The sequence below is a fragment of the Flexivirga caeni genome (assembly GCF_003724155.1).
Classification (GTDB): Bacteria; Actinomycetota; Actinomycetes; order Actinomycetales; family Dermatophilaceae; genus Flexivirga; species Flexivirga caeni.
In genome coordinates this window covers 165763-208234 of the sequence record NZ_RJJQ01000010.1, presented here as the reverse complement: position 1 = coordinate 208234, position 42472 = coordinate 165763, and the positions used below count along the sequence as shown (strand labels likewise).

Below are 42472 nucleotides of genomic sequence, written 5' to 3'. Positions count from 1 at the left end.
ACGCGGCGCTACAAGCCGTGGCGGGGACAGCGGATGGCCGGTCGCGGGGGCAGGTGATGGCCGACACGCTGACCGGGCGGGTGACGGGGCGGGTGGTGACCGGCCCGGTGGACGTGCACGTGGACCTGCTCATCGGGGTGGACACGTTGATCGGAGAGGAACCCGGGCAGGTGGCGGGGTTTGGTCCGGTGCCGGCGGACCTGGCGAGGGAGTGGGCGACCTCGGATCGGGTGCAGGTGCGCCGGCTGTTCACCTACCCCGAGACGGGTGACTTGGTCGGGATGGAGTCGAGGTCACGGTGTTACCGGGGTGGTTTGGCGAGGTTGGTCCGGGTTCGGGATCGGACGTGTCGGACGCCGTGGTGTGAGTCGGACGCCGTGGTGTGACGCGCCGGTGAAACAGACCGATCACATCACCTCCTACGCCCGGGGTGGGCCGACCAGTGAGCGGGACGGGCAAGGGTTATGCGAACGCTGCAACTATGTGAAAGAACACCCCGACTACCTGGTGGGTGGTGACGCCGGTCAAACGCATGTGGTCACCGGTGGCCTGGCCGCGTCCAGTCGGCCACCCGCCCCGCCGGGACACCCGCCACCCACCCGGTCCCCCATCCGCCGCACCCTGATGAACATCGAATGGCAACACGCACTCCGCTGCGACTGAGCCACGGACGAGGGTTCGGAATGCCGCCGTGCTGAGCCTGACGATCCAGAAGGCTGGCTGGGCAACCCTGCGCTTCGAGCAGCGGCAGCTGGCTGTCGCCGTGCGAGTGTCCTACCTCAGCGATGTCGTCGGAGCGTTGTGCGAGATCGCGATCCATGTCCGAGAAACGCCCGCGGAACCCCGCACCTGGTCATTCGCGCTCGAACCGGAAATCCTCGATGTGACGGTCTCCGTCGAGCGCGGAGAAGTCCGGATCGTCGCCGCCGCGCCGGGACTGGTTAACTTCACAGGCTGGTGTGAGCGCGACGCCCTGATCCACGACCTCCGCAAGACGTTGCAGGACATCGACCCCGAGTTCTACGCGGAGCAATGGGGCGAGCAGTGTCCGTTGGACCTAGACCTGATTCGATCCATCTGACGCTACCCGGTCGGCGCGGCCGCGCAGCCGTCATACCGGCGGCAAGTCGGCATCGCCCTGACCGGCCGGCCGGATGCGGGCATAGAGCGCTGCGGCCGGCGCGTAGAGAAGCGCGGACACGGTCATCGCGATGGGGATGGAGGTCCGGCTGGCGAGTACGCCGAGGGTCGGACCGCCGACGACCTGTCCCAAGGCATCGGCTTGGCTCGTCACCGAGATGGTGGTCGCACGCGCCTCGGAGCCGATGTTGCGGTTCAGCCACGCGGACTGCACCGGGTAGGAGAGGTTCCTCGCGGCATCGCGAATCCACATAGCTGCCAACGCCGGCCACAGCGCGCCGAAGCCGGCGAAGCAGATGATCCCGGTGACCTGGACGAGCACCAGCGACGCCAGGAGCTTGGTCGGATGGGTGGCGTTGATGCGGTCCCCGGCGATCCGGTTCGCGACGAGGCTCACCGCCAACGACAACAACGCGCCGATCAGCGCGTAGATCGTGAACCAGGTCGTCGCGCCGGAGAGCCCACCCACCGCAGGCAGCCGAAACGTGTCGATGACGTGTGCAGTCCAGAGCCGGTCGAAGACCTCGGAGGAGACACCGGCCAGGACCGCGATGGCCGTGAACGAACGCACGACACCGCGTCGGCGTGCGGCACGAACGGCGGTCAGAAAAGTGGCCCTCAGCTGATCCCAGTGCCGCTGCTCCTCCGCCGGGGTCGGCTTGAATCGCGTCTCCGGCATCAGCGGCGCCATCACGACGGCCAGCACCAGGTAACCGCCACCCGCGACCAGCATCGGGGTGCGCAGACCGAACTGCCCGAGGACGCCGGCGATCAATATGCCGACGAAGGTGAGGGCGAGGTGTTGCTGCTGGTACCGGGTGAACAACGTCTGGACGTGCTCGGCGCCGACCTCGTCGGTGATCCAGGCATCGACCGATCCGGAGATGAACGTGAACCCGATCCCCCAGACCACCTGAGCGAGCAGGATCGGCCAGAACGCGGGAAACAACCCCTGCACCAGGATGCCGACACCGACGACGACAGCGCCGATCAGCGCGGATAGACGCCGCGAATGCAGGTCGGCGACGATGCTGGTGGGGATCTCGAAGATGAAGCAGGTCGCCTCGAGCACGGCACCGACGAGGAGCAACTGGGCGGGATTCAGGTGGGCGGTCTGTGCCTGGTAGAGCAGGGTCAGTGTGAAGGCGATCGTTTGGAGCAGCGACCACGACCCTTCCCACCACAGATAGGCGGAGCGGGCTGAGATCGGGCGGGAGCCGACATACGAAGGCAACATCGGAAAGTCCTTGAGCAGCAAGGCGCGTCAGCGCGTGATCACGGGGGCGACCGGATCCCAGCGCAGGCATCAAGAAGCTGCGGTGGATCCGGTGGATCGACCGTGGAATTCGCGGGGCGGTGCACTCAAAGGCCCGCGGACGGTTAGCCGGCGGGGCTCACCTCATGGAGTGCACGGCTGCTCAAGCTGAACGACGCATGCGTCGAGGCTAGCAGCGCCCGGAGCGTGTCGTGGTGAACTGCCACGTGCCGGCCGTTCCATCGGTCCCCAGGCGCTCACACTCGGCGACGACCGATGCCGGAACGTTCGCGAGGACGTGCCCGAAGCCGGTGCCGGGTGTGGTCGCGTTGCCCAGGTTGCCTTCGCCACTGCGACAACGGTATCCGCCACGTGAGCGGCCAACTCGAGTGCGGACCTGCCGTCACCGCTTCGCGCATAGGGGTCGAACGGGTCCAGGTGCACCAGCGCAGGTGTCGCCGCCGGCACGAGGTGCTTCCACACCTCGCTCGGTCTGCCGAAGTGCTGGTTCACCATGCGGCCAGTATGGCGCGGCGGACCGATCTCATCCGCGCTCGACACTGTCCGGCGCGCTCGCGGCAGTCTTCGGCGTGCCTGGCAGCGCGAACGAAATCACCAGGCCGGCTGCAGTGAATCCGATGGCCCACCAAAAGGTTTCGCGGAAGGCTCCGGAAAGTGCGCCCGCCGAGGTGGCCGTCGCCGCGGCCCCGGTGAGTATGGCGGCCAGCACCGCGGTGCCGACCGATCCGCCGACCTGCTGCGCGATGCGGGTGATGATGGACGCGTCGGGCACCTCCTGGCGGGACAGGCCACGGAAGCCGAGTGCCATCAGAGGGACCATGACGATACCGAGACCCGCACCCCGCACGAGAAGTGCTGCCATCAGCCACCATTCGCTGGTGTGCTGGTCGGCGAACGCGAACGGCACGGTGCCCACGAGCACGATGAAGAAGCCGGCGATTGCCAGCCAGCGCGCGCCCATGGTGTCGGAGAGCCGGCCGGAGATCGATCGCGTGACGAGGGTCCCGATGCCTTGCGGGATCAGCAGGAGGCCGGCTTGCAGCACGGAGGTGCCGCGCAGCTGCTGGAAGTAGAGGGGGAGCAGCAGCATGGCGCCATACAGGGTGATGCCCGAGAGGAAGAGGAGCGCCGACGACGAGGCGAGCGGCCAGTGCTTCAGCAGCGTCACGTCCACGAGCGCCGGTCCGCGACCACGCAGCGCACGCACCGCGAATCCAGCGAGCAGCGCCAGCCCGGCAATCAGCGGCACGAGCACGTCCGCGCGGGTGAACGCTCCCGGCTTGCTGGAGTTGGACAGGCCGAACAGCACTCCCACCAGGCCGGGCGCCATCAGGGCGAGACCCGCGAGGTCCAGCCGCACGGACTGCACCGGACCGTCCTTCGGGAGGAAGATCGCGGAGAGAACAAGCCCGGCGACGCAGAACGGCACGTTGACCCAGAACATCCACGACCAGTGCAAGTGCTCCAGGATCAGGCCGCCGATGACCGGGCCGAGCACCGGGCCGACGGCAGTGGGCAGGCTCACCACAGACATGACCTTGCCGATGTTCCGGCCGCCCGCCGCCTGCATGACCAGTGTCGACATCAGCGGGAGCATGATCCCGCCGCCGACGCCTTGTACGACGCGGAAAGTGATCAAGCTGCCGGCATTCCACGACAGGCTCGACAGGACCGAACCGATCAGGAAGAAGGTGAGCGCGATCATCCACAGGCGTTTGCTGCCGAACACCCGCTGCGCCCATCCCGCGATCGGGATCGTCACGCCGAGCGCCAGCAGGTAGCCGGTGCTGACCCACTGGATGGTCGCTACCGATGTGTGCAGTTCAGTGGCCAGGGTGTGCAGTCCGACGGCAACGATCGTCGTGTCGAACAGCACGGCGAGCCCGCCCACGAGGACGGTCCCGACCGTGCGCCATACGGCCGGATCGATCTGCTGCTGCGGGGTCTCGGTGTCGAGCATGCCAGCTCCTTAAGAGGCAGTGTGTATCTTCACCGTAGATCGCAAGAGTTAGAAACGCAATGCCTCTTATTGGGTGACCAGGGGCAGCACAATCTCGTCGACGATGGAGGTGATCACCTCGCCCGGCACCGGCCGGAAGGTCATCAGCACCTCGTGGCGGTAGAGATCGAAGGCGAGCCCGCGGACCCGGGGCGTCGCCTTCGCGGGGTCCACCTCGCCGCGCTCGATGGCATGGTCGAAGACCACGTCGACACTGGATTCCCGTCCGCTCAGGAACACCTCGCGCAGGTCGGCAAAACTCTGCCCGGTTTCGATGAAGTAGGCGCCCAATCGGGCACTGAGCAGGATGCCGAGCTGCGCACGCGCGCGATTGGCTTGTCGCAGCAGGGTGATCAGATCGCTGCGCAGTGACCCGGTGTCGGGTGTGCGCACCGGCTGTTGCCGGCCGCGGTGCAGGATTGCAGCGGCCACCAGCTCCGGCTTTGAGGGCCAGCGGCGGTAGACCACCGCGCGACTGGTTTCTGCCCGTTCGGCGACCGCCTCGATGGTGAACGCGTCGTAGCCCTTGGCCATCACCTCCTCGAATGCGGCGTCGAGCAGGGCGTTTTCGAGCACCGCACCGCGCCTGCGCCGACCGGATGCCGGCGTGGGGGTCGCTGCGTCTTCCGCGGGCATCACGTCCTCCGTCGGCCGAAGTGCCGGTTCACCATGGCGTCATAGCCGCCGCGGGTCGATGCGCGTTTCGACCGCGGTGTCGCCGTCGCGCACCAGATGGTAGGCGCCGGCGCCGTCCAGCTCGGCCACTGCCTCCAGCAACTCCGTTCCGCGATAAAGCAATCCGACGCCATCATCGGAGCAGTAGGACTCGGGGAGTGTGCCGTCCGCAACCAGGCGCTGCATGAGCGGGCGGCGCCGCGCTTCGCCGTCGTAGTGGACGCCGTTGCCGTAGGGCAGCAGGGCCAGCCCGTTCGTCACCGGCTGCAGGTCCGCACCGAACGAGTCCGTGGTGCCGCCGGCGTGCCAGCAGATCGAGCCCGCACTGACCCCGGTGAGGATGACTCCGGCCTCCCACGCCGCGCGCATCGCGCGATCGAGACCGTGCACCCGCCACACGGCCAGCAGATTGGCGACCGACCCGCCCATCACCCAGATGACGTCCTGCGCCAGCAGATGCTCGGCCGGGTCCGCCACGTTGGGCATGCTGAACAACTGCAGATGGGAATGGTCATAGCCCGCGACCCGCGCGGCCTCCCCGAGCTCGTGCATCACGTGCGGGTTGTCCCCGCACGCCGTCGAGATCGTGCACACCCGTGGTGCGCGGCCGGTAACACCCGCGAGATCGACTGCAAATTGGGTCAATTCGCTGAACTCGAAGTAGGTGCGCTCGCCCGGGCGAAGCCCACCGGAGGTCGCGAGAATGGTGCGCTCGGTCGTCATACACCGACCGTAGCCCGTCGCGCCAGCGCTGGCACAATGGCTTTCATGGGTCCAGTGCTTGTCGTCGGCGGCGCGAACGTCGACGTCATTGCCCGCTCCACGGCCGCGTTCCGGCCCGGCACCAGCAACCCCGGCGCGACGCACAGCAGCGCAGGTGGCGTCGGCCGCAACATCGCCGCCAACCTCGGGCTGCTCGGTGTGCCGACGGCGCTCATCGCGGCCTTCGGCGACGACACCTTCGGGCAACGTATGGTGGACGAAACCCGCTCTGCCGGAGTCGATCTCCGTCATTCTGTGCAGTTGCCGATGCCCAGCGGGAGCTATCTGGCCATGCTCGACGCCGACGGCGAACTTGTGGGAGCCGTCTCCGACATGTCCGCCACGGAAGCGCTCGCTCCCGAGCACGTGCCGGACGAAGTGGTCGCCGCGGCGTCATACGTCGTCGCCGACACCAACCTCTCGACGGCCACGCTCGAGCACGTATGCCGCGCGGCCGCAGCTGCCGACGTGCCGGTGGTGCTAGACCCGGTGTCGGACCGGAAGGCACAGCGCCTGCTGCCGATGCTCGGCAGTGTCCCGATCCACACGCTCACTCCGACGCGGTCCGAGCTGGTCGCATTGTCCGGCCGGGAAGACGTCGAGGCCGGCGTGTGCACTTTGCACGAGGCGGGTGTTGCACGAGTCTGGGTGCGCGAAGGCGCCCGTGGGTCAACGCTTTTCGGCAGCGGCGCACCGATCAGCGTGCCGGCGATCCCGGCGCAGGTCCGCGACGTGACCGGCGCGGGAGACGCGATGTGCGCGGCATACGTGCACGGCCTGTGCGCCGGGCTGAGCGACGCGGACGCGGCAGCCCGAGGCGCCGCGGCCGCCTATCTGACCATCACCAGTGACTTCACCGTGCGGCCGGATCTGAGCGCCGCCCTGGTGGAGCAAGTCCTCCAGAAGGAGCGAATATGAGTCCCCACCCCCGCCTGCAGCTGACCGACGAAGTGCGGGAAGCGCTCGCCGACGGCCGCCCGGTCGTGGCGCTGGAGAGCACGATCATCAGCCATGGCATGCCCTATCCGGACAACGTCCGGATGGCCGGCGAGGTCGAGGATCTCATCCGGGCCGAAGGTGTCACACCCGCGACCATCGCTGTCCTCGACGGCGCGCCCCGTGTCGGACTGACTGCCGACGACCTCGAAATGCTCGGCAAGGCAGTCGAATCCGTCACCAAAGCAAGTGTGCGAGACCTCGGTTACGTTGTTGCCAAGGGCGTGCATGGCGCCACTACGGTCGCCGCCACGATGCGCCTGGCACACCTCGCGGGCATCGCGGTCTTTGCGACCGGCGGTCTCGGCGGCGTCCACCGTGGCGCCACCTCGAGCATGGACGTGTCGGCCGACCTCACCGAGCTGTCCCGCACCCCGGTCGCAGTCATCTCCGCCGGGGTGAAGTCGATCCTCGACATCGGCCTCACGCTGGAGGCGATGGAGACCCTGTCAATCCCGGTCATCGGCTACCAGACCGACGAATTCCCTTCGTTCTATTCACGATCCAGCGGGTATGCCGCGCCGATGCGTGCGGACTCGCCCGAGGAGCTGGCCGCCATCATGGCAGCTCAATGGGACCTCGGCGTGACCTCGGGCTTCGACATCGCCAGTCCCATTCCCGCCGCCGACGAGATCCCGGCCGACCAGATCGCGGGCATCATCACCCAGGCGCTCGCGGACATGGACGAGTTGGGTCTCACCGGCAAGGACACCACGCCATACCTGCTCGGCCGCGTCGTCGAACTCACCGGGGGCGCATCCCTCACGGCAAACATCGCGCTCGTCAAGAACAATGCGCTGCTCGGCGCCCGGCTGGCGAAGGCCTATGCGGCGCTGCGGCCCTGACACCACTGTTGCCGCAGTTCACAGGTAACGCCACAATCGGACCATGCGATTCGCGGGAAGGGTGCCGGTCGACGCACCGGATCCGAGAAGGGCACAGGAAGCGGAGTTGCGTCGGCTGCCGCTGACCGTCTTCGGGCTGGTCGAACAGTCGTCGCTGGAGGACACCGGCGCGCTGAACATCGCCCAGGGCAGCGATTCCGCCGGGCTCACCGACGTCGCGGTGAGCCTCACCTACACGCTGTGGCGCAACCCCGGCGACCGTTCGGACCCGGCCAACCTGGCCGATCTGGACGACGAGACCCGGGCCGCGCTCGACAGGGAGCCGCCATACCCTCGACCCCAGTGGTTGGTCGATCGGGTCCAGCAACTGCGCTACCCGCAACTGTGGGAGGCGGTCCGCACGACCTGGACGCGCGACCCGGGCCAGGACGACGACCCGGCCCAGGTGCTGACCGAGCATCTCGAAGACGTGCTGACCAACCGGTATGCCGAGGAGCGCGGCGCCGAGCTGATCGGGCAGCACACGACCGTCGAGGTCGACGACGCCACTGTCGATGCAGTCGAGATCAACACCCACCCGCTGCTCTATGCCGTCGGAGCACGAGTCGCTGCGGACACGGTCGTCACCGCCGTGCTGCCGCGCAGCGAACTGCCCTGCGTGGATGTCGCTTTCGCCACTCGGCGGGCGCCGGGGGCCGACGGCTGAAACCCGACGGCTGAGACCCGGCGGGCGACGGCGCAGGCGCTGAGGGCACAATGGCGGGGTGATCGCCGACCTCTCAGCAAAGCTCGACCAGACCGACGGGCACCCCATCGGCATCGGGCTCGGCTTCCTCGGCATCTGCGTCTTCATGATCCTGGCCTTCCTGCTGATCGTCTGGATCGGCAAGCAGTTCGACAAGCGCCGCAACGGCCCACGACAGACGCCGGAGCTGCCGCTGCTGATCAAGAAGGACGAGGAGCGTGAGCGGCGCAGGCAGGCCGGTCGCTGAGGCGACGGCGGCGCTGGACGCCGCCGTGGGGACGATCGTCCCCGGCGCCGTGGGTGTCTTCGCCGTCGGCGACGAGGTCCGCACCGTCCATGCCACCGGCTCCGCCGTGTTGTATGACGCCACGGGCGCGCTCCTGCCACCGGACGATCGCGTGGACATGCGCGCCGACACGGTGTTCGACCTCGCCTCGCTGACCAAACTCTTCACCGCCGCGGTCGCCATGCAGCAGGTGCAAGCGGGCCGGCTCGACCTGGACGCCACGGTCGCGAGCTACCTGCCCGAGTTCGCGGCAGGCGGCAAGGAACTGATCACCGTCCGCCAGTTGCTCACGCACACCAGCGGTTTGGAGTGGTGGCTGCCGCTGTGGCGTGACTGGCCGGACCGCGCGAGCCGGATCCGGGCGGCACTGACCAACCCCCCGGCGACCGCTGCCGGTGAGTTCGTCTACAGCGACCTCAACCTGATCACCGTCGGGGTGCTCCTCGAAACCCTCGGCGGCAAGACGCTCGACGTGCTCGTGCGCGACGGCATCACCGGCCCGCTCGGCATGGCGGACACCGGTTTCGTCACCCAGCTCGGGCACGTCGACCCGGAGCGCTTCGCGGCGACCGAGATCTCCGACGACACCGGCAGGGGGATGATCCGCGGCGCCGTGCATGACGAGAACGCCTGGTCGTTGGGCGGCGTCGCCGGACATGCAGGCGTCTTCTCGACCGGCCCCGACCTGGTGCGCTTCGCGCGGGTCTTCACCGCCGGGGACGAGCGAATCCTGAGCACTGACAGCGTGGTTGCGATGACCACTAACCTCAATCCGGACCTCCCGGACGACGCGCACGGCATCGGTTTCGAGATCGACCAGCCGCGCTACATGGGTGAGCTCAGCGGCCCGCGCACGATCGGGCACACCGGCTTCACCGGCACGTCGCTGGTGTCCGACCTCGGGCGAGGGGCCACCGCCATACTCCTGACGAACGCGGTGCATCCGCACCGCCCGGACCAGTCGATCAACCCACTGCGTGCGCGGTGGGCGACCGGCCTGGCGAGGTCATTGCGCTGAGCGTGCGCGCCGGATGATCGCGGCAGCGACCTCGTCGGCGTTCACTTCCGGGAGCCAGTGCCCGGCACCGTTAAGTTCGACGAATTCGTAGTCACCGGAGACGAATTCGGCTGACTTCTCGGCAGCAGTGCGGCCGAGCGCGAAGTCGCGCGTGCCCCAGACGTACGTCGTCGGCACGGCGACACGGTGTCCGGGGCTTCGGCGGCGCAGCGCGCGCGCTTGGTCGAGGAACATCGACCGATACCAGTTGAGCGGGCCGGTCAGCGACTGCGCGGTGCTGAAGCGGTCGGCATACTTCGCGGCGTCCTGGTCGGACATGCCGGTGCGGGTGTAGAGGTCCGGCAGGTTGCGCAACACGCCGCGCTCGGCCACCCACGGCAACTGGAAGAACGCCATGTAGCCGCTCTTGCGCCACTGGTCGCTGTGTCCGATCGCCCAGACGAGAGCGGCCGGATGCGGTGTCGACAGCACGGTGCAGGAGGCGACGCGGTCGGCGTGAGCCGAGGCGAGCTGCCACGCGACGGCGCCACCCCAGTCGTGTCCGACGATGTGTGCTGTCTCGGCGCCCGCCGCGTCGATCAGCGCCACGACGTCGGCAGCCAGCTCCCGCAAGCCGTATGACGAGCGACCGCGCGGTGTCGCGCCGGGGGAGTAGCCGCGCTGATCGGGTGCCAGCACCCGGAAGCCGGCCGCCACGAGTTGCGGCGTGACCTTGTCCCATGCCTGACGATCTTGCGGGAACCCGTGCAGCAGCACGATCACCGGCGCGTTCGCCGGTCCGGAGTCGGTGACGTCGAAAGTCAGCTCGCCGCGCGTGTAGCTCTCCATTGCTCGACGGTAGCGCCCGGAAGACGGTTGGACGCATGCCGAGACCATTTCGCGGTGCGCTCATGTTGCATCTATGGTGGATGCAACATGAGCGCAAGTGACAAGGCGTACGAACACGTCAAGACCGGAATCCTCGCCGGTGACATCCCACCGGGCACCTTCGTCACCGAGGGCCGGCTCGCCGAGGAGATCGGTGTCTCCCGCACCCCGGTCCGGGAGGCACTGCTGCGGCTGCAGGCCGAGGGAATGGTCGAGCTGTTCCCGAAGAAGGGCGCGCTGGTCACCGCTCCGACACCTCGTGAGACCCAGGAGATCTTCGAGGCGCGTGCGCTCATCGAGGAGTGGGCGGCGGCCCAGATGTGGCCGCGCCGCGCGGACGCCATACCGGCGCTCAGGGCACACCTGGACGAGATGGCCGACCTGATGCGCACCGGCGACGTCAGCGCGTTCAGCGCAGCCGACCGGGCCTTTCACGAGGTGATCGTCGACGCCGGCAGCAACTCGGTGATCTCCCGGCAGTATTCCCACCTGCGCGACCGGCAGATCGTCATCGTGGCGGGAAATTTGCGCGGCGACAAGCCCCGGATGACCGCGTCGCTGCGCCAGCACCGGGAGCTGCTGCACCTGCTCGAGTCGGGCACCAAATCGCAATTCGTGCGCGCGTGCCGCGAGCACGTCGACTACGCAGTCGGGCTGGCGGGCACTCGATGAACGCGCCCACCCAGACGGCCGGTCTGCCAAAGATCGTCGAATCTCCCACTGCCAGTTGGCCGCTCGGCGGTCGCCGGGCGTGGGCCGTCTTCGTGTCGGCGCTCCTGGTCTACATCCTGGCGATCTTCCACCGCACCTCGCTCGGCGTCGCCGGCGTGATGGCGGCGCAGCGCTTCCACATCAGCTCGGCGCAACTGGCGACCTTCGTGATGGTGCAGCTCTTCGTCTATGCCGCCATGCAGGTGCCGGTCGGCGCGTTGCTGGATCGCTTTGGCTCGAAGGTGCTGCTCGTCGCCGGAGTCACGACGATGACGCTCGCACAGTTCGGCTTCGCCTTCGCCGACACGTTCGCATGGGGAGTGCTGGCAAGGGTCTTCGTCGGCATGGGCGACGCCATGGTCTTCGTCTCGCTGCTGCGGATCGTCGCGCTGTGGTTCCCGCCGGCGCGTGCTCCGATGATGAGCCAGCTGTGCGGTGTCTTCGGGCAGCTGGGCGCGATCGCGGCGGCCGGGCCGCTGTCGGCGGCGTTGCACGGGCTCGGCTGGACGAAGTCCTACCTGCTCGCGTCGTCGGTCGGGGTCGTGCTCGGGGTCGTGCTGGTGCTCGTGGCGCGCGACTCGCCATACCCCAGCAAGCAGCGCACCCAGATCAAGCTGCGCGCGGTGGCCCGCGCGGTCTCCAGCGCGTGGCGCGAACCCGGCACGCGGCTCGGGCTGTGGTGCCACTTCACCTCGCAGTTCAGCGCCACCGTCTTCAGTCTGATGTGGGGATTCCCCTTCCTCACCAAGGCCGAGGGCCTGTCGTCCAGCACGGCGAGCCTGCTGCTGGAGATCATGGTGGTCGCGACGGTGACCGCCAGCCCGTTCTTCGGCGCGTTCACCGCGCGCTACCCCTACAACAGATCCACCCTCGTCCTCGGGACAGTGCTCGCGATCATGGCGATGTGGACCGTCGTGCTGCTCTGGCCGGGGCGAGCACCGCTGCCGATCCTGATCCTGCTGGTCGTCGTCACCGCCATCGGCGGCCCCGGCTCGATGATCGGCTTCGACCTTGCCCGCACGTTCAACCCGACCCAGCGGATCGGGTCCGCCTCCGGCATCGTCAACGTCGGCGGCTTCAGCGCGACACTGATCTCGGTCTTCGTCATCGGCGTGATCCTCGACCACGTCGCGCCCGGTGGTGCGGCGCACTACGACCTGCACGCCTTCCGGATCGCGCTCAGCGTGCAATACCTGGTGTGGGCGTTCGGGATCGTGCAGATCCTGCGATACCGGCGCCGCACCCGCCGGCTCGTCGCACGTGACGAGGATTACCGGCACCTGCGTGTCGGCGTCGGTATGGCGGGTAGCTGATCAACGCGCCGCAGCCGCTGCCCCGATCATCGAGAGTGCTGACTCAGTGCTGGTTGGGCGAGACCCAGCGCGCGGTGTCGACGCCCTGGTCCTTGGCACGCTGCAGCGCCTCGCCGACGATGCGCTCGGCCTCCTCGCGGGTGCCCCAGCTGGCGCCTTCCTCGACCGCCTTGCCCGGCTCGAGCACCTTGTAGCTCTCGAAGAAGTGCTGGATCTCATCGAGCAGGAACTTGTTGACGTCGCCGACGTCCTGGATGTGTTCCCACCGCGGGTCACCGGCGATGACCGCCAGGATCTTGTCGTCGCCGCCAGCCTCGTCGACCATCTTGAACACGCCGACGGGGCGCGCTTCGACGACGGCGCCAGGCACCACGGACTCGGTGAGCAGCAGCATCGAGTCCAGCGGGTCGCCATCCTCACCGAGGGTGTGCTCGATATAGCCGTAGTCGGTCGGGTACTGCATCGAGGTGAACAACCGGCGGTCCAGTCGAAGGCGACCGGTCTCGTGATCGATCTCGTACTTGTTGCGGCTGCCCTGCGGCACCTCGATGGTGACGTCGAACTCCATTGCCTCTCCAATCGCTTGCTGTCGTTGTGCTTGACTTACGCCTAGTTTGGCGCACCGACGGGTGCGCCGTCGTGCGAGGGGTCGCCATGGGTATGCGCAAGCGGATCGCCGTCGGTGCGTCCGCCGTCGTCGTGCTCGCCGTCGGCTACGGCGCCCTTGATGTGTATGACGTGGTGCCCGGCCCGCTGACCCGCTCCGCTGCGGCGACCAAACCGGTGCCCGAGCCAGGCAGGACCAGCGTCGGTCCATCGGTCGCGCCGCCGGTTCCCGCTAGCGCCACGCCGCTGCAGGCTGCCGATGGTCCGGCGCAGATGCCGGCGAAGGTGCAGGCACAGGTGGCGGCGGCCATGAAGAATCCCGACCTCGCCAAGAAGCTCGGCGCCATCGTGCTCGACGGCCAGACCGGACAGGTGCTTCTCCAGCACAATCCGAACACCCCGATGACACCGGCATCCACCACCAAGCTGCTCACCGCGTGGGTGATCGCCAACACGATGAACCTCGCGAAACCGCTGACCACCAAGGTGGTTTCGGGCAGCGCGGACAACCGGATCGTGCTCGTCGCGGGCGGTGACACCGCGCTCAACCCTGGCAAGGGGGACCCGTCGCAGGTCAACGGGCACGCCGGGCTGGCCGACCTCGCTGCCCAGGTGGCGACGTCGCTGAAGAAGTCGGGACGGACCTCGGTCTCGGTGGGCGTCGACACGTCGTACGCGCCAGGACCGCTCACCGCCAAGCACTGGGATCCCTCCGTGGTCGCCGCCGGATACACCGCCCGCATCGCGCAACTCGGGCTGTCGACCCAGCGCGCGAGTGACCCGGCGCGTCCTACTCCGGCCGACCCGGTGGCATCGACGCTGCAGGCGTTCGTCAAGGATCTGGCCGCGCAGGGCATCCACGCCACGTCGGGCGGCACGGTCACCGCGCCGTCCGGCGCGACCGAGCTGGGGCAGGTCGAGTCCGCGCCCCTGCTGGACGTGCTCGGCAATGCCCTGCAACTCAGCGACAACGCGATGATCGAGTCGCTTGCTCGCCAGGCCGCTTTCGCACACGGTGTCGGCGGGTCGACCGCAGATGTCACCGGCTTCATCGAAAGCACCTTGAAGAAGGCCGGATTCAACCTTGCGGGAGTGAAACTCGCTGATGCGTGCGGTCTTTCGGACGGCACGACGATCCCGCCGCGTCTGCTGGCCCAACTCCTGCTGTCCGGCACGGACGGCAAGAACAAGCCGTTCGCCCAAGTGCTCACCCGGCTGAGCGTCGGCGGGTATGACGGTACGCTCGACAACCGGTTCCAGTTGCCCGGCAACGCATCCGCGGCGGGAGATGTCCGCGCCAAGACCGGGTCGCTGATCGGTGTCGCCTCGCTGGCCGGCACGGTGATCACCAAGGACAACCGCGTGCTCGTCTTCGCGGTCATCAACAATGCGGCATTGTCGTGGGGTCCTTACGGCACGCGCGCCGCGATCGACGATTTTGTGGCGGCACTGCAGAAGTGCGGCTGCTCGGAGTAGGAGCTGGTTCCCTTGTCGGACAGCAGTTTTCCCGTGTCCCGCGACGCCTGGTTACAGTCCGAGGCGACGCTGCGGGTGCGCCTGCGGCAGGAGCTCGTCCGGCGACAGCTGGAGCATCATCTGAGCGATCCGCCGAGCACCGTGCTCGACCTCGGTGCAGGCCAGGGCGACAAGACGCTCGAACTTGCCGACCGGGGACACCAGGTGGTCGCGGCCGAACCGGACGGGCGGATGCGGGCGGTGCTGACCGAGCGCGTAGCTTCCGCGCCGCAGTCCGTCAGCGAGCGAATCACGGTGTCCTCAGCAGGTTTCGGGAGCCTCGGTGACGTCGCCGGCCGCACTTTCGACGCCGTGCTCGCGCTCGGCGTGCTGATGTATCTGCCCTCGGGCACCGCCGCGCTCGCCGAGGCAGCGGCTCTCGTCGCGCCCGGCGGCACACTCGCGGTGGCGGTGCGCCTCGACGTGTCGGCTGTATGGCGCCCGGCCCGCCGCCAGGACTGGACGGCTGCGCTCGCCGCGTTCGAGCAGTGGGACGAGGCGCGCGCGACCGGCTCGGATCTGCGCTATACCAACGAGATCGGCGCCCCGGCCCGCGCGGACTCCTTCGACCGGCTCGTGACCGCCGCAGCGGACGCGGGCCTCACGCTGGAGGAGTGGTACGGCATCCGCATCGCCTACGACCTGGAGGAGCGGAGCATCGACGCACCGCCGCCGAGCGACCCGGCCGAGTTCGCCGCACTGGTCGCCGTCGAGGAGCGGCTCGGCGCGATGGATCCCTACCGTTCGCTGGGTCAGCTCGCGCATCTGGTGTTCCGGCGGCGAGTGGTCGAGAGTTCGGCCAATTAGCAGCACTGCCAAGTGAACTCGATGTCCAACCCTCCCTCGCCGCGCTCACGCTGCATCCAGTAGAGAGTGCCGACGTCGCCCCACAGGAAATCTTCGTCGCTGTCGATCTGCAGCACGGGGCGCCACGCGCGCGCAAGGTCGTTGGTGCGTGGGTCGCCAGGTTCGATGCCCTCCGCCCAGACCGCCTCGAACTCGACCGGACCTTGCACCGGCATTGCCCAGCCGCCCAGCTGATGCCACGGTGCCTGGTTGCGCTCGCGGAGCGCCTCCCGGAAGGCGTCTGCGTTCACCGGATGGGTCTGGTAGAAGGCCGTCAAGTCTTCTCCCTCAGCAAACGTGTCGAACAGCACGGGTTGTTCGAGGTCCGGCGTGCTGAGGATTTGGCGACCAAAAAACCTACGTTCCGGGTAGCCCCAGTCTGGTAGCGGTGCCGTCCTGACTGCGCAGTCGTCCGCAGGTAGGTGCAGGAGCCGCGCCCCGGCTCGCGTGCTGCCCGGCTCGAAGTACCCCACGGTCTTCACGTGCTCACCAGTATTCGCGTCGCGAAACAACTCGACACTTCCGTCGAAGTAGAAGGCCAGCAATCGGCCCGTCGTGGGCAGCCGCACGCCCGGGTCCAGACCGGAGCGGGCAACCGCATCCAGGTCGATCTCACCGAGATAGGTCAGTGGGCCTTGCCCCGGCCATGTCGGCCACTCGACGTCGTCAGGCAGTCGGGGGAGGCCGCCGAAGGTCGCGATGGCCGGAGTCTCGCCGACGGTCTCTCCATTCAGTTCCTCCAGCCGGATGGCGGGCCGGCACAGCGCCAGCCAGCGATCCGCGACATCCGGGGACAGGTGCTGCCGGGCGATCTGCTCCACGACTTCCGCGTCAGTCATATCTGCGAGACTGCCACATGGCGCGCTGACATACCCTCGACACATGTCTGAGGCGTATGTCGACTGGGCGCTGGCCAAGCGCGCGGGTCGTCGATGGGTGTCCGACGGGCCGCAGACGTCGGCGGTGGAAGCTGCGGACGTGGTCGCCGAGCTGCGTGACGCCGCCCAGCGCGCCCTGCAGCCGGTGGCCGACACTGCCCGGCTGGACGCATCGGCCGGCGCGAAATCGCCGGTCTACGTGGTGGATCGCGCTACCTGGGTGGACATCAACGTCGACTCGATGGCGGGCCTGCTGGACCCCGTCGTCGACGCACTCACCGCCAAGCGCCGGTCCGGGCCGCGCGCCCGGGCGGTCGGCGCTCGGGTCACCGGCGCGGAGACCGGCGCGCTCATGGGTTTCGTCGCCAGCAAGGTGCTGGGGCAGTTCGACATGGCGCCGGCCGGCACCCCGAGCCTGCTGCTGGTTGCCCCCAACATCGTCGCGGCCGAGCGCCAGCTCGGGGTCGACCCGGCTGACTTCCGGCTCTGGGTGTGTCTGCACGAGGAGACGCACCGGGTGCAGTTCACCGCGGTGCCGTGGCTGCGGCAGCACCTGATCGAGCGGGTGCGCACGCTCGCGGTCGAACTGATGCCCGATCCGGAGCAGCTGCAACGGCGGTTGCAGTCGGTGGCCAAGGCACTCCCGGGAGCGCTGCGCGAAGGTGGCGGCGGACTCACCGACCTCGTGATCGATCAGGCACATCGCACCGAGCTCGCCGACCTCACCGCGATCATGTCGCTGCTCGAAGGGCACGCCGACGTCGTGATGGACGACGTCGGGCCGCAGATCGTGCCGACCGTGGAAGAGATCCGGCGCAAGTTCGACACCCGCCGCAAGGGTGCCGGCAGCCTGGACCGCATCGTGCGCCGGCTGATCGGGCTGGAGGCCAAGATGCGCCAATACCGCGACGGCGCCGCGTTCTGCCGCGCCGTGCAGGAGCGCGTCGGCGTCGACGGGTTCAACGCGGTCTGGGCCGACCCGGACAACCTGCCGACTGCGGATGAGATCTACGCGCCGGCGTCCTGGGTCGCCCGCGTGCACGGATAGGCACCATGACGGGGCCACATCCCGCCGTCGCAGCATGCCGCAGGCATGTGCGCACCTGCCTGTCCGACCTCCCGGAAAGCACTGTGCTCGTTGCTTGTTCAGGCGGCGCAGACTCGCTGGCGCTCGCGGCCGCGGTCGCCTTCGAGGCACCGAAGCTCGGCCTCGCAACGGTCGCGGTGGTGGTCGACCACCGGTTGCAAGAGGGTTCGGCAGCGATCGCGCAGCGGGCCGCGGCGCAGTGCCGGGCGCTCGGCATCGGCCGCGCAGAGGTCCGTGCGGTGGACGTGTCGGGCGCCGGTGGTCCCGAAGCAGCTGCCCGCGACGCCCGCTATGCGGCGTTGCGGGAGAGCGCCTCGGCATACGGTGCCGCGGTCGTGCTCCTTGGGCACACCCGGGACGATCAGGCCGAGACCGTGCTACTCGCCTTGACGCGGGGATCCGGGCCGCGCGCAGTGACCGGTATGGCGGCGGTCACCGACGCGTCGGGCGTCCGCTGGGTGCGGCCGCTGCTGGACGTGACGCGCGCGGAAACGCACGCGGCGTGCGCTGCGCTCGGCGTCGAGCCCTGGCACGACCCGCACAACGACGACCCGCGCTACCTGCGCGTCCGGATGCGCCGGGCGCTCGCCGACCTGGAGACGGACGTAGGACCGGGTGTCGTCGCCGGCCTGGCCCGCACGGCAGAGCTGGTCCGCGATGACCTGGACTTCCTGGACGAGTGGGCGCTGCGCCTCGCCGACGCACTCGGCGAATCCCCCTGGCCGGTCTCCGAACTCGCCGCCCTCGCCACCCCCATCCGGACGCGGGTATGGCGCGAGCTGCTCCGCCATGCCGGCGTGCCGGCGGCTGCCCTGAGCAAGGTGCACATCGACGCCGTGGATGCCCTGATCACCGGGTGGCATGGGCAGCGACCGGTCCACGTTCCCGGCGGGTTGCAGGTCCGCAGGGGTGGCGGACTGGTCGTGGCCGAACCGCGTCGGGTTGAATAGCCCCATGGATTCCAGCCATATGGGCAATGACCTGGACCACGTCCTGTTTACCGAGGAACAGATCCACGCGCGGCTCGACGAGCTCGGCGCCGAGATCTGGCGCGACTACCACGACAAGGACGTGCTGCTGGTGGGCGTGCTCAAGGGCGCGATCCTGGTGATGGCCGACTTGATGCGGGCGCTGCCCGGCTCGGTGCCGATGGACTGGATGGCGGTGTCGTCATACGGCTCGGGGACGAAGTCGAGCGGCGTCGTGCGCATCCTGAAAGACCTCGATACCGACATCAGCGGCCGCCACGTGCTGATCGTCGAGGACATCATCGACTCCGGGCTGACGCTCAACTGGATCCGCAGCAACCTGCTCTCCCGCGAGCCGGCGTCGCTGGAGATCTGCACGTTGCTGCGCAAACCCGACGCCGCGAAGGTGGAGATCGACTGCAAGTACGTCGGCTTCGAGATCCCGAACGAATTCGTCGTCGGCTACGGCCTGGACTACGACGAGCAATACCGCAACCTGCGCGACATCGGCACGCTCGCCGAACACGTCTATTCCTGACGCGAGCAGGTCGCACGTGACCAAGCCGACAGTCCGGATGGAACACCGCCGCCGCTCCGGTCGTTGATCCAGCCGGGACACCCCAGGAAATCGCTGATCTCCCGCGGTGTACGGTCAATTGGTCTGTCGTCGGGCTAGGCCCAACTGTGAGCAGGAGGATCGGGGCACGCCCCGCAGCTACATGAACTTCAAGCGCGTTCTTCGCAGCCCTGGACTTTGGGTTCTCCTCGTCGTCCTGATCGGCGTGCTCTGGCTCACCGTCGGAAACGTCGGCGGATACCAGAGTGTCGGCACCTCCCAGGCGGAGAAGCTCATCTCCAGCAAGGTGGTGGAGTCGGCGACGCTGACTCCCGACTCGGTCAAGCTGACCCTTAAGACCCCGCAGACGGTCGGTGATAAGAAAGATCTGACCAAGGTCGAGGCCAACTATGTCGACCCGCGCGGTGACCAGCTGGTCGACCTGCTGAGCAAGTACCCGCCGTCACATGGCTTCACCGACGACCCCCAGAAGCAGAGCGTCTGGCTGTCGATCCTGATCAGCATGGCGCCGTTCATCCTCTTCTTGCTGCTCTTCTGGTTCCTGATGAGCCAGGTGCAAGGCGGCGGCTCGCGGGTCATGCAGTTCGGCAAGTCCCGCGCGAAGCTGGCCAGCAAGGACATGCCCAAGGTCACCTTCGCGGACGTCGCCGGTGCCGACGAAGCGGTCGAGGAACTCCACGAGATCAAGGAGTTCCTGCAGTCGCCGAAGAAATTCCTCGACGTGGGCGCCAAGATCCCCAAGGGTGTGCTGCTCTACGGCCCGCCCGGCACCGGCAAGACACTGCTGGCGCGCGCCGTCGCCGGTGAGGCCGGCGTGCCGTTCTACTCCATCTCCGGCTCGGACTTCGTCGAGATGTTCGTCGGTGTCGGCGCCAGCCGGGTCCGCGACCTCTTCGAGCAGGCCAAGGCCAACGCGCCGGCGATCATCTTCGTGGACGAGATCGACGCCGTCGGTCGCCACCGCGGCGCCGGCCTCGGCGGCGGTCACGACGAGCGCGAGCAGACCCTCAACCAGTTGCTGGTCGAGATGGACGGCTTCGACGTCAAGACCAACGTCATCCTGATCGCCGCGACCAACCGTCCCGACATCCTCGACCCGGCGCTGCTGCGCCCCGGCCGGTTCGACCGGCAGATTGCCGTCGAGGCGCCCGACATGGCCGGACGTCACCACATTCTGCAGGTGCACGCCAAGGGCAAGCCGATGGCGAGCGACATCGACCTGCTGCAGGTGGCGCGTCGCACCCCCGGCTTCTCCGGCGCCGACCTGGCCAACGTGCTCAACGAGGCCGCACTGCTCACCGCGCGCTCCAACGCCCAGGTCATCGACAACCGTGCGCTCGACGAGGCGATCGACCGCGTCATGGCCGGCCCGCAGAAGCGCACCCGCGTCATGAGCGCCAAGGAGCGCAAGATCACCGCATACCACGAAGGCGGCCACGCCCTCGTCGCCGCGGCGCTCAACCACACCGACCCGGTCAGCAAGATCACCATCCTGCCGCGCGGCCGCGCCCTCGGCTACACGATGGTGCTGCCGGTGGACGACAAGTATTCGACCACCCGCAACGAGCTGCTCGACCAGCTCGCCTACGCGCTCGGTGGCCGCGTCGCTGAGGAGATCGTCTTCCACGACCCGAGCACCGGCGCCGCGAACGACATCGAGAAGGCCACCGGCCTCGCCCGCAAGATGGTCACGCAGTTCGGCATGAGCGAGCGAGTCGGCGCGATCAAGCTCGGTTCGGGCAACTCCGAAGTGTTCCTCGGCCGCGACATGGGCCACGAGCGCGACTACTCCGAGGAACTCGCCGGGGTCGTCGATGAAGAAGTGCGCCGGCTGATCGAGGCCGCACACGACGAGGCGTGGTACGCCCTCAACGACAACCGCGACATCCTGGACAACCTGGTCCTGGAGCTGCTCGAGAAGGAAACGCTCGACGTGCACCAGCTGGCCGAGGTCTTCAAGGATGTGCACAAGCGCCCGCAACGCAAGATCTGGCTGTCCAGCGACCGCCGCAACGTGAGCGACCGGCCGCCGGTGCTCACCCCGGCCGAGCGCAAGGCGCTCGCCAACGGCGTAGACCTGGGGAAGCAGGAGGCCCGCCAGCGGGCTGACGTGCACCCGCCCGAGGCAGTCATCGAGGTCCCGGACGGCGGCTATGTCGACCCGACCGACAGTTGATCTGGAACGAGCAGCGACCGCAGTCCGCGAGCTGCTGCTCGCCCTCGGCGAGGACCCTGACCGGGAAGGCCTGCGTGACACCCCCGCCCGGGTGGCGCGTGCGTATGCCGAGACGTTCGCCGGCATGTGGCAGACGCCCGAGGACGCACTTAGTCGCACCTTCGACGTTGACCACTCCGAGCTGGTCATCGTCCGCGACATCGAGGTCTACTCCACCTGCGAGCACCACCTGGTGCCGTTCCACGGCGTCGCACACGTCGGCTACATCCCGGCGCCCGACGGCCGGGTCACCGGATTGTCCAAGATCGCCCGGCTGGTCGACGTCTTCGCCAAGCGCCCGCAGGTCCAGGAGCGACTGACCACCCAGATCGCCGACGCGCTCGTCGATCACTTGCATGCACGGGGTGTGCTCGTCGTCGTGGAGTGCGAGCATCTGTGTATGTCGATGCGTGGCGTCCGCAAACCCGGTGCACTCACCATCACCTCCGCCGTCCGGGGGCAGCTCACCAATGCGGCCACCCGGGCGGAGGCGATGAGCCTGATCAACGCGCAAAGCCGGCGCTGATGACCGCGGCCGCATCCACCGTGTTGCCGCACCGCCCCGCCGATCGCCCGCTGGTCATGGGTGTGGTCAACGTGACCCCCGACTCGTTCTCCGACGGCGGGCTGTTCTTCGATGCGAGTGCTGCCGTCGCCCACGGGCACGAGTTGCTCGCGCAGGGCGCGGACATCATCGACATCGGTGGCGAGTCCACCCGGCCCGGCGCGCAGCGCCCCAGCGTCGAGGAAGAGTTGCGCCGCGTCATACCCGTCGTGGAGGGGCTGGCCGGCACCGGCGCCTGGATCTCGATCGACACCATGCGCTCGGAGGTCGCACGCGAGGCGGTCGCGGCCGGTGCGCGGATCATCAACGACGTCAGCGGCGGTCTCGCCGACCCGCGGATGGCGGACACGGCCGCGCAAACCGGGGCCGGGTTCGTGGTGATGCACTGGCGCGGTCACAGCCACGACATGCAGACGCGCGCCGTCTATGACGACGTGACCGCTGAGGTATGCCGGGAGCTCGCCGACCAGGTCGGCGCCGCGATGGATGCCGGTGTCTTGCGCGAGCAGATCGTGATTGACCCGGGGCTCGGCTTCGCCAAGACCGCCGAGCAGAACTGGGTGCTGTTGCGGCACCTGTCGGCGCTGCAGGACATGCAGCTGCCGGTGCTGGTCGGCGCGTCCCGCAAGTCATTCCTGTCGCGCGTGGGCAGCAGAGAGGGGCAGGCGGTGGCCGCCGAGCAGCGTGACTTCGCGACCGCCGCGGTCTCGGTGGTGCTCGCCCAGGCGCAGGTCTGGGCGATCCGGGTGCACGAGGTGCGCTCGACGTTCGCGGCGTGCGACGTGGTGAAGCACCTGCGGGGTGACTCGTGACCGACCGCATCTGCCTCACCCGGCTCGCCGTCACGACGCCGCACGGCGTGCTGGCACACGAAAAGCTTGAGCCGCAAAGGTTTTTCGTCGACATCACGATCGAGTGCGATGTCTCCCGAGCCGGGTCGAGTGACGACCTCGGTCACACGATCAGCTACGCCGAGATCGCCCAGGACGCCGAGCGGATCATGACCCAGCCGCCGGTCGACCTGATCGAGCACCTCGCCGAACAGGTTGCCGCGTCGGTGCTGCAGCGTGTCGCGGCGGAGGCCGTGGAGGTCACCGTGCACAAGCCGGACGCACCGGCCGGGGTGGCGTTCGCCGATTTCGGCCTCGCGGGCCCGTCGGTGTCGGTGCGCCGCGAGCAGCATCGGCCCGTCGTCATCGCGCTCGGCGCCAACCTGGGTCACCGGGTGCGCACCCTGGAGTCGGCGATGCGCGCACTCGGCCGCGTCGGCGGACTCGACCTGCTGGAGGTGAGCGGGCTCTTCGAGACCGCACCGGTCGGCGGACCCGCCCAGCCCGACTACCTCAACGCGGTCGCGGTCGGCACTACCCGGCTGGCGCCGTGGACGCTACTCGACCGGCTGCACGAGATCGAGGCCGGTCGCGGCCGCACCCGGGAGATTCGCTGGGGTGCAAGGACATTGGACCTCGACCTGATCCAGGTGGGTGACCCGGCGGCGGGTGACGACCTGCGCTTCCACACCGACGAGCTGACCCTGCCGCACCCGCGCGCCGCCGAGCGGGCCTTCGTGCTGCAACCGTGGCTGGACGCCGATCCGCAGGCACAACTGCGGGTCGGGCGACTGGTGGTGCCGGTGGCCGAGTTGCTGCGCGCCGCAGACACCACCGGCATACGGGTCGGCCCGCAGTGGAGGCCCCTGTGAGCGAGTCGGGAGTCACCTGGCGGCACGCGGCCGGTGTCGCAGTCGTGGTGGTGCTCGTCTGCTACGCCGTGCTGCGCTGGACGACCGCGCACGGTCACGCGCTGCCGAAGATGTCGTGGTTCATCCTGGTCACGCTCATCCTGCTCTCGGTCGCGGTGCTCGCGGCCGGCTGGGAGGTGCGCGCCTACCTGCACGGCCAGTCGACCCGGCCGCCCTCACCGCAGCGGGCCCGCCGCGCAGTGGTGGCCGCGCAGGCGTGGGTGCTCGCCGGCGCGGTCTTCGCGGGCTGGTTCGCGGCATACGCGCTGATCGAGCTCGGCCGGCTGGACGCCGCGGGCGCCACCGGCAAGATGGTGCAAGCGGCGGTGCTCTGCGCCGGCTCGGTCGGCGCCGTCGTCACCGGACTGGTCGTCCAGGACTGGTGCCGCATCCCCAAGGACCAGGACGATGACGACGACTCGCCCGGTGGTCCGCTGCGCGCCTGACCGCCCGTGCGCTTGACTGTAGACGTGACCGACCCCCTGCTGCACCTGCCACACGTCCCGGACGGAATGACGGCCACGGTGCCCGACACCCCGGATGTTCCGGACGTCATTGCGCTGCTCGCCGCGCACCAAGAGGCTGCCCACGGGTCCAGCTCTGTCGACCCCGCGATGGTCGCGTCGAACGTCGCGGGCATCGGCTCGTGGACCCGGCGTCAGGTGCTGATCCGGGACGAGCAGGGCGACGCGGTCGCCTGGGCGCTCGTGCATGATCGTGCCGCCGGCCGCACCGTCATCGAGATCTCCGCCCTGCCGTCGGTCACCGACCGGCTCGCCGGCGCGCTCTTCGACTGGGCAGAGGGCGTCGCCCGCTCGATCATGAGGGCGCGGGGGCTGACCCGGACCCAGCTCGACTCCGGGGCGTATGCCGACGACGGTCGCCAGCAGCGCTGGCTCGCGGCTGCCGGCTTCCACAAGGCACGCACCTGGCTGCAGATGAGCCGGCCGGTCACGAATATGGACGCGTCACTGCCCGGTCCACGCGAGGGGGTGAGCGTGCGCCGGATCGCGCTGCACGACGACGGCACGCCCGTCGCCTCGGACCTGCAGGCGGTGCACCTGGTGCTCGAGGAGTCGTTCGCCGATCACTACAACTCCTACCGGGAGAGCTTCCCGGAGTTCGTCCAGCGGCTGCGCGAGGACCCCGGACACCGCTGGGATCGCTGGTGGCTGGCCGAGGTGTCGGCCGAAGGGGCCTGGCTGCCCGGTGGCGCCGTCGTCGGCACGGTGCTCCCGCCGGACGAGTCCGGCGGGCCGGGCAGCTACATCGACTACATCGGCGTCCACCGTCGCTCGCGGGGTCGAGGCGTCGCGAAAGCGTTGCTGCATACCGTGATCCGCGACGCGCTCGACTCCGGCAGCAATCGTGTCGGGCTGGAGGTGGACGCCGATTCACCGACCGGTGCCGACGGGCTCTACACCTCGATGGGGTGGGTCACGTCATACCGGACGGAGAGCTGGCACCGCGATCTCGCGTGACGCGTCAGGCGTCGTGGGTGAGGCCGAACTGCGCGCCCGAAGAGTCGCGCACCACCGCGACGCGTCGGCTGCCGCCGACCGCCTTCGGCTCGTCCACGACGGATCCGCCTGCTTCGGTGATGGTCTCCATCGCCGCCTCCAGGTCGTCGACGTGCAGATACGCGACTACCGCTTCGCTGCCCGGGACGAGGCCGATGTGCTGGCCGTCCACGTCGAAGCCGACGTAGTAGTCGGAGTCGGCGCTCGGTTGCACGCCGAGCAGCTGGACGTAGAGCGCGCGTGAGGCGGCGAGGTCGTGGGTCGGCAGGAGGATGGTCTGGAAGTTGCCCATGGTGGATGTGCCTTTCGGATCGGTTGTATCACTAGGGTGACGAGCGAGCCGACGCAAGTGTGACCGCTGCGCATCCGCCCGGATGTGGTGAACTGTCTCGATGGACGACCAGACCGCCGCGTTCGAAGCGGAGCGGCCCCGCCTGACCCGGATTGGCGAGCGCGTGCTCGGTGATCACGCCGAGGCACAGGACGTTGTGCAGAACGCCTGGATCCGGTTGGCGGCCAACGAAACTCCCATCGACAACTTGTCCGGCTGGCTGACCACGGTGACCACACGCCTGTGCCTGGACCGCCTGCGCAGCAAGCTGCCGGTGCCGGATGAGGACATCGAGACAGATGACACGGCGCCAGATCCTGCGGACGGAGTGCTGCTCGCCGACAGTGTCGGTGACGCCCTGCAGGTGGTGCTCGACCGCCTCGGACCGGCCGAACGGGTGGCGTTCGTGCTGCACGACAGCTTCGCAGTTGATTTCCCGACCATCGCAGGCATCCTTGGCGTCACTCCGGTGTCGGCCCGCAAGCTTGCCTCGCGGGCGCGGGGGAAGCTGAAAATCGTTCTAGCCGAACCTGGTTCGGCTGGTATGGCGGAGCGGGCCGCCGTCGTCGACGCGTTCCTGTACGCAGCCAAGGGCGGTGACCTGCAGGCCCTGCTCGGTCTGCTCGCGCCGGATGTCGTGGTCGAGGGTGCGGACGCTGCGGCAGTCGCGCTCGGCACCCAGCGGCTGGTCGGACGCGACGAGGTTGTCAGCCTCGTGAACGGCGGGATGAAGACGGCGTTCCCGGTCTTCGTCGGGGACCGGCCCGGGCTCGCCTGGCTGCATCGCGGCGAATATCGCGTTGCCTTCGACTTCACCATCGAGGGCGGGATCGTGCAGCGCATCGATCTCCGGGCGGATCCCGCGGTGCTGGCAGCGGTCTGCAAGAGATAGGTTATGTACCCTTGTGGGTACGTAACTTATTGGGTATATTCAAGCCATGGACGCGGTGCTGCAAGCGTTGGCAGATCCGAGCCGACGCACCGTGCTGGAGATCCTGCGCGAACACCCGGCAACCGCCGGCGAACTCGCCGACGCGTTGCCCATTGCCCGGCCAGGAGTCTCCCGCCATCTGCGGGTGCTGCGCGAGGCGGGATTGGTCGACGTCCGCCAGGACGCCCAGCGCCGGATCTACAGTCTGCGGCCGGAAGCGCTTGTGCCGGTTGACGATTGGCTGCAGGACTACCGCGCCCTGTGGCAGAACAGGCTCGATGCGCTGCACACCGAGATAGCCCGAGGGAAGAAGAGGTGCCCATGAAAACCATTGCGACAACTCGCCCGCTCGACGCGACGCACGGTGCAGTCCGCGTCGAGGACGTCTATGACACCGACATCGAAGACCTGTGGGACGCCTGCACGAACCCGGAGCGACTGGCGCGCTGGATCGCGAAGGTCTCCGGTGAGCTGCGCGAAGGCGGGACGGTGCACACCACGTTCACCAGCACCTGGAGTGCGCCGGTGCGGATCGACGTCTGCGAGGCGCCGCACCACCTGGTGCTGACCTCGGAGCCGGGGACACCGGAGGAAGGTCGATTGGAGGCGTGGCTGACCGCGGAGGGGCCACGGACTCGGCTGACCATCGAGGACACCGGCATTCCAGTGGAGGAGTTGCACTTTCACGGTGCCGGCTGGCAGGTGCACCTGGAGGACCTCGGGCGATCCCTCGCATCCGGCGGACTCGTCCACCCGGACGGCTGGTCGGACCAGCAGGCTTCACCGCAATGGCACGCGCGGTGGCAGGAGCTCATTCCGGCATACCAGAGTGCCGACGCCTGAGGGTCGTTCAGCTGGCCGGAGGCGCGGCAGGCACGGTGGACTCCTCGCACTGACCGAGGTCCACTGGCCAGGCCGATCGATCCGGCGACTGGGCGACTTCGAGCAGTCGCACGATGTCGACGGGCCAGACGGGCTCCGCAGGGTCGACCGACTCGAGTTCCGCCCGGGTCCACCAGTGATGCTCGCTCATCGTCGCCTGTTCCTCGACAGTGTGCCCCGCGGTGCTGACGTCGAACGCCGGCACGGTGACCAGCCAGAAGACGTCGTGCTGCGTGGTCACCTGATCGCTGTACCCGTGCACGACCGTACGGCGGCCGACCGGACCGACGAGTTCGGCTGCCGTCACCTCGAGGCCGGTTTCCTCCCGGAGTTCGCGCAGCGCAGCCGTGACGTCGGACTCGCCCGAGCCGACGCCTCCTCCCGGGGTGATCCACCAGTGCGGCACCGGCGTAAGGCCTAGATCGCTGTCCCGGAAAAGCAGCAGCCGCTCCTGGTCGTCCATCAGCAGGACGCGCATCGCTCGCCGAATCCGGCGGGGTCGTGCGGCCGGATCTGCTGGGACGTCAACGTGATACGCGGGCATGGTGTCACCGTAACGGAAACCCCTCGGCGCGCAATTGCCGCCGAATCTCGCACGTCCCCCGCGCGCTCGCGGTTGGATGGTGACATCCGTTCCACCAACAGCGAGGTGTCCCATGTCCGACCAGCTCCCCGTCCTCGATCCTGCGAAAACCGCGGTAGTTTTGATCGAGTATCAGAACGACTTCACCAGTGAAGGCGGCGTGCTGCATGGTGCGGTCGCGGAGGTAATGGATGCCACCGGCATACTGGCCAACACCGCGCAGGTCGTAGACGCCGCGCGCGCTGCCGGCGTGACCGTCATGCACGCGCCGATCACGTTCGCGCCGGGGTATGGCGAGATCAGTCGCCACCCCTACGGCATTCTCAAGGGCGTCGTGGACGGCAATGCCTTCGTCAAGGGCACCTGGGGCGCGCAGATCGTCGACGAGCTCGCTCCGCAGGAGGGCGACATCGTCGTCGAGGGGAAGCGCGGGCTGGACACCTTCGCCAGCACAAACCTCGATTTCATGTTGCGCAGCAAGGGAATCGAGACGATCATCCTGGGCGGTTTCCTGACCAACTGCTGCGTCGAGTCGACCATGCGCAGCGGCTATGAGAACGGCTACCAGGTGATCACCCTGACCGACGCCGTCGCCGCGACGTCGGCCGCCGAGCACGAGAACGCCATCACCTACGACTACCCGATGTTCTCCACCCCGCTGACCAGTGCCGACGTGGTGCGAGCGCTGGAGTCCGCCGGCTCGTAGTCACTTCGTAGCGAAGCAGGCTACGATCGATATATGGCCACGACGATTCCGGCGCGAGAACTGCGCAACAACTACGCCCAGATCATCAAGCGGGTTCGTGCCGGGGAGCGCATTACCGTGGCGACCGACGGGGTGCCGGCGATCGACCTCGTGCCGCATGTCCCGAGGGTGACCCCACCGCGCTTCCGGCCGGCGGACCAGCTGCCGGTGTGGTCGCCGCTTGGCGATCAGGCATCCATGGCGTGGCTGGCCGATGTGCGCGAATTGGACCAGCAGTTCGACCAGACCGTCACGGACCCGTGGGAGCGCGGGTGACACCTGTCGCATTGGGGGTGCTCGATACCTCGGTCGTGATAGACCCTCCGGTGGACGTGTCGCGATACGCCCGGTTGGTCGGCGTTGCTGCCATCACGATGGGGGAGCTCGCCTATGGCCTGCACGTGGCTGACACGATCGAGTTGGCGGTGAGGGAAGGGCGCTACCGCGCCATCCTCGCCACCTACGATCCGATTCCGTATGACGCCGAGGCTGCCCACTGGTTCGGTGCTATTGCCGCGGCGGTGCGACAACGTGGACGAAACCCGCGCTCCCGCGTCGCCGATCTGTTGATCGCCGCGACCGCCAAGGCTTCCGGTGCCGCTGTTCTCACCCGGAACCCCGCTGATTTCAAGGGAATCGATGCGATCGTGGAGGTCATCGACGTTCACTGACGGGGCTCACATCGCGCAGCCCTCTGCGGCGCGGGCGAGTCGCCGTGCCCGGGTGCTGGCGGTCAGGGAGTCGACCGTCAGCAATACCAGCGCAATCCACACGATCGCGAAGCCGATCCAGCGTGCTGTGGGCATGTGCTCACCGAGCAGAAGGACACCGCAGAGCAGTTGCAGGATCGGCGTGATGAACTGCAGCATGCCGATCGTGACCAGCGGCAACCGGCTGGCCGCCGCGGCAAAGAGCAGCAGCGGCACCGCGGTGACGATGCCGGCGCTGAGCAGCAGTGCGAAGTGGCCGGGACCGTGTGAGGTGAAGGTGGCGTGGCCCGTCATACCGACGACGAACAGCATGATGATTGCGATCGGGGTGAGGGCGGCGCTCTCGGCCGTCAGGCTCTCGATGGCGGTGAGTGACCCGCCGATGCGGTTCTTCATCAGCCCGTAGCTGGCGAACGACAGCGCCAGGATGACCGAGATCCACGGCGGCCGGCCGTAGTCGACTGCCAGGTAGATGCACGCCAGCGCACCAACGCCGACGGCAACCCATTGCAGCGTCCGCAGCCGCTCGCGCAGCACCACGACGCCGAGAGCGACGGTGACCAGCGGGTTCAGAAAGTAGCCGAGTGCCGCCTCGACCGTGTGCCCGGAGACCACCGCCTGGATGTAGACGCCCCAGTTGACCGCGATCAGCAGACCGGCGAGTGTGGTCATGGCCAGTCGCCGCCGGTTCGCGAACATTCGCCGCAGGAAACCGAGGTTGCGCGTGACCGCGAGCGCCACCAGGCAGACGGCCAGGGTCCAGACGATGCGGTGCGCCAGCACCTCCCACGCACCGGCCGGTTTCAGCGCGTCGAAGTAGAGCGGGAACGCACCCCACAGGAAGTACGCGAGCAACCCGTATGCAGCACCGTTGCCCCGCATCGGGGGTGCGGTCGGTGCGGGCGGCTTCGCGATGCTGTCGTCCATCGGCTCTCAATCTAGGGCCCGGCGTGCAGCGCCGTCGGCCGGTCTTGCCCTCTGATCGAAAGGACCCGAAACCGATCGAGGGGACCCGAAAATGGGACCGGATTTCGGGTCCTCTCGATGCGCTTGGGGTCCTCTCGATCGAGGAGGCAGTTCAGCCCGTCACGGACCAGGTGTCGCCGCCGTGCAGCAGCGCGAGCAGCTCGTCGTCGGTGGCCGGGCCGTCCGGTGAGGCCGCCGCGACCTGGGCGCGCACACCGTCGTCATACGTCGGCCGGGCGACGTTGCGGAAGATGCCCATCGGGACGGTGGTCATGTCGGGGCCGTCGAAGCGGGACATCGCGAACGCGGCCGCCGGGTTCGGTGCGGACGCGTCGTGTACGACGACCCGTGCCGGGTCGGCTCCGGGTTCGGGGACCAGCTCCAACTCGCCGGCGTCAGTGCGGATGACGACGCGCGCGTCATCGCCCTCGCCGGCTCGCACCGGCTCACCGTCGACCAGCCGCAGCACCCGGGCGACGCTCTCCTGCGCATCCTTGAGCACGTCGAACGCGCCGTCGTTGAAGATCGGGCAGTTCTGGTAGATCTCCACGAGCGCGGACCCCCGGTGCTGGGCAGCGGCGCGCAGCACGTCCGTGAGGTGCTTGCGGTCCGAATCGATCGTGCGTGCAACGAAACTCGCTTCAGCGCCGAGTGCGAGCGAGATCGGGTTGAACGGCTGGTCGACCGACCCGAACGGCGTCGACTTGGTGACGGCGCCGACTTCCGACGTCGGGGAGTACTGCCCCTTGGTGAGCCCGTAGATCTTGTTGTTGAAGAGCAGGATCTTGAGGTTCACGTTGCGCCGCAGCGCGTGGATGAGGTGGTTGCCACCGATCGAGAGCGCGTCACCGTCGCCGGTGACGACCCACACCGACAGGTCGGGCCGGCTCGTCGCGAGACCGGTCGCGATCGCCGGCGCCCGCCCGTGGATCGAGTGCATCCCGTAGGTGTCCAGGTAGTACGGGAAACGGCTGGAGCAGCCGATGCCGGAGATGAAGACGATGTTCTCCCGGCGCAGGCCGAGCTCCGGCAGGAAGCTCTGCACGGCGTTCAGGATGATGTAGTCGCCGCACCCGGGACACCACCGCACCTCCTGGTCGGACGTGAAGTCGCGCTTGGTCTGCTGCTCGCCGTGGGCGAGCAGCGGGACTCCGGCGATGCCGGATGTCGGCATACCCAGATCGATGGTGCTCACGCTGTTCCCTCCTGGTCTCCGACGAGTCCGTCGAGCTTGTCGAGGTGCTCGTCGATGGCGGTGGCGATTTCGACTGCGGTGAAAGGCAGTCCGCGCACTGCGGTGTGGCTTCGTATGTCGACCAGATACTTCCCGCGCAACAGCAGGGCGAGTTGCCCGAGGTTCATCTCCGGCAGCAGCACCCGGTCGTAGGACCGCAGCACGTCGCCGAGGTTGGCGGGCAGCGGCGCGAGGTTGCGCAGGTGGGCGCGGGCGACCCTCGCGCCGGTGGCGCGGGCGAGCCGCACCCCGGCTGCGATCGGGCCGTATGTCGAACCCCAGCCCAGCACAAGCAGTTTCGCGTCTCCGGACGGGTCGTCGACAGCGAGGTCGGGCACGACGATGCCGTCGATCTTCGCCTGCCGGGTGCGCACCATGTGGTCGTGGTTGGCCGGGTCGTAGCTGATCTCACCGGTGCCGTCGGCCTTCTCGATGCCGCCCACCCGATGCTCCAGCCCGGGCGTGCCCGGCACCGCCCATGCGCGGGCCAGGGTTTCCGCGTCGCGGACGTAGGGGTGGAAGACGGGGTTGCCCTTGGCGTCCGTCGCGTTCGGCTCGCTGGCGAACTCCACTGACAGGTCGGGCAATTCATCGATCGAGGCCGGCAGTCGCCACGGCTGCGAACCGTTGGCGAGGTATCCGTCGGTGAGCAGGATGACCGGTGTGCGATAGGTCGTCGCAATGCGCACCGCGTCGACCGCGGCTTCGAAACAGTCGGCCGGCGAGTTTGCCGCGATGACTGCGACCGGTGACTCGCCGTTGCGGCCGAACATCGCTTGCAGCAGATCGGCCTGCTCGGTCTTGGTCGGCAGCCCGGTGGACGGGCCGCCGCGTTGCACGTCGATGACGACCAGTGGGAGTTCGAGTGCGACTGCGAGACCAATGGTTTCGGATTTCAGCGCGAGACCGGGACCGCTGGTGGTGGTGACGCCGATCGCGCCGCCGAAGGATGCGCCGAGCGCCGAGCCGACCGCCGCGATCTCGTCCTCCGCCTGGATGGTCGTGACGCCGAAGTGCTTGAGCCGCGACAGGTTGTGCAGCAGATCGGAGGCAGGCGTGATCGGGTAGCTGCCGAGCACGAGTGGAAGTTTCGCCCGGTGCGCGGCGGTCGCCAAACCGTATGCCGTGGCGACGTTTCCGGTGATGTTGCGATAGGTGCCCGGCTCCATCGGCGCAGGCGCCACGGCATACTGCACCGAGAATGCTTCGGTGGTTTCGCCATACGCATGACCGGCGCGAAGCGCCGTCAGGTTGGCCTCCAGGATGTCGGGCTGTTTCGCGAACTTGGTGCGCAGGAAGGCGTACGTGCCGTCGAGGGGTCGCGTGTACATCCAGGAGAGCAGGCCGAGCGTGAACATGTTCTTCGCGCGTTCCTTGTCCTTGCGGCCGAGATCGAAGTCGGCGAGCGCCTCGACGGTGATCGAGGTCAGCGGCACCGCATGCACCTGCCACGCCTCCAGCGAGTCGTCATCGAGCGGGCTGGTGGGGTAGCCGACCTTCGACAGATTGCGCTTGGTGAACTCGTCGCTGTTGACGATGATCGTCGAGCCGCGCGGCAGGTCGCCGAGGTTGGCTTTGAGCGCCGCCGGGTTCATCGCGACGAGCACATCGGGAGCATCGCCGGGCGTCAGCGCGCTGTGGTCGGCGAAGTGCAGCTGAAAGCTGGACACGCCGGGCAGCGTGCCCTGGGGCGCGCGGATCTCGGCGGGGAAGTTGGGTAGCGTCGACAGGTCGATGCCGAGCACTGCCGAGTCACTGGTGAAGCGGTCGCCGGTCAGCTGCATGCCGTCGCCGGAGTCTCCCGCGAAGCGCACGACGACGCTGTTGATCTGCTTCAGGTTGCTCACTGCTTCTCCCGCATTCGGTTCCTCGCGACAAATCTACGCGGGGGGATGGCAGTCATTGAATCGGGGGTGAGTGTCGATAACTATCAGTTATATATGTAGTGCACTCGAAGTTTGGGTCCAGATCCTGGTCTCGCGTTATCCGAGGTCGTCGAGGCGCTTACGCCAGTAGCCGGGGCGACGCTTCTCGTGCGCGTAGGCGACCACGATTACCTCGTTGTCGCGAACGAAGTAGATGATCCCGTATGGGAACGTCTCCACACTCTTGCGTCGGATGACCGGAACTCGCCGGCGTCCGGAATAGAGCGGAGCGGCATCTGGCCAGGACTGGATGAAGGAAACCTCGGCTCTTGCCGTAGCAAGCAGCCGGTCGCCAAGGCCGGTGTCCCGGTCGTCGTACCAGATTGCGGCATCGCGTAATTCGGCACGGGCAGCGGGATGATCGCGCCAGGGCAGGGGCGTCACGTGTCGTGCCGGCGGGCGGCTAGCTCGGCACGAATCATCCGGAAGGTCTCTTCGCCGTCGACCAGTTCGACCTTGCCGGACAGGATGTCGTCGACGCGGCGATCGATCTCCTCCTCCCAGGCGTCATCGATCGCGGCCTGCTCATCGTCCTCGACGTGTTGTAGCGCCAGGGCGGCAATCTCGCGCTCGTCGGCGTCGAGAGCTTTGCCGGCAGCGATTACTTCAGCCAGTTCTCGAGTCATGCCTTTCAGGGTACGGCGAGCCTCCGACAAGCGGCAGTTGTCGTGACGACCGGCTCAGCTCTTGTCATATGCAGCTGGACTGCATATTCTGGTCAGATGAGCACGAAACGCACGATGCACGAGGTCAGCTTCCTCATCCTGACTGCGTTGGCCGGTGGCACCCAGCACGGCTACGGCATCATCGCGGACGTCGAGGAGGTCTCCGGCGGGCGCGTCCGGCTCAAGGCGGGCACGCTCTACGCCGCGCTGGACCGGCTGGTCGGTGAGGGCCTCATCGAGCCGGATCGAGAGGAAGTGGTGGCGGGGCGGCTGCGCCGCTATTACGCAATCACCGGCGGCGGGCGCGAGCGCCTGGCGACGGAAGCGGAGCGGTTGCGCGCCAATTCGCGTGCTGCGCTACGACGGCTACGACCGGAGATGGGGACGTCATGAAGTCCGAAGGTTCGCTGGAACGCCGCTATCGCCGGTTGCCGAAGTGCTACCCCGCATCCTACCGGGCCGACCACGAAGAGGAGATGATCAGCGTGTTGATCGACGGAGCAGCATCCGGCCAGGAACATCCCAAACCGGCGGAGAGTGCGGACCTCGTGCGGCACGGACTGGGCGAGCGACTGGCTCGTCTCGGCGACCAGATCCCTGGTCCGTGGGAGCGCAAGCATGCGAAGGCGATGTTCCCGATCCGCCTCGGCATCGCGCTCTGGCTCTGTGTGCTCAGCGGCTTGCTGATCGGCTACCACCTTCAGTGGTGGCTCGTGCTGATCGTGCCCGCCATCGTGGCCCACATCTACCTCGCCTACCAATTGCGGCCCGGCGTCTGGCGGCCGAAGGCCTGACGCTCGGCGCGCGCGACGGATATCGTGCCTGGATGAGCATTGGACACGTCGTGGTGGGCTCCGGCCCCGTCCATCTGATCGCCCTGCATGGATGGTTCGGATCGGCCGAGGGCTGGGGTGAACTGCCGCAGCGCCTCGCCCGCAACCGCTACACCGTCGCATTCCTGGACTATCGCGGATATGGCAGTCGTCAGGATGAGACGGGCGATTACACGCTCGCCGAGATCAGCGCGGACACCCGCGCGCTCGCGGACGAACTCGGCTGGGATAGCTACGCACTGATCGGTCACTCGATGGGCGGCTCGGCGATGATGCGCACCCTCGCCGACGCGCCCGAGCGGGTCACCGGGCTGATCGGCGTGTCGCCGGTGCCACCGACCGGCCTGCCGTTCGACGACGACTCGTGGGCCCTCTTCGACGGCGCCGCCGAGAGCGACGAGAACCGCGCGGCGATCATCGGTTTCACGACCGGCAACGTGCAGCCGGACGCGTGGGTGCAGCAGATGGTGCGCTTCTCGGTTGCCAACTCGCGGCGGGACGCGTTCGGGGCCCACCTGACTTCCTGGGCCACGACCGACTTCCATGAGGAGGTGCCCGCGGTCGAGGTGCCGTTGCGGCTCATCGCCGGGGCGCGAGACCCGGCACTCGGTCCGCAGACGTGCGAGGCGACCTGGCTGCAGCTCTACCCCGGAGCCCGGTTGGACGTCATCGAGGACGCGGGGCACTACGCGATGTACGAGTCGCCGGACGCGTTCATGGGCGCTCTCGGTCACGACCTCGACGAACTCCCCTGAGCCGTATGCCGGTGGCGTCCACGGCAGTCCTGCACGACCCTGACACCTACACCCGGGGTGTGCCGTTCGAGCTGATCGAAGAGCTGCGTGCGCGTGGCCCGGTGCACTGGGTGGACGAGCCCGAACTCCCTGGGTTGCCAGCGGGTTCCGGCTATCACCTGGTGATCGATCATGCACTGGTCACCGAAATCGTGCGCGATCCGGCGACCTACTCGTCCGCGCTCGGCGGCACCCAGATCCGGGACCCGGCGACGCCGCAGGATCTGAACTATGTGCGCCGGATGCTGCTCAACATGGATCCGCCCGAGCACACGCGGCTGCGGAAGATGATCGCCGCGTCGTTCACGCCGAGGGCAGTGCGGGGGCTGGAGGACCGGATCGCCGGCCACGCGAAGGACATCGTCGACCGGATGCTGTCCGGGCCGGACGAATGCGACTTTGCCAAGGACGTCGCCGCCGACCTGCCGTTGCTGACGCTGGCGGACATCCTCGGGGTGCCTGCCGAGGACCGGGGGCTGATGTTCGACTGGTCCAATCGGGTCATCGGTTTCCTCGACCCCGACTACGCGAGTTCGGCGAGTTTCAATGCGGCCCAGGGCACTTCGATCGCCCGGGAGGCAGTCGCCCTGCGGCCGGCCCCGGACGCTTCCGGCCGGATGCCGGACCCGCGCGGACGCGAGGGTATGCCGGACCTCTACCGCTACGCACACCTGCTCGGCGACGCCAAGCGTGCCGACCCCGGTGACGACGTCATGTCGATCCTGCTGGCGCAGCGGGAGGAGGACGGCGGGCAACTGTCGGTCGAGGAGTTCGAGAACATGTTCTGGCTCTTCGCCGTCGCGGGCAACGAGACGCTGCGCAACGGTCTGCCGGGGGCGATGATTGCGCTCTTGTCGAACCCGGACGCGATGCATGCGCTGCGCGCGGACCCGTCACTGATTCCGACGGCGGTCGATGAGCTGCTGCGCTGGTGGACGCCGGTGATGACCTTCCGCCGGACCGCGACCCGGGACGTGACGCTGGGCGGCACGAGCGTGCGTGCCGGAGACAAGGTGGTCGTGTCCTACCTGGCAGCCAACCGCGACCCCGCGGTGTTCGACTGGCCGGGCGCGTTGCTCATCGACCGGAAACCCAACAATCACCGGGTGTTCGGCCACGGCCCGCACGTGTGCATCGGCGCGCATTTCGCCAGGGTGCAGATGGCGGATCTCTTCCGCGAGGTGCTCGGCCGGACGCACGACATACAGCTCGCCGGCGAGCCGGCGCTGCTGCGCTCGAACTTCCAGCGCGGCGTCAAGCGCCTGCCGATCCGCTGGGCAGCGTGAGCAGATGCTGATCTGGATCAATGGCGCCTTCGGCTCCGGCAAGACGCAGACGGCGCACGAGCTGCAGCGGCGCGTTGCCGACGCACACGTGGCTGATCCCGAGTTGCTCGGTTACGCCATCCGCAAGATGCTACCCGCGCCGGCGCGCGGTGACTTTCAGGACCCTCCGCAGTGGCGGGCCGCGGTGGTGGACACCCTCGAGCAGGCGGAGGCCGCCGCGAGCGGGCCGGTGCTGGTGCCGATGACCATCGTGCGCGACGACTACTTCGACGAGATCGTCGGCGGGCTCCGTGACCGCGGGGTCGATGTCCGACACTACACACTCGCCGCCACGCCGGAGACGCTGAAAAGACGCCTGAGATCACGGGTTTCGTCGCTCGGCGGCTGGCTGGTCGGCAGCAACGAGACGTGGGCGATCCAGCAGATTCCGCGGTGCGTCGCGGCGCTGGCGCAGGATCGCTACGCAACCCATGTGCCGACCGACGGCCTGTCGACCGACCAGGTCGTGGAGCGGATCGCGCGAGATGCGGGGCTGCAGCTGACCCGGCCACGGCTCGGCCGGGCGCGCTATCAGGCCCGGCGGGTCGCAGTCGGCATACGCCATATCCGGCTGTGACGCGGCGTCATGCATCACCGAGCGCGTCCCGCGCCTCGTACTGGTATGGAAGACAATCAAGCCATGACTGCCGAGGTCACGACCTACCGCTACCTCCGGTCCGCCCTGCTGGCATTGCTGCTCGCGCTGATCGTCTCGGTGGCGATCGAGACCGTACGCGGCGGCTGGCAGACGTCCCTCAGCGCCTACTACTACACGCCGGCAGGTCCGGTCTTCATCGCCGTCCTGGCCAGCGTGGGCGTGTGCCTCGTCGCACTGCACGGCTATACCGACGCGGAGAACGTCTGCCTCAAGCTCGCCGGCGTGAGCGCTCCGATGGTCGCGTTCGTGCCGACCCCGGAGCGAGCTCACGCTCCCGACGTGGATGCGATCACCAACAACGCGGCCACCTTCCTGACCGTGCTGGGCGTCGGATACCTCGTGGTGCTCGGGTTCGTATGGCGGCGGCTGCGTCGGCATGAGCGCGTATCTGTTTGGAGCGCAATAGGTTTGGCGTCAGTCGCGTTCGCCTGGCTGGTCGGTGTGGTGTGGCTGGCGACGGACCGGACCTCGTTCGCAGGTCATGCGCACGCGCTCGCGGCGACGTTCACCTTCGTGCCGTTCGCCGGGGTGGTCGCGCTCAACACCGACTGGGGTGTGCGGGTGATCGCCCGGCAGCCGGGGAACAGCCGGACGCGTTTCGACCGGGCATATTGGGTGGTCCTGATCGGGATGATCGCCGGCGCCGTGGTGATGATCGCCATGCAGAGCGTCTGGTCCTATTGGCTGCTGGTCCTGGAGATCGTGCTGCTCCTCCTCTTTGCCGCGTTCTGGGTCCTGCAGACGATCGATCTGATGGACCCGCGACGCGACGCAGCGGTCAGCGTGCCGGACCGATCAGCGCGTGATGATCGACCTTGAGGCAGCGGTCCATCACGACCGTCAGGCCGGCGGAAGTTGCTGTGGCTGCGGCGGTTTCGTCATACAGGCCGAGCTGGAACCACAAGGCGCCCGCGCCCCCACTGATCGCGTCGGCGGTCACTGAGGCGAGCTCGGCGGGGCGCCGGAAGACGTCGACGATGTCGGGGCGGCCGGGCAGCGCGGCCAGGTCGGGGTAGACCGGCCCGCCGAAGAGCTCGGTGAGACCCGGGTTGACCAGCCACACGTCGTAGCCGGTGCGTTCCACGAGGTATGCCGCCACCCCGTGGCTGGGTCGGGCCGGGTTGCCGGAGACGCCGACGACCGCGATCGTCCGGGAGGTCTGCAACAGGTCACGCAACTCGTCGGTGGTGGGTGGCGTCCAGCCGGGTGTGTCGGTCATGCCCACACAGTAGGCGCGTCAGAGCGATGCGCACTGCTGGTCTGCCCACTGCCGCCATACGGCGTGGATCTCAGAGTGATGCGCCTCGTCGACGATCGAGCGAGCCATCGCGCCTTCACCGGCGAGGTGCAGCACGGTGGCGTCGGGCGGACCCTCGGGCCGCCAGCCGGCAGCGGTCGCCGTGTCCAGCACGCGGGCGCCAAGAACGCCTGGCAGTGCGCGGGTATGCCGATCGAGCACGAGGTCCTCGGCCAACAGCGGCCGTCCGTCGTGCCAGATCCGAGTGCGGCAGGTCAGCTCGCCGCCCGCCTGCCCGGCCCGCCCGAGCACGACGGTGTCGCGCAGCAGCAACCGACCATGGCCGGCGACGTCGGCGTGCGTCTCTCGGTGCACCTGCGCGCCGTCGGAGAGCACCAGCGGCTCGGCATGCCACACCAGCCGCGCACTGGGGCCCACCTGAATCTCGTTGTCCCAGTGGCTAATCCGACCGCCGCCGGCGTACGCGACGGTGCCGGCCACATCACGCACCACGAGGCAGGTGCCGTCCTGGGCGCTCAGCTCGACCCGGAGGTGATCGCCGCCAAGCAGCGTCGCGCCGGTCGCGACGAGCGCGATCTCGACAGTGGTCCCGTGCTGCCGGACGACCCGTGGCGCCAGCAGGCCGGTGGCCAGCTCGACCTGTACCGACCCGTCGGCGGTGAGCCGGGCGAGCACGCGGGTGGTGCGGGCGGTCACTGCGTGTGACTGTGCGCGGCCATCGGTCCCGGGTCGTGCGCGGTGTGCGTGCCCGCGTCATACGACGCGAGCGTGGCGAGCACCCAATCACACACTGCCGACACGGACTTCGTATCCAGCCGGCTCAGCCCGATCACCGGCCGGCCGTCCCGTGCCGCCGTTCCTTCCTGCACCATGCGGGCGGCGTCGACGTCGACGTATGGCGCCAGGTCGGTCTTGTTGACGATCAGCAGATCGGCGCGGGCGATGCCCGGGCCGCCCTTGCGGACCACGTCTCCGCCGCCTGCGACGTCCAGCACGAAGATCTGCGCGTCGACAAGTGCCGGCGAGAAGGTCGCGGTCAGGTTGTCGCCACCGGACTCCACCAGCACCAGTTGCAGACCCGGGTAGTCGCGTTCCAGATCCTCGATGGCGATCGAGTTCATCGTGATGTCGTCACGGATCGCGGTATGCGGGCATGCTCCGGTCTCGACCGCGCGGATCCGGTCCGGGTCGAGCACCCCGGCGGAACGCAGCAGCCGGGCATCCTCGTCGGTGTAGATGTCGTTGGTGACCACGCCCAGCTGGAGCCGGTCGGTCAGCCGGCTGCACAGCAGCCCGATCAGCGACGACTTGCCAGTGCCGACCGGCCCGGCGATGCCGAGCCGCATGGCGCGAGTGGGGGTTTCAGGCACGGAAGAGCCTCCTTGATGCGTTGCCGTGTGCGTGCTGCCACAGTTCCATCTCCGGCGCCGCGGCAGCCGGTATGTCGTCCGGGTCGTCCAGCCCCTGCACTTCCGTGACGACCCGGTCCGCCTCGTCACCCGCCGCCACCGCCCACGACACCGTGTCGACCGGGTCGCACGGTGTCAGTTTGAGCGCGGCCGAGCAGACCGATTGGACGTCGTCGTGGCAGATGATTCTCGCCAGTTCGGCTGCGCTGAGGTCCCAGGAGTGCGCGAGGGCCGCGACGGCGAGCGGGCGGGGGAGCGCCGGGGTGGCTGTCGCGAACCCGGTCAATCGCTGGTGCAGGCGCAAATAACCGCGCCCGGCCTCGATCGACGCAGCCTGCACCACCTCGCTCGGTGTCCGCGCGCACCAGGCGTCGACCACCGGGTCGAGGGGCGCACCGGCATACAGCAGACGCAGTCCGACGACTGCGGTGCCGGCGTCGACCCGCACGCAGGTGCGCAGCCGGCTGACGATGAATCCCGGGATCGACGCGGGCGAAAGCCCGGTAAGCAGCGCGGGCTCCAGGCCTGCCGACTGCGTGTGCCCACCTGTCGGCAGCCGGGCATCGCCCAACAGCAGCGCACCTCCGGACATCATCAGAAGAGCGAATACAGTTGGGCCAGCGGCAGTTCCGTCGCGGGCTGCGGTTCGACCTCGGTGCCGTCGATGGCGATGCGGAAGGTCTCCGCATCGATGTCGATGCGCGGTGTTGCGGAGTTGTTGATCATCCCCGCCTTGGTCACCGCGCGGGTGTCGCGCACTGCGGCCAGGACACGCCGCAGACCGAGCCGGTCGGCCAGACCCGTCTCCAGCGCGAGCGGTGACACGAACGACATCGAGTGGTCCGCCCCGGCACCGGCGACCAGCGCGGGCCGCATCAGCACGGGCTGCGGGGTGGGGATCGATGCGTTGGGGTCGCCGAGCGCTGCCCAGACGATCGCACCGCCCTTGCACACCAGGGACGGCCGGACCCCGAAGAACCGCGGATCCCAGACGACCAGATCGGCCAGCCGGCCGGGTTCGACCGAACCGACGAGATGGTCGATGCCGTGCGCGATTGCAGGATTGACAGTGTATTTCGCGATGTAGCGCCTGGCTCGCTCGTTGTCGGCGGGCAGCGTCTTGCCGAGCGAGCCGAAGCGTTGCTTCATCACGTGCGCCACCTGCCAGGTGCGCGTGATCACCTCGCCGATGCGACCCATAGCCTGCGCGTCCGAGGAGGTGATCGACAGCGCACCCAGGTCGTGCAGCAGGTCTTCGGCGGCGATCGTCGTCGCCCGGATGCGGGACTCTGCGAAGGCCAGGTCCTCGGGCACCGACGGATTCAGGTGGTGGCACACCATCAGCATGTCCAGATGCTCGGCAACCGTGTTGATCGTGTGCGGCAGGGTCGGATTCGTCGATCCTGGAAGGACATTCGGACGCGACGCGATCGACAGGATGTCCGGTGCGTGACCGCCACCCGCGCCCTCGGTGTGGAAGGCGTGGATGCTGCGCCCGCCGATGGCGCGGAGCGTGGACTCGACATACCCCGCCTCGTTCAGTGAGTCGGAGTGCAAGGCGACCTGCAGACCGAACTCCTCGGCCGCGCGCAGCGCCGCGTCGATCGCCGCCGGTGTCGCGCCCCAGTCCTCGTGGACCTTGTATGCCGCGGCGCCCGCGAGCGCCTGCTCGCGCAAGCCCTCGGCGCTGACGGTGTTGCCCTTGCCCATCAGCAGCAGGTTCACCGGCAGGTCGTCGAGACCGCGTAGCACCGAGCGCAGATGCCACGGCCCGGGTGTCACGGTGGTCGCCCGGCTGCCCTCGGACGGCCCGGTCCCGCCGCCGCCGAGGGTGGTGAGGCCGGCGGCGAGTGCCTCGTGGACCTGCGAGGTCGACAGCAGGTGCACGTGCATGTCGATGCCGCCGGCGGTCACGATGCGGCCTTCGCCGGAGATGATGTCGGTGCTCGGGCCGATGTGCAGCTGCGGGTGCACGCTCTCGGTGATGTCCGGGTTGCCGGCTCGGCCGAGGGCGACGATGCGGCCGCCTGTGATGCCGATGTCGGCTCGCACGACACCCCAGTGGTCCAGGA

Annotated in this window: 51 protein-coding genes and 1 pseudogene (1 of these 52 cut by a window edge); 33 read left to right on the top strand and 19 right to left on the bottom strand. The window is 68.4% G+C overall.

All coding sequences use genetic code 11. The features are described 5' to 3' along the window. The 3 genes and pseudogenes from EFY87_RS21150 to EFY87_RS11240 all read left to right on the top strand — a co-directional run. Window positions 1-386, top strand: a pseudogene (locus EFY87_RS21150) (HNH endonuclease); the annotation flags it as partial. After that, window positions 268-663, top strand: a complete 396-nt coding sequence (locus tag EFY87_RS21350) for an HNH endonuclease (protein WP_425459359.1) — start codon at window positions 268-270, stop codon at window positions 661-663. The pseudogene EFY87_RS21150 and the gene EFY87_RS21350, both read left to right, overlap by 119 nt. A gap of 28 nt (window positions 664-691) precedes the next feature. After that, on the top strand, window positions 692-1081 hold the full coding sequence (locus tag EFY87_RS11240) for a hypothetical protein (RefSeq protein ID WP_123271564.1): 390 nt from the start codon (window positions 692-694) through the stop codon (window positions 1079-1081). Between the two features lie 30 nt (window positions 1082-1111). Here EFY87_RS11240 and EFY87_RS11235 read toward each other — a convergent pair whose 3' ends face one another. The 4 genes from EFY87_RS11235 to EFY87_RS11220 form a co-directional block, all read right to left on the bottom strand. Then, window positions 1112-2377: an MFS transporter gene (locus EFY87_RS11235; protein WP_148043309.1), complete on the bottom strand. Its 1266-nt coding sequence runs from the start codon at window positions 2375-2377 to the stop codon at window positions 1112-1114. Window positions 2378-2939: 562 nt separating this feature from the next. Next, a complete protein-coding gene (locus tag EFY87_RS11230; protein ID WP_123271562.1) occupies window positions 2940-4376 on the bottom strand; it encodes an MDR family MFS transporter in 1437 nt (478 codons plus the stop codon). A 66-nt stretch (window positions 4377-4442) separates the two neighbouring features. Then, complete coding sequence (locus EFY87_RS11225; protein WP_123271561.1) at window positions 4443-5051, bottom strand: TetR/AcrR family transcriptional regulator; 609 nt, start codon at window positions 5049-5051, stop codon at window positions 4443-4445. 39 nt (window positions 5052-5090) lie between these two features. Next, window positions 5091-5813, bottom strand: a complete 723-nt coding sequence (locus EFY87_RS11220) for a Type 1 glutamine amidotransferase-like domain-containing protein (RefSeq protein WP_123271560.1) — start codon at window positions 5811-5813, stop codon at window positions 5091-5093. A 45-nt stretch (window positions 5814-5858) separates the two neighbouring features. Here EFY87_RS11220 and EFY87_RS11215 point away from each other — a divergent pair, with 45 nt between their 5' ends. Genes EFY87_RS11215 through EFY87_RS11195 form a run of 5 tightly spaced genes read left to right on the top strand, consistent with a single transcriptional unit; the run spans window position 5859 to window position 9742 of the window. After that, window positions 5859-6770: a carbohydrate kinase family protein gene (locus EFY87_RS11215; protein ID WP_158607598.1), complete on the top strand. Its 912-nt coding sequence runs from the start codon at window positions 5859-5861 to the stop codon at window positions 6768-6770. Continuing rightward, on the top strand, window positions 6767-7693 hold the full coding sequence (locus tag EFY87_RS11210; protein WP_123271558.1) for a pseudouridine-5'-phosphate glycosidase: 927 nt from the start codon (window positions 6767-6769) through the stop codon (window positions 7691-7693). The genes EFY87_RS11215 and EFY87_RS11210 overlap by 4 nt, the downstream gene beginning before the upstream one ends. A gap of 43 nt (window positions 7694-7736) precedes the next feature. Continuing rightward, the gene (locus tag EFY87_RS11205; RefSeq protein ID WP_148043308.1) at window positions 7737-8399 is read left to right on the top strand and encodes a hypothetical protein; all 663 of its coding nucleotides are present in this window, start codon (window positions 7737-7739) and stop codon (window positions 8397-8399) included. Window positions 8400-8457: 58 nt separating this feature from the next. Beyond that, window positions 8458-8685, top strand: a complete 228-nt coding sequence (locus EFY87_RS11200; protein ID WP_123271556.1) for a hypothetical protein — start codon at window positions 8458-8460, stop codon at window positions 8683-8685. After that, a complete protein-coding gene (locus EFY87_RS11195; protein WP_123271555.1) occupies window positions 8657-9742 on the top strand; it encodes a serine hydrolase domain-containing protein in 1086 nt (361 codons plus the stop codon). Before EFY87_RS11200 ends, EFY87_RS11195 begins: the two co-directional genes overlap by 29 nt. On the opposite strand, the gene EFY87_RS11190 is transcribed toward EFY87_RS11195, so the two are convergent. Continuing rightward, entirely contained in the window at window positions 9731-10570 is an 840-nt protein-coding gene (locus tag EFY87_RS11190) for an alpha/beta fold hydrolase (protein ID WP_123271554.1), read from the bottom strand. The two genes, EFY87_RS11195 and EFY87_RS11190, sit on opposite strands and share 12 nt — an antisense overlap. A gap of 87 nt (window positions 10571-10657) precedes the next feature. Between EFY87_RS11190 and EFY87_RS11185 the strand changes: the two genes are divergently transcribed. Together EFY87_RS11185 and EFY87_RS11180 are read left to right on the top strand one after the other, a co-directional pair. Then, the gene (locus EFY87_RS11185) at window positions 10658-11281 is read left to right on the top strand and encodes a GntR family transcriptional regulator (protein WP_123271553.1); all 624 of its coding nucleotides are present in this window, start codon (window positions 10658-10660) and stop codon (window positions 11279-11281) included. Continuing rightward, entirely contained in the window at window positions 11278-12633 is a 1356-nt protein-coding gene (locus tag EFY87_RS11180) for an MFS transporter (RefSeq protein WP_123271552.1), read from the top strand. The genes EFY87_RS11185 and EFY87_RS11180 overlap by 4 nt, the downstream gene beginning before the upstream one ends. A gap of 43 nt (window positions 12634-12676) precedes the next feature. On the opposite strand, the gene EFY87_RS11175 is transcribed toward EFY87_RS11180, so the two are convergent. Then, a complete protein-coding gene (locus tag EFY87_RS11175; protein ID WP_123271551.1) occupies window positions 12677-13201 on the bottom strand; it encodes an inorganic diphosphatase in 525 nt (174 codons plus the stop codon). Window positions 13202-13272: 71 nt separating this feature from the next. On the opposite strand from EFY87_RS11175, the gene dacB reads away from it, so the two are divergent. After that, window positions 13273-14715: a D-alanyl-D-alanine carboxypeptidase/D-alanyl-D-alanine endopeptidase gene (gene dacB, locus EFY87_RS11170; protein ID WP_158607597.1), complete on the top strand. Its 1443-nt coding sequence runs from the start codon at window positions 13273-13275 to the stop codon at window positions 14713-14715. A gap of 12 nt (window positions 14716-14727) precedes the next feature. Then, the gene (locus EFY87_RS11165; RefSeq protein ID WP_158607596.1) at window positions 14728-15561 is read left to right on the top strand and encodes a class I SAM-dependent methyltransferase; all 834 of its coding nucleotides are present in this window, start codon (window positions 14728-14730) and stop codon (window positions 15559-15561) included. On the opposite strand, the gene EFY87_RS11160 is transcribed toward EFY87_RS11165, so the two are convergent. Continuing rightward, window positions 15558-16439 carry a DUF1963 domain-containing protein gene (locus EFY87_RS11160; protein ID WP_158607595.1) on the bottom strand — a complete coding sequence of 294 codons (882 nt, stop codon included), beginning with the start codon at window positions 16437-16439 and terminating at the stop codon, window positions 15558-15560. The genes EFY87_RS11165 and EFY87_RS11160 overlap by 4 nt on opposite strands. Before the next feature lie 43 nt (window positions 16440-16482). On the opposite strand from EFY87_RS11160, the gene EFY87_RS11155 reads away from it, so the two are divergent. The 9 genes from EFY87_RS11155 (at window position 16483) to EFY87_RS11115 (ending at window position 25112) form a co-directional block, all read left to right on the top strand. Further along, complete coding sequence (locus tag EFY87_RS11155) at window positions 16483-17526, top strand: zinc-dependent metalloprotease (RefSeq protein WP_123271547.1); 1044 nt, start codon at window positions 16483-16485, stop codon at window positions 17524-17526. 5 nt (window positions 17527-17531) lie between these two features. Further along, the gene (gene tilS / locus EFY87_RS11150; protein WP_123271546.1) at window positions 17532-18515 is read left to right on the top strand and encodes a tRNA lysidine(34) synthetase TilS; all 984 of its coding nucleotides are present in this window, start codon (window positions 17532-17534) and stop codon (window positions 18513-18515) included. 4 nt (window positions 18516-18519) lie between these two features. Continuing rightward, complete coding sequence (gene hpt, locus EFY87_RS11145) at window positions 18520-19071, top strand: hypoxanthine phosphoribosyltransferase (RefSeq protein WP_123271545.1); 552 nt, start codon at window positions 18520-18522, stop codon at window positions 19069-19071. A gap of 181 nt (window positions 19072-19252) precedes the next feature. Beyond that, a complete protein-coding gene (gene ftsH, locus EFY87_RS11140; protein ID WP_123271544.1) occupies window positions 19253-21286 on the top strand; it encodes an ATP-dependent zinc metalloprotease FtsH in 2034 nt (677 codons plus the stop codon). Continuing rightward, a complete protein-coding gene (folE, locus tag EFY87_RS11135; RefSeq protein WP_123271543.1) occupies window positions 21264-21851 on the top strand; it encodes a GTP cyclohydrolase I FolE in 588 nt (195 codons plus the stop codon). Before ftsH ends, folE begins: the two co-directional genes overlap by 23 nt. Continuing rightward, complete coding sequence (gene folP, locus EFY87_RS11130) at window positions 21851-22702, top strand: dihydropteroate synthase (RefSeq protein ID WP_123271542.1); 852 nt, start codon at window positions 21851-21853, stop codon at window positions 22700-22702. The genes folE and folP overlap by 1 nt, the downstream gene beginning before the upstream one ends. Next, window positions 22699-23592 carry a 2-amino-4-hydroxy-6-hydroxymethyldihydropteridine diphosphokinase gene (gene folK, locus EFY87_RS11125; protein ID WP_123271541.1) on the top strand — a complete coding sequence of 298 codons (894 nt, stop codon included), beginning with the start codon at window positions 22699-22701 and terminating at the stop codon, window positions 23590-23592. Before folP ends, folK begins: the two co-directional genes overlap by 4 nt. Further along, window positions 23589-24077 (top strand): DUF3180 domain-containing protein, encoded by a 489-nt coding sequence (locus EFY87_RS11120; RefSeq protein WP_158607594.1) that lies wholly within the window; start codon window positions 23589-23591, stop codon window positions 24075-24077. The genes folK and EFY87_RS11120 overlap by 4 nt, the downstream gene beginning before the upstream one ends. A 24-nt stretch (window positions 24078-24101) precedes the next feature. Then, window positions 24102-25112 (top strand): GNAT family N-acetyltransferase, encoded by a 1011-nt coding sequence (locus tag EFY87_RS11115; protein WP_245988592.1) that lies wholly within the window; start codon window positions 24102-24104, stop codon window positions 25110-25112. Window positions 25113-25116: 4 nt separating this feature from the next. Here EFY87_RS11115 and EFY87_RS11110 read toward each other — a convergent pair whose 3' ends face one another. After that, window positions 25117-25443, bottom strand: a complete 327-nt coding sequence (locus EFY87_RS11110) for a VOC family protein (protein ID WP_123271539.1) — start codon at window positions 25441-25443, stop codon at window positions 25117-25119. 100 nt (window positions 25444-25543) lie between these two features. Here EFY87_RS11110 and EFY87_RS11105 point away from each other — a divergent pair, with 100 nt between their 5' ends. From EFY87_RS11105 to EFY87_RS11095, 3 genes are read left to right on the top strand one after another with little or no spacing between them, the layout of a single operon-like run. Further along, window positions 25544-26374 carry a sigma-70 family RNA polymerase sigma factor gene (locus EFY87_RS11105; RefSeq protein ID WP_123271538.1) on the top strand — a complete coding sequence of 277 codons (831 nt, stop codon included), beginning with the start codon at window positions 25544-25546 and terminating at the stop codon, window positions 26372-26374. Between the two features lie 46 nt (window positions 26375-26420). Then, window positions 26421-26738, top strand: a complete 318-nt coding sequence (locus tag EFY87_RS11100; protein ID WP_123271537.1) for an ArsR/SmtB family transcription factor — start codon at window positions 26421-26423, stop codon at window positions 26736-26738. Continuing rightward, window positions 26735-27256: an SRPBCC family protein gene (locus EFY87_RS11095; RefSeq protein WP_123271585.1), complete on the top strand. Its 522-nt coding sequence runs from the start codon at window positions 26735-26737 to the stop codon at window positions 27254-27256. The genes EFY87_RS11100 and EFY87_RS11095 overlap by 4 nt, the downstream gene beginning before the upstream one ends. A 7-nt stretch (window positions 27257-27263) precedes the next feature. Here the strand turns inward: EFY87_RS11095 and EFY87_RS11090 are convergent, their stop codons facing one another. Beyond that, window positions 27264-27839 (bottom strand): NUDIX hydrolase, encoded by a 576-nt coding sequence (locus EFY87_RS11090; protein ID WP_245988590.1) that lies wholly within the window; start codon window positions 27837-27839, stop codon window positions 27264-27266. 112 nt (window positions 27840-27951) lie between these two features. Between EFY87_RS11090 and EFY87_RS11085 the strand changes: the two genes are divergently transcribed. Genes EFY87_RS11085 through EFY87_RS11075 form a run of 3 tightly spaced genes read left to right on the top strand, consistent with a single transcriptional unit; the run spans window position 27952 to window position 29294 of the window. After that, window positions 27952-28584 (top strand): cysteine hydrolase family protein, encoded by a 633-nt coding sequence (locus tag EFY87_RS11085; protein ID WP_123271535.1) that lies wholly within the window; start codon window positions 27952-27954, stop codon window positions 28582-28584. 33 nt (window positions 28585-28617) lie between these two features. After that, window positions 28618-28899, top strand: coding sequence for a type II toxin-antitoxin system Phd/YefM family antitoxin (locus EFY87_RS11080; RefSeq protein WP_123271534.1), 282 nt, complete (start codon window positions 28618-28620; stop codon window positions 28897-28899). Beyond that, window positions 28896-29294, top strand: a complete 399-nt coding sequence (locus tag EFY87_RS11075; protein ID WP_158607593.1) for a PIN domain-containing protein — start codon at window positions 28896-28898, stop codon at window positions 29292-29294. Before EFY87_RS11080 ends, EFY87_RS11075 begins: the two co-directional genes overlap by 4 nt. A 6-nt stretch (window positions 29295-29300) precedes the next feature. On the opposite strand, the gene rarD is transcribed toward EFY87_RS11075, so the two are convergent. From rarD to EFY87_RS11050, 5 genes are all read right to left on the bottom strand, one after another. Then, window positions 29301-30260, bottom strand: coding sequence for an EamA family transporter RarD (rarD, locus tag EFY87_RS11070; protein WP_342769119.1), 960 nt, complete (start codon window positions 30258-30260; stop codon window positions 29301-29303). Between the two features lie 151 nt (window positions 30261-30411). Further along, entirely contained in the window at window positions 30412-31473 is a 1062-nt protein-coding gene (locus EFY87_RS11065) for a 2-oxoacid:ferredoxin oxidoreductase subunit beta (protein WP_181445477.1), read from the bottom strand. A gap of 17 nt (window positions 31474-31490) precedes the next feature. Continuing rightward, complete coding sequence (locus EFY87_RS11060) at window positions 31491-33380, bottom strand: 2-oxoacid:acceptor oxidoreductase subunit alpha (RefSeq protein WP_245988589.1); 1890 nt, start codon at window positions 33378-33380, stop codon at window positions 31491-31493. A gap of 135 nt (window positions 33381-33515) precedes the next feature. Next, entirely contained in the window at window positions 33516-33842 is a 327-nt protein-coding gene (locus tag EFY87_RS11055; RefSeq protein WP_123271531.1) for a type II toxin-antitoxin system RelE/ParE family toxin, read from the bottom strand. Next, window positions 33839-34084: an addiction module protein gene (locus EFY87_RS11050; protein WP_123271530.1), complete on the bottom strand. Its 246-nt coding sequence runs from the start codon at window positions 34082-34084 to the stop codon at window positions 33839-33841. Before EFY87_RS11050 ends, EFY87_RS11055 begins: the two co-directional genes overlap by 4 nt. Before the next feature lie 96 nt (window positions 34085-34180). Here EFY87_RS11050 and EFY87_RS11045 point away from each other — a divergent pair, with 96 nt between their 5' ends. The 6 genes from EFY87_RS11045 to EFY87_RS11020 all read left to right on the top strand — a co-directional run bounded on the left by EFY87_RS11045 (window position 34181) and on the right by EFY87_RS11020 (window position 38552). After that, entirely contained in the window at window positions 34181-34516 is a 336-nt protein-coding gene (locus EFY87_RS11045) for a PadR family transcriptional regulator (protein ID WP_220093600.1), read from the top strand. Then, the gene (locus tag EFY87_RS11040; protein WP_123271529.1) at window positions 34513-34917 is read left to right on the top strand and encodes a hypothetical protein; all 405 of its coding nucleotides are present in this window, start codon (window positions 34513-34515) and stop codon (window positions 34915-34917) included. Before EFY87_RS11045 ends, EFY87_RS11040 begins: the two co-directional genes overlap by 4 nt. Window positions 34918-34949: 32 nt before the next feature. Then, window positions 34950-35711, top strand: a complete 762-nt coding sequence (locus tag EFY87_RS11035) for an alpha/beta fold hydrolase (protein WP_123271528.1) — start codon at window positions 34950-34952, stop codon at window positions 35709-35711. A gap of 5 nt (window positions 35712-35716) precedes the next feature. After that, a complete protein-coding gene (locus EFY87_RS11030) occupies window positions 35717-37036 on the top strand; it encodes a cytochrome P450 (RefSeq protein WP_123271527.1) in 1320 nt (439 codons plus the stop codon). Window positions 37037-37040: 4 nt separating this feature from the next. Continuing rightward, the gene (locus tag EFY87_RS11025) at window positions 37041-37652 is read left to right on the top strand and encodes an AAA family ATPase (protein ID WP_123271526.1); all 612 of its coding nucleotides are present in this window, start codon (window positions 37041-37043) and stop codon (window positions 37650-37652) included. 63 nt (window positions 37653-37715) lie between these two features. After that, the gene (locus tag EFY87_RS11020; protein WP_123271581.1) at window positions 37716-38552 is read left to right on the top strand and encodes a hypothetical protein; all 837 of its coding nucleotides are present in this window, start codon (window positions 37716-37718) and stop codon (window positions 38550-38552) included. Here the strand turns inward: EFY87_RS11020 and EFY87_RS11015 are convergent. The 5 genes in view from EFY87_RS11015 to EFY87_RS10995 are tightly spaced (at most 18 nt apart) and all read right to left on the bottom strand, a layout consistent with a single transcriptional unit that may run on beyond the window. Then, window positions 38512-38952, bottom strand: a complete 441-nt coding sequence (locus EFY87_RS11015; protein ID WP_123271525.1) for a CoA-binding protein — start codon at window positions 38950-38952, stop codon at window positions 38512-38514. The two genes, EFY87_RS11020 and EFY87_RS11015, sit on opposite strands and share 41 nt — an antisense overlap. An 18-nt stretch (window positions 38953-38970) precedes the next feature. Then, the gene (locus EFY87_RS11010; RefSeq protein ID WP_123271524.1) at window positions 38971-39687 is read right to left on the bottom strand and encodes an urease accessory protein UreD; all 717 of its coding nucleotides are present in this window, start codon (window positions 39685-39687) and stop codon (window positions 38971-38973) included. After that, the gene (gene ureG, locus EFY87_RS11005) at window positions 39684-40361 is read right to left on the bottom strand and encodes an urease accessory protein UreG (protein WP_342769118.1); all 678 of its coding nucleotides are present in this window, start codon (window positions 40359-40361) and stop codon (window positions 39684-39686) included. The genes EFY87_RS11010 and ureG overlap by 4 nt, the downstream gene beginning before the upstream one ends. After that, window positions 40354-40995 carry an urease accessory protein UreF gene (locus tag EFY87_RS11000; protein WP_123271522.1) on the bottom strand — a complete coding sequence of 214 codons (642 nt, stop codon included), beginning with the start codon at window positions 40993-40995 and terminating at the stop codon, window positions 40354-40356. The genes ureG and EFY87_RS11000 overlap by 8 nt, the downstream gene beginning before the upstream one ends. Next, on the bottom strand, window positions 40995-42472 hold the 3' portion of the coding sequence (locus EFY87_RS10995) for an urease subunit alpha (RefSeq protein WP_123271521.1). It continues 265 nt past the right edge of the window; the window shows 1478 of its 1743 coding nt (coding positions 266-1743); its start codon lies off the right edge, out of view; its stop codon occupies window positions 40995-40997. The genes EFY87_RS11000 and EFY87_RS10995 overlap by 1 nt, the downstream gene beginning before the upstream one ends.

Bases quoted from the DNA above. Each gene is read 5' to 3' on its own strand.
- EFY87_RS11190 (WP_123271554.1), bottom strand. From the start codon at position 10,570: ATGGAGAGCTACACGCGCGGCGAGCTGACTTTCGACGTCACCGACTCC.
- EFY87_RS11045 (WP_220093600.1), top strand. From the start codon at position 34,181: ATGAGCACGAAACGCACGATGCACGAGGTCAGCTTCCTCATCCTGACT.
- tilS (WP_123271546.1), top strand. From the start codon at position 17,532: ATGACGGGGCCACATCCCGCCGTCGCAGCATGCCGCAGGCATGTGCGC.
- EFY87_RS11050 (WP_123271530.1), bottom strand. From the start codon at position 34,084: ATGACTCGAGAACTGGCTGAAGTAATCGCTGCCGGCAAAGCTCTCGAC.
- EFY87_RS11065 (WP_181445477.1), bottom strand. From the start codon at position 31,473: ATGCCGACATCCGGCATCGCCGGAGTCCCGCTGCTCGCCCACGGCGAG.
- folP (WP_123271542.1), top strand. From the start codon at position 21,851: ATGACCGCGGCCGCATCCACCGTGTTGCCGCACCGCCCCGCCGATCGC.
- EFY87_RS11030 (WP_123271527.1), top strand. From the start codon at position 35,717: ATGCCGGTGGCGTCCACGGCAGTCCTGCACGACCCTGACACCTACACC.
- EFY87_RS11180 (WP_123271552.1), top strand. From the start codon at position 11,278: ATGAACGCGCCCACCCAGACGGCCGGTCTGCCAAAGATCGTCGAATCT.
- EFY87_RS11215 (WP_158607598.1), top strand. From the start codon at position 5,859: ATGGGTCCAGTGCTTGTCGTCGGCGGCGCGAACGTCGACGTCATTGCC.
- EFY87_RS11235 (WP_148043309.1), bottom strand. From the start codon at position 2,377: ATGTTGCCTTCGTATGTCGGCTCCCGCCCGATCTCAGCCCGCTCCGCC.
- ftsH (WP_123271544.1), top strand. From the start codon at position 19,253: ATGAACTTCAAGCGCGTTCTTCGCAGCCCTGGACTTTGGGTTCTCCTC.
- EFY87_RS11025 (WP_123271526.1), top strand. From the start codon at position 37,041: ATGCTGATCTGGATCAATGGCGCCTTCGGCTCCGGCAAGACGCAGACG.
- EFY87_RS11035 (WP_123271528.1), top strand. From the start codon at position 34,950: ATGAGCATTGGACACGTCGTGGTGGGCTCCGGCCCCGTCCATCTGATC.
- EFY87_RS11015 (WP_123271525.1), bottom strand. From the start codon at position 38,952: ATGACCGACACACCCGGCTGGACGCCACCCACCACCGACGAGTTGCGT.
- EFY87_RS11185 (WP_123271553.1), top strand. From the start codon at position 10,658: ATGAGCGCAAGTGACAAGGCGTACGAACACGTCAAGACCGGAATCCTC.
- EFY87_RS11040 (WP_123271529.1), top strand. From the start codon at position 34,513: ATGAAGTCCGAAGGTTCGCTGGAACGCCGCTATCGCCGGTTGCCGAAG.
- hpt (WP_123271545.1), top strand. From the start codon at position 18,520: ATGGATTCCAGCCATATGGGCAATGACCTGGACCACGTCCTGTTTACC.
- EFY87_RS11205 (WP_148043308.1), top strand. From the start codon at position 7,737: ATGCGATTCGCGGGAAGGGTGCCGGTCGACGCACCGGATCCGAGAAGG.
- EFY87_RS11085 (WP_123271535.1), top strand. From the start codon at position 27,952: ATGTCCGACCAGCTCCCCGTCCTCGATCCTGCGAAAACCGCGGTAGTT.
- EFY87_RS11175 (WP_123271551.1), bottom strand. From the start codon at position 13,201: ATGGAGTTCGACGTCACCATCGAGGTGCCGCAGGGCAGCCGCAACAAG.
- EFY87_RS11080 (WP_123271534.1), top strand. From the start codon at position 28,618: ATGGCCACGACGATTCCGGCGCGAGAACTGCGCAACAACTACGCCCAG.
- EFY87_RS11000 (WP_123271522.1), bottom strand. From the start codon at position 40,995: ATGATGTCCGGAGGTGCGCTGCTGTTGGGCGATGCCCGGCTGCCGACA.
- EFY87_RS11110 (WP_123271539.1), bottom strand. From the start codon at position 25,443: ATGGGCAACTTCCAGACCATCCTCCTGCCGACCCACGACCTCGCCGCC.
- EFY87_RS11020 (WP_123271581.1), top strand. From the start codon at position 37,716: ATGACTGCCGAGGTCACGACCTACCGCTACCTCCGGTCCGCCCTGCTG.
- EFY87_RS11220 (WP_123271560.1), bottom strand. From the start codon at position 5,813: ATGACGACCGAGCGCACCATTCTCGCGACCTCCGGTGGGCTTCGCCCG.
- EFY87_RS11090 (WP_245988590.1), bottom strand. From the start codon at position 27,839: ATGCCCGCGTATCACGTTGACGTCCCAGCAGATCCGGCCGCACGACCC.
- EFY87_RS11100 (WP_123271537.1), top strand. From the start codon at position 26,421: ATGGACGCGGTGCTGCAAGCGTTGGCAGATCCGAGCCGACGCACCGTG.
- EFY87_RS11155 (WP_123271547.1), top strand. From the start codon at position 16,483: ATGTCTGAGGCGTATGTCGACTGGGCGCTGGCCAAGCGCGCGGGTCGT.
- EFY87_RS11105 (WP_123271538.1), top strand. From the start codon at position 25,544: ATGGACGACCAGACCGCCGCGTTCGAAGCGGAGCGGCCCCGCCTGACC.
- EFY87_RS11230 (WP_123271562.1), bottom strand. From the start codon at position 4,376: ATGCTCGACACCGAGACCCCGCAGCAGCAGATCGATCCGGCCGTATGG.
- EFY87_RS11225 (WP_123271561.1), bottom strand. From the start codon at position 5,051: ATGCCCGCGGAAGACGCAGCGACCCCCACGCCGGCATCCGGTCGGCGC.
- EFY87_RS11210 (WP_123271558.1), top strand. From the start codon at position 6,767: ATGAGTCCCCACCCCCGCCTGCAGCTGACCGACGAAGTGCGGGAAGCG.
- rarD (WP_342769119.1), bottom strand. From the start codon at position 30,260: ATGGACGACAGCATCGCGAAGCCGCCCGCACCGACCGCACCCCCGATG.
- EFY87_RS11095 (WP_123271585.1), top strand. From the start codon at position 26,735: ATGAAAACCATTGCGACAACTCGCCCGCTCGACGCGACGCACGGTGCA.
- folE (WP_123271543.1), top strand. From the start codon at position 21,264: ATGTCGACCCGACCGACAGTTGATCTGGAACGAGCAGCGACCGCAGTC.
- EFY87_RS11160 (WP_158607595.1), bottom strand. From the start codon at position 16,439: ATGACTGACGCGGAAGTCGTGGAGCAGATCGCCCGGCAGCACCTGTCC.